General features: G+C 55.7%; 53 protein-coding genes and 1 pseudogene (1 of these 54 only partly in view). 29 read left to right on the plus strand and 25 right to left on the minus strand.

Annotation, left to right across the window (positions count from 1 at the left end; genetic code table 11):
- Window positions 1–116, minus strand: partial view of a response regulator gene (locus ACT3UM_RS10865; RefSeq protein ID WP_498898684.1) — the 5' end (the start) only. The gene continues 616 nt to the left of window position 1, outside the view; only the first 116 of its 732 coding nucleotides appear in the window; the start codon lies at window positions 114–116; its stop codon lies beyond the left edge, outside the window.
- A gap of 11 nt (window positions 117–127) precedes the next feature.
- A complete protein-coding gene (locus tag ACT3UM_RS10870; RefSeq protein ID WP_498898686.1) occupies window positions 128–1,882 on the minus strand; it encodes an ATP-binding protein in 1,755 nt (584 codons plus the stop codon).
- 143 nt (window positions 1,883–2,025) lie between these two features.
- Here ACT3UM_RS10870 and ACT3UM_RS10875 point away from each other — a divergent pair, with 143 nt between their 5' ends.
- A complete protein-coding gene (locus ACT3UM_RS10875; protein WP_498898772.1) occupies window positions 2,026–2,754 on the plus strand; it encodes a DUF481 domain-containing protein in 729 nt (242 codons plus the stop codon).
- Window positions 2,755–2,767: 13 nt separating this feature from the next.
- On the opposite strand, the gene ACT3UM_RS10880 is transcribed toward ACT3UM_RS10875, so the two are convergent.
- The 3 genes from ACT3UM_RS10880 to ACT3UM_RS10890 are packed head-to-tail and all read right to left on the minus strand — an operon-like array spanning window position 2,768 to window position 5,447.
- Complete coding sequence (locus ACT3UM_RS10880; protein WP_498898688.1) at window positions 2,768–3,538, minus strand: ABC transporter permease; 771 nt, start codon at window positions 3,536–3,538, stop codon at window positions 2,768–2,770.
- Between the two features lie 41 nt (window positions 3,539–3,579).
- Complete coding sequence (locus ACT3UM_RS10885; RefSeq protein ID WP_498898690.1) at window positions 3,580–4,362, minus strand: ABC transporter ATP-binding protein; 783 nt, start codon at window positions 4,360–4,362, stop codon at window positions 3,580–3,582.
- A 2-nt stretch (window positions 4,363–4,364) separates the two neighbouring features.
- A complete protein-coding gene (locus tag ACT3UM_RS10890) occupies window positions 4,365–5,447 on the minus strand; it encodes an ABC transporter substrate-binding protein (protein WP_498898692.1) in 1,083 nt (360 codons plus the stop codon).
- Window positions 5,448–5,828: 381 nt separating this feature from the next.
- On the opposite strand from ACT3UM_RS10890, the gene ACT3UM_RS10895 reads away from it, so the two are divergent.
- A complete protein-coding gene (locus ACT3UM_RS10895; RefSeq protein WP_498898694.1) occupies window positions 5,829–7,382 on the plus strand; it encodes a BCCT family transporter in 1,554 nt (517 codons plus the stop codon).
- 20 nt (window positions 7,383–7,402) lie between these two features.
- Here ACT3UM_RS10895 and ACT3UM_RS10900 read toward each other — a convergent pair whose 3' ends face one another.
- Window positions 7,403–8,224, minus strand: coding sequence for a flagellin N-terminal helical domain-containing protein (locus ACT3UM_RS10900; RefSeq protein ID WP_498898696.1), 822 nt, complete (start codon window positions 8,222–8,224; stop codon window positions 7,403–7,405).
- A gap of 72 nt (window positions 8,225–8,296) precedes the next feature.
- Entirely contained in the window at window positions 8,297–8,743 is a 447-nt protein-coding gene (gene folK, locus ACT3UM_RS10905) for a 2-amino-4-hydroxy-6-hydroxymethyldihydropteridine diphosphokinase (RefSeq protein ID WP_498898698.1), read from the minus strand.
- Between the two features lie 165 nt (window positions 8,744–8,908).
- Here folK and ACT3UM_RS10910 point away from each other — a divergent pair, with 165 nt between their 5' ends.
- On the plus strand, window positions 8,909–9,661 hold the full coding sequence (locus ACT3UM_RS10910; protein WP_498898700.1) for an SDR family NAD(P)-dependent oxidoreductase: 753 nt from the start codon (window positions 8,909–8,911) through the stop codon (window positions 9,659–9,661).
- A gap of 54 nt (window positions 9,662–9,715) precedes the next feature.
- Here ACT3UM_RS10910 and ybiO read toward each other — a convergent pair whose 3' ends face one another.
- The 5 genes from ybiO to trhO all read right to left on the minus strand — a co-directional run bounded on the left by ybiO (window position 9,716) and on the right by trhO (window position 15,626).
- A complete protein-coding gene (ybiO, locus tag ACT3UM_RS10915; protein WP_498898702.1) occupies window positions 9,716–12,115 on the minus strand; it encodes a mechanosensitive channel protein in 2,400 nt (799 codons plus the stop codon).
- A 171-nt stretch (window positions 12,116–12,286) separates the two neighbouring features.
- Window positions 12,287–12,718, minus strand: coding sequence for a YqaA family protein (locus ACT3UM_RS10920; protein WP_498898704.1), 432 nt, complete (start codon window positions 12,716–12,718; stop codon window positions 12,287–12,289).
- A 28-nt stretch (window positions 12,719–12,746) separates the two neighbouring features.
- Window positions 12,747–13,568 carry an IclR family transcriptional regulator domain-containing protein gene (locus ACT3UM_RS10925; RefSeq protein ID WP_498898706.1) on the minus strand — a complete coding sequence of 274 codons (822 nt, stop codon included), beginning with the start codon at window positions 13,566–13,568 and terminating at the stop codon, window positions 12,747–12,749.
- 175 nt (window positions 13,569–13,743) lie between these two features.
- Window positions 13,744–14,580 (minus strand): enoyl-CoA hydratase, encoded by an 837-nt coding sequence (locus ACT3UM_RS10930; protein ID WP_498898708.1) that lies wholly within the window; start codon window positions 14,578–14,580, stop codon window positions 13,744–13,746.
- 83 nt (window positions 14,581–14,663) lie between these two features.
- Complete coding sequence (gene trhO / locus ACT3UM_RS10935) at window positions 14,664–15,626, minus strand: oxygen-dependent tRNA uridine(34) hydroxylase TrhO (RefSeq protein WP_498898710.1); 963 nt, start codon at window positions 15,624–15,626, stop codon at window positions 14,664–14,666.
- A gap of 183 nt (window positions 15,627–15,809) precedes the next feature.
- Between trhO and ACT3UM_RS10940 the strand changes: the two genes are divergently transcribed.
- Window positions 15,810–16,499, plus strand: coding sequence for a pirin family protein (locus ACT3UM_RS10940; RefSeq protein ID WP_144809886.1), 690 nt, complete (start codon window positions 15,810–15,812; stop codon window positions 16,497–16,499).
- 72 nt (window positions 16,500–16,571) lie between these two features.
- Here ACT3UM_RS10940 and serA read toward each other — a convergent pair whose 3' ends face one another.
- Complete coding sequence (gene serA / locus ACT3UM_RS10945; protein WP_498898712.1) at window positions 16,572–17,816, minus strand: phosphoglycerate dehydrogenase; 1,245 nt, start codon at window positions 17,814–17,816, stop codon at window positions 16,572–16,574.
- Window positions 17,817–18,064: 248 nt separating this feature from the next.
- Between serA and ACT3UM_RS10950 the strand changes: the two genes are divergently transcribed.
- From ACT3UM_RS10950 to ACT3UM_RS10980, 7 genes are all read left to right on the plus strand, one after another.
- On the plus strand, window positions 18,065–18,355 hold the full coding sequence (locus ACT3UM_RS10950; protein ID WP_064235663.1) for an exodeoxyribonuclease VII small subunit: 291 nt from the start codon (window positions 18,065–18,067) through the stop codon (window positions 18,353–18,355).
- A complete protein-coding gene (gene ispA / locus ACT3UM_RS10955; RefSeq protein WP_498898715.1) occupies window positions 18,349–19,242 on the plus strand; it encodes a (2E,6E)-farnesyl diphosphate synthase in 894 nt (297 codons plus the stop codon). Before ACT3UM_RS10950 ends, ispA begins: the two co-directional genes overlap by 7 nt.
- A gap of 14 nt (window positions 19,243–19,256) precedes the next feature.
- Window positions 19,257–21,182 (plus strand): 1-deoxy-D-xylulose-5-phosphate synthase, encoded by a 1,926-nt coding sequence (gene dxs / locus ACT3UM_RS10960; protein ID WP_498898717.1) that lies wholly within the window; start codon window positions 19,257–19,259, stop codon window positions 21,180–21,182.
- A gap of 31 nt (window positions 21,183–21,213) precedes the next feature.
- Window positions 21,214–21,975 (plus strand): co-chaperone DjlA, encoded by a 762-nt coding sequence (djlA, locus tag ACT3UM_RS10965; RefSeq protein ID WP_498898719.1) that lies wholly within the window; start codon window positions 21,214–21,216, stop codon window positions 21,973–21,975.
- A gap of 96 nt (window positions 21,976–22,071) precedes the next feature.
- Window positions 22,072–22,515 (plus strand): Xre family toxin-antitoxin system antitoxin, encoded by a 444-nt coding sequence (locus ACT3UM_RS10970; protein ID WP_498898721.1) that lies wholly within the window; start codon window positions 22,072–22,074, stop codon window positions 22,513–22,515.
- Complete coding sequence (locus tag ACT3UM_RS10975) at window positions 22,515–22,991, plus strand: RES family NAD+ phosphorylase (RefSeq protein WP_498898724.1); 477 nt, start codon at window positions 22,515–22,517, stop codon at window positions 22,989–22,991. Before ACT3UM_RS10970 ends, ACT3UM_RS10975 begins: the two co-directional genes overlap by 1 nt.
- Window positions 22,992–23,096: 105 nt before the next feature.
- Window positions 23,097–23,720: a glutathione S-transferase family protein gene (locus ACT3UM_RS10980; protein WP_498898726.1), complete on the plus strand. Its 624-nt coding sequence runs from the start codon at window positions 23,097–23,099 to the stop codon at window positions 23,718–23,720.
- A gap of 86 nt (window positions 23,721–23,806) precedes the next feature.
- Here ACT3UM_RS10980 and cheZ read toward each other — a convergent pair whose 3' ends face one another.
- The 3 genes from cheZ to ribA all read right to left on the minus strand — a co-directional run bounded on the left by cheZ (window position 23,807) and on the right by ribA (window position 26,086).
- Window positions 23,807–24,493, minus strand: coding sequence for a protein phosphatase CheZ (cheZ, locus tag ACT3UM_RS10985; protein ID WP_051912787.1), 687 nt, complete (start codon window positions 24,491–24,493; stop codon window positions 23,807–23,809).
- Between the two features lie 224 nt (window positions 24,494–24,717).
- Entirely contained in the window at window positions 24,718–25,413 is a 696-nt protein-coding gene (gene trhA / locus ACT3UM_RS10990; RefSeq protein WP_498898728.1) for a PAQR family membrane homeostasis protein TrhA, read from the minus strand.
- Between the two features lie 37 nt (window positions 25,414–25,450).
- Window positions 25,451–26,086: a GTP cyclohydrolase II gene (ribA, locus tag ACT3UM_RS10995; protein WP_064235670.1), complete on the minus strand. Its 636-nt coding sequence runs from the start codon at window positions 26,084–26,086 to the stop codon at window positions 25,451–25,453.
- A gap of 262 nt (window positions 26,087–26,348) precedes the next feature.
- Here ribA and hemE point away from each other — a divergent pair, with 262 nt between their 5' ends.
- The 7 genes from hemE (at window position 26,349) to ACT3UM_RS11030 (ending at window position 33,345) form a co-directional block, all read left to right on the plus strand.
- Window positions 26,349–27,464: a uroporphyrinogen decarboxylase gene (gene hemE, locus ACT3UM_RS11000; protein WP_498898731.1), complete on the plus strand. Its 1,116-nt coding sequence runs from the start codon at window positions 26,349–26,351 to the stop codon at window positions 27,462–27,464.
- The gene (gene speE, locus ACT3UM_RS11005) at window positions 27,461–28,327 is read left to right on the plus strand and encodes a polyamine aminopropyltransferase (RefSeq protein ID WP_498898733.1); all 867 of its coding nucleotides are present in this window, start codon (window positions 27,461–27,463) and stop codon (window positions 28,325–28,327) included. The genes hemE and speE overlap by 4 nt, the downstream gene beginning before the upstream one ends.
- A gap of 231 nt (window positions 28,328–28,558) precedes the next feature.
- On the plus strand, window positions 28,559–29,584 hold the full coding sequence (locus ACT3UM_RS11010) for an amino acid ABC transporter substrate-binding protein (RefSeq protein ID WP_498898734.1): 1,026 nt from the start codon (window positions 28,559–28,561) through the stop codon (window positions 29,582–29,584).
- 87 nt (window positions 29,585–29,671) lie between these two features.
- Window positions 29,672–30,862 carry an amino acid ABC transporter permease gene (locus ACT3UM_RS11015; protein WP_498898736.1) on the plus strand — a complete coding sequence of 397 codons (1,191 nt, stop codon included), beginning with the start codon at window positions 29,672–29,674 and terminating at the stop codon, window positions 30,860–30,862.
- 15 nt (window positions 30,863–30,877) lie between these two features.
- The gene (locus ACT3UM_RS11020) at window positions 30,878–31,978 is read left to right on the plus strand and encodes an amino acid ABC transporter permease (RefSeq protein WP_498898738.1); all 1,101 of its coding nucleotides are present in this window, start codon (window positions 30,878–30,880) and stop codon (window positions 31,976–31,978) included.
- Between the two features lie 108 nt (window positions 31,979–32,086).
- Window positions 32,087–32,815, plus strand: a complete 729-nt coding sequence (locus ACT3UM_RS11025; RefSeq protein ID WP_498898774.1) for an amino acid ABC transporter ATP-binding protein — start codon at window positions 32,087–32,089, stop codon at window positions 32,813–32,815.
- Between the two features lie 137 nt (window positions 32,816–32,952).
- Entirely contained in the window at window positions 32,953–33,345 is a 393-nt protein-coding gene (locus tag ACT3UM_RS11030) for a RidA family protein (protein ID WP_035581893.1), read from the plus strand.
- Between the two features lie 25 nt (window positions 33,346–33,370).
- Here ACT3UM_RS11030 and ACT3UM_RS11035 read toward each other — a convergent pair whose 3' ends face one another.
- Both ACT3UM_RS11035 and ACT3UM_RS11040 read right to left on the minus strand, forming a co-directional pair.
- On the minus strand, window positions 33,371–34,828 hold the full coding sequence (locus ACT3UM_RS11035) for a GGDEF domain-containing protein (RefSeq protein ID WP_498898741.1): 1,458 nt from the start codon (window positions 34,826–34,828) through the stop codon (window positions 33,371–33,373).
- 52 nt (window positions 34,829–34,880) lie between these two features.
- A complete protein-coding gene (locus ACT3UM_RS11040) occupies window positions 34,881–35,480 on the minus strand; it encodes a histidine phosphatase family protein (protein ID WP_498898743.1) in 600 nt (199 codons plus the stop codon).
- A 124-nt stretch (window positions 35,481–35,604) separates the two neighbouring features.
- Between ACT3UM_RS11040 and ACT3UM_RS11045 the strand changes: the two genes are divergently transcribed.
- Complete coding sequence (locus ACT3UM_RS11045) at window positions 35,605–36,033, plus strand: host attachment protein (protein WP_035581907.1); 429 nt, start codon at window positions 35,605–35,607, stop codon at window positions 36,031–36,033.
- 126 nt (window positions 36,034–36,159) lie between these two features.
- The gene (locus tag ACT3UM_RS11050; protein WP_498898745.1) at window positions 36,160–38,019 is read left to right on the plus strand and encodes a methyl-accepting chemotaxis protein; all 1,860 of its coding nucleotides are present in this window, start codon (window positions 36,160–36,162) and stop codon (window positions 38,017–38,019) included.
- A 4-nt stretch (window positions 38,020–38,023) separates the two neighbouring features.
- Here the strand turns inward: ACT3UM_RS11050 and ACT3UM_RS11055 are convergent, their stop codons facing one another.
- A complete protein-coding gene (locus ACT3UM_RS11055; RefSeq protein WP_498898747.1) occupies window positions 38,024–38,950 on the minus strand; it encodes a LysR family transcriptional regulator in 927 nt (308 codons plus the stop codon).
- Window positions 38,951–39,129: 179 nt separating this feature from the next.
- Here ACT3UM_RS11055 and ACT3UM_RS11060 point away from each other — a divergent pair, with 179 nt between their 5' ends.
- Window positions 39,130–39,906 carry a ferredoxin--NADP reductase gene (locus ACT3UM_RS11060; protein WP_035581911.1) on the plus strand — a complete coding sequence of 259 codons (777 nt, stop codon included), beginning with the start codon at window positions 39,130–39,132 and terminating at the stop codon, window positions 39,904–39,906.
- A 149-nt stretch (window positions 39,907–40,055) separates the two neighbouring features.
- Here ACT3UM_RS11060 and glnK read toward each other — a convergent pair whose 3' ends face one another.
- From glnK to ACT3UM_RS11075, 3 genes are all read right to left on the minus strand, one after another.
- A complete protein-coding gene (gene glnK, locus ACT3UM_RS11065; RefSeq protein ID WP_007112362.1) occupies window positions 40,056–40,394 on the minus strand; it encodes a P-II family nitrogen regulator in 339 nt (112 codons plus the stop codon).
- 210 nt (window positions 40,395–40,604) lie between these two features.
- Complete coding sequence (locus ACT3UM_RS11070; RefSeq protein WP_498898750.1) at window positions 40,605–41,852, minus strand: ammonium transporter; 1,248 nt, start codon at window positions 41,850–41,852, stop codon at window positions 40,605–40,607.
- A 45-nt stretch (window positions 41,853–41,897) separates the two neighbouring features.
- On the minus strand, window positions 41,898–42,236 hold the full coding sequence (locus tag ACT3UM_RS11075; protein ID WP_007112359.1) for a P-II family nitrogen regulator: 339 nt from the start codon (window positions 42,234–42,236) through the stop codon (window positions 41,898–41,900).
- 355 nt (window positions 42,237–42,591) lie between these two features.
- On the opposite strand from ACT3UM_RS11075, the gene ACT3UM_RS11080 reads away from it, so the two are divergent.
- The 5 genes from ACT3UM_RS11080 to ACT3UM_RS11100 all read left to right on the plus strand — a co-directional run bounded on the left by ACT3UM_RS11080 (window position 42,592) and on the right by ACT3UM_RS11100 (window position 49,609).
- Complete coding sequence (locus ACT3UM_RS11080) at window positions 42,592–42,945, plus strand: accessory factor UbiK family protein (RefSeq protein ID WP_498898752.1); 354 nt, start codon at window positions 42,592–42,594, stop codon at window positions 42,943–42,945.
- A gap of 157 nt (window positions 42,946–43,102) precedes the next feature.
- Entirely contained in the window at window positions 43,103–45,256 is a 2,154-nt protein-coding gene (locus ACT3UM_RS11085) for a TonB-dependent receptor (protein WP_498898754.1), read from the plus strand.
- Window positions 45,257–45,317: 61 nt separating this feature from the next.
- A complete protein-coding gene (locus ACT3UM_RS11090) occupies window positions 45,318–46,301 on the plus strand; it encodes a helix-turn-helix transcriptional regulator (protein WP_498898756.1) in 984 nt (327 codons plus the stop codon).
- A gap of 158 nt (window positions 46,302–46,459) precedes the next feature.
- Window positions 46,460–48,562 carry a TonB-dependent siderophore receptor gene (locus ACT3UM_RS11095; RefSeq protein WP_498898758.1) on the plus strand — a complete coding sequence of 701 codons (2,103 nt, stop codon included), beginning with the start codon at window positions 46,460–46,462 and terminating at the stop codon, window positions 48,560–48,562.
- Window positions 48,563–48,736: 174 nt separating this feature from the next.
- Entirely contained in the window at window positions 48,737–49,609 is an 873-nt protein-coding gene (locus ACT3UM_RS11100; protein WP_498898760.1) for an ABC transporter substrate-binding protein, read from the plus strand.
- Window positions 49,610–49,674: 65 nt separating this feature from the next.
- Here the strand turns inward: ACT3UM_RS11100 and ACT3UM_RS11105 are convergent, their stop codons facing one another.
- Together ACT3UM_RS11105 and ACT3UM_RS11110 are read right to left on the minus strand one after the other, a co-directional pair.
- The gene (locus tag ACT3UM_RS11105; protein WP_498898762.1) at window positions 49,675–50,172 is read right to left on the minus strand and encodes a type II toxin-antitoxin system YhaV family toxin; all 498 of its coding nucleotides are present in this window, start codon (window positions 50,170–50,172) and stop codon (window positions 49,675–49,677) included.
- Window positions 50,169–50,504 (minus strand): type II toxin-antitoxin system PrlF family antitoxin, encoded by a 336-nt coding sequence (locus ACT3UM_RS11110; RefSeq protein ID WP_498898764.1) that lies wholly within the window; start codon window positions 50,502–50,504, stop codon window positions 50,169–50,171. The genes ACT3UM_RS11105 and ACT3UM_RS11110 overlap by 4 nt, the downstream gene beginning before the upstream one ends.
- Window positions 50,505–50,714: 210 nt before the next feature.
- Between ACT3UM_RS11110 and ACT3UM_RS11115 the strand changes: the two are divergent.
- Both ACT3UM_RS11115 and ACT3UM_RS11120 read left to right on the plus strand, forming a co-directional pair.
- Window positions 50,715–51,563, plus strand: a pseudogene (locus ACT3UM_RS11115) (YifB family Mg chelatase-like AAA ATPase); the annotation flags it as partial.
- Window positions 51,564–51,643: 80 nt separating this feature from the next.
- Complete coding sequence (locus ACT3UM_RS11120) at window positions 51,644–53,413, plus strand: hypothetical protein (RefSeq protein ID WP_027957951.1); 1,770 nt, start codon at window positions 51,644–51,646, stop codon at window positions 53,411–53,413.
- A 110-nt stretch (window positions 53,414–53,523) separates the two neighbouring features.
- Here the strand turns inward: ACT3UM_RS11120 and ACT3UM_RS11125 are convergent, their stop codons facing one another.
- Window positions 53,524–54,444 carry a bile acid:sodium symporter family protein gene (locus ACT3UM_RS11125; RefSeq protein WP_027957952.1) on the minus strand — a complete coding sequence of 307 codons (921 nt, stop codon included), beginning with the start codon at window positions 54,442–54,444 and terminating at the stop codon, window positions 53,524–53,526.
- A gap of 204 nt (window positions 54,445–54,648) precedes the next feature.
- Between ACT3UM_RS11125 and ACT3UM_RS11130 the strand changes: the two genes are divergently transcribed.
- A partial coding sequence (locus ACT3UM_RS11130; protein WP_498898776.1) for a cation efflux transmembrane domain-containing protein occupies window positions 54,649–54,822 on the plus strand: 174 nt, incomplete at its 3' end.

Genomic DNA, 54,822 nt, shown 5'->3' on the forward strand with positions numbered 1-54,822 from the left:
TTGCGCGCCATGCCCACCACATAAAAGCCGTCGCTCTGTTCAATAAAGGCCCGGTGGATATCGGCAATGCGAAAATCGTCTTCAATGACCAAAATGCCGTACTGCCCATCAGACATTGCGTTCCTCCCTAGCCGTCGTGGTCACTGTTTTTGGTACTGCTTTGGAATTGTTGTTGAGATCGCTGTTGAGAGCGCTGTTGAGACTGCTGCTGGTCTTGCGGCGCACAGAGCGAGCGGTCGAGCACTGCAATAAAGCATGCGCCTCCCAGTTCGCTCTCCTCCAGCGTCACGGCACCGCCATGCTGGCGGCAGAGCCTGGCCACCAGCGCCAAACCAATTCCCTGGTGCTTGCCCGTCTTGGTCGAAAACCCCTCTTGGAAAACCGATTCGGCGAGCTCTGTGGGCACACCTGGCCCGTTATCCTCCACTTCGATCAACAGCTGCTCGCCTAAATCGGTAAAGAACAGGCGTACTTTGGGCGCTTTACTCGGCCCATTCAGCGCGGCGTGGCAGGCATTGTCCAGCAAGTTACCCACCACACTCATCATCACCTCCTGGCCAGTAGGCGTTAGTGGGCAGGAGAGCGAGCTTTGCTCATCAATCTCCATCGCCACGCCCAGCTCCCGCGCGCGGGTCAGTTTACCCAGTAGCGTGCCGCTAAGCACGGCATCGGCCACGTGGCGCATTAAAAAGCTCATTTGCGCCTGGGCGCGTTCGGTTTCCTGATGGATCAGCGCCAGGGCTTCCTCAATGCGCTGTAATTGCAGTAGTCCAGAGATGGTATAGAGCTTGTTGGAAAACTCGTGGGCCTGGGCGCGCAGCATATCCACATCGCGGCTGGCCTGGGTCAAGGCATGGGATAGATCGACGATCTCCCGGCGGCTGCGGAAGGTCGCCACGGCACCCTCAATTTCTCCCTCGTGCAGAATCGGCACGCGGTTGACCACCACCGGGTGATCGCCCAGCCACATCTCCTGGTCGAACTCCTGCTCACCGCGACGGAGCACCTCTAGTAGCCGCGAATTGGGCACGACCTCGCGGATAGGCTGCCCCAGCAGCACATGCTCATCGTCCAGGTTGAGAAAGCGCCTCGCCTGCTGGTTGACCAAGGTAATATGACCTTCACGATTAACCGCCAGAATGCCCTCGTGGATCGACTGCAAAATGGCCTCTTTCTCCATAGCCAAGCGGGCAATTTCGTAGGGTTCCAGGCCTAAAATGACCTTTTTAAGATGCTGCGACAGCCAGTAAGCACCGGCAAAGCCGAGACAAATCATCAGCGCCACTAGCGCCCAGCCAAAGCTGTTGTAGCGGGCTACGTCCATGGCCACGCGATCCATCATAAAACCGACGGACACCAGGCCAATGATATTGCCCTCTTCATCCCATATGGGCGCTTTGCCACGAATGGCAGTACCCAATGACCCGGTTGCCTCGGAGACATAGTATTGGCCATGAATCAGCGCCTGATCATTATCGCCCCCCACCATTGGCTTCCCAATCCGCTCCGGCACAGGATGGGAATAGCGGATACTTTGAGCGTTGCCAACAACGACATAGCGCGCCCCCGTTTCATGGCGAACGCGCTCCGCCAGGGGCTGAATAATGAAAGAGGGATCGGGGATCGCAAAGGCATTGATTATTTGCGGCATCGACGCCACCGTTTTGGCCACTGCCAGCGCACGTTCGCCCATCTGCTGGCTAATAATTTCCGCCTTGCGGTGATTGAGATACGTACCCTGTGCCAGTAGCATGCCTGCCAGCAGAAATCCGACTAACAGCATTACCTGCAGGCGAAAACTGCGTTTGTACCAACTGCGCCTTGCGCGGGTGCGTCGCCAGCGCTGCAGGTCGGCCAATGTTCGGGGGCGAGAAGCGCTCATAGGTAGACTCGAAATGCGTGACCGCGCCATTATGGCACGCGCCAGCAAACGGCGTTAATCGCCTTCCCCCCAGCGTCATCGTTCGCTGATATAATGGGCCAATGCCGAAACCAAGGAGGGATGTAGTGGCGATCGTTCGATGGATGCTCTTGCTGGCCTGCTGGCCTCTATGGTTAACCGTGGCTTATGCCAACCCGTTCTACGCTCCACCGCCTCCCCAGGATGATGCTCCCGTGTTCAGTGGTGACGCCGAGCTTGGTTTTACCCATCTTTCGGGCAATACCAATAGCCAAACACTGATTGGTAAAACGCTGCTGACATGGTTAACCGGTAAATTCACTTACTCACTGCGCGGTGAAGTGCGCACGGTAAGTAAAGATAACGAAACCAGTGCCGAGCAGTACCTGGTCTCCGGGCGTGAGCGCTATGAGCTAGACGGCCCACACTATCTATTTGGCTTTGCCCGCTGGGAGAAGGACCGCTTTGCCGGTTATGACCAGCAACTGTCTGCGATTGGGGGTTATGGGCGTCAGATTCTGGAGAACGACACCCATACCCTGTCGCTAGAAGCAGGCCCTGGCTATCGTCACGACCGGCTGCGCGAGTACGACGATGAACGCTTAATGGTGACCTACACGGCTTTGGACTATCGCTGGGGGTTTTCCGACTACGCCGATATTCAGCAGGAGATGTCGGTAGAGTATACCAACCAGAACACCACCTCCCGTTCGCTAACGGCGCTTACCGCCAGGCTCAATGCCAAGCTTTCGCTGCGCTTATCCCATGAAATTAAACACAACTCCCAGCCGCCTGACGACACCAGTGCGCGCACCGACAGCACCACTAGCGCTTCGCTGCTTTATCGTTGGTAAGTCCAATACTGGCTTAGCGATTCTGACCCCGGTGCGCCCATCCGGTCATACGCTTTTCCAACTGCGCAAACAGCTCGTACATCACCATGGCCATGGCGCTGATCACCAGCAGCCCGGCAAAGACCAGCCCCATGCGCATTTGCGAACCGGCACTCATCATTAGGTAGCCAATGCCCTGGTTCGAAGCGACCGTTTCTGACACCACCGTACCCACGAACGCCAGCGTGATAGCGACTTTCAGTGAGGCAAAGAAATACGGCAGCGAGCGCGGTAGGCCTACTTTCAGCAGCACATCCATACGCCGCGCGCCCAGCACCCGCAGCACGTCTTCCATCTCGGGCTCTAGCGTGGCTAAACCGGTCGCCACGTTGACCACAATCGGGAAAAAGCAGATCAAAAAGGCGGTGAGAATCGCCGGCACCGAGCCAATTCCAAACCAGACCACCAGAATCGGCACAAAGGCGACCTTGGGAATCGCATTAAAACCCACCAGCAGCGGGTAGCAAGCGTTATATAGAAAGCGCGACGAACCAATAATAAAGCCCAATACCAGCCCTACGGCTACGCCCAAACCGAAGCCGATCAGCGTTGTCCAGAACGTCTGCCAGGAGTGCATGGCAATAGGCCCGGAATAGGTCACCAGCGCCTGGGCGGTCTCCAAGGCGCTGGGGAAGATAAAGCTAGGCACATCAAACAGCCGCACCGTGACTTCCCAGATAATGATCAGTGCCACTACCGCAATCCATGGCGCCAGTCGTTCAATTAGTCGATTATTTTTTTTCATGAGCGCCCCTTATTATTAAGTACTGCTATTAAGTTCTGTCATTAAGTACTGCGTACTTCGCCAATCTGAGCACGCAGTTCCTGCACCAGATCAATAAAGGGTTTTTCATAGGTGGTTTCCAGCGCACGAGGGCGCGGCATTTCAATGGAACGCCGCTCAATCACCCGGCCGGGGCGACGGCTCATGATATAGACCGTATCGGCCAGAAACGCCGCCTCGCGGAGGTCGTGGGTCACCAGCACTACGGTAAACCGCTGCGCCTCCCACAAGTCGCGCAGCACGCACCACAGCTCTTCCCGGGTAAACGCATCAAGCGCGCCAAAAGGTTCATCCAGCATCAGCAGGCGCGGCTGGTGAATCAGCGCCCGGCAGATCGACGCCCGCTGCTGCATTCCGCCGGAAAGCTGCCAGGGGTACTGGTCCTCGTAGCCTTCAAGCCCCACGGTTTTAAGCAGCTTGCGCGCCCAGTCGACAAACTCTGCGCGCCGCTTACGAAACTGATGGCGGTAAGGTTTGACGATTTCCAGCGGCAGCAAGACGTTATCCAGGGTGGTGCGCCAGGGCAGCAGGTTGGCATTTTGAAACGCCATGCCAGAGATCTTCAACGGCCCGGTGACCGGCTCTCCATCCACTTGAATAGCCCCGGTCGTGGGCGCATGCAAACCGGTGCAGAGTTTCATAAAGGTCGACTTGCCACACCCAGATGGCCCCACGAAGGCGACAAACTCGCCTTCGTGGATGCTCAGGTTGATATCTTCAATGGCGTTGCCTGATGCATCGTAGGCAAGGCTAACGTCATTGAAGGTGACGAACGCTGCCGACATGCTTATTCACCCTCGGCCGGAAACAGCATGCGCTCTTCCTGGGGAGGTAAGTAGTTTGAATTAAACACCTGGTCTGGCGTTGGAATTGACTCAAGCTCATAAGCATCGGCGACCAGTTGAATCGACTGTTCCAGGCGTTGGTCATCCACGCCACCTACGCCATTTTCGCGCACTTCGGGGGTGTCGACGACGCCATCAATAGCCAGTTTTAGGCGCCGTGTCTCCATCTCCACATTGATCAGACCGTCGCGGTTTTTAACATACTCAATAGCGGCCTCGGGGTCGGCAATGGTGTCGCCGAGGGCGCGGTTGAAGGCGCGTAGAAAGCCCTTCACGGCTTCTGGATTTGCTTCGGCGAAAGATTCACTGGCGATGATGGCGTTGCCATACAGCGGCACGCCGTAGTCAGGGAATGGCATAATCGTAAGCTCATCTTCACTCATGCCGCGCTCTTCAAGATTGAGCAGGCTGGTAAAGTAGAAGCCGGTGATCGCATCCACATCGCCCCGGGTTAACAGCGTTTCGCGCAGCGTGGGGTCGACGTTTTGCCACGCCACTGCGTCGGCTTCAAGGTCATTCGCAGCGGCAAACACGCCCCAGGCACGGTAGCCGGTATCGAAGGTGGGGGCAGCGATGGTTTTACCGGCCAAATCCGCCGGGCTCTCGATCCCGCGGTCTTTGCGGCCAAACACTGCCGCGGGGGTGCCATCGTAGACGATATAGACGCCCTGGATACCGGGGCCTTCTGGGTTTTCGGCGAGAAACTCGACCAGCGCATTAAGGTCGCCAAAGCCCATTTCGTAAGCACCTGAAGCCACCCGGTTAATCGCGCCCGCTGAGCCGCTGCCAGAATCAATCTGTACGTCCAACCCCTCTTCGGCGAAGTAGCCTTTTTCAGCGGCCATTAAAAACGGCGCGGAGGGGCCTTCAAAGCGCCAGTCCAGCTGAAAGCGTATTTGGGTGTCATCGGCATGGCTGACAGCCGGTATTAAAACCACCGCGGCAGCGCAGCCAGTTAGCCAGCGCAGAGTCGAAAAAATGGGCATCGCAGTAGAAAAATTTGTTACTGAAGCGGACGTTGTCATTGTGAGCATACCTTGTATACAAAATATGCTTTAGCTTTGCAGCAATGCTGCCATTTTCAGTTTTTTATTTTCTTATCAAACTGTTAGGCAACTATTTCGGTTGTCGCTCGCGACGTCATCTTGCCAATATGGTGCATTCGCACTCTGATAACGCACCAAGATAAATCATGTTAGACGTTAGTCTACACTTGCAGTATACTATGCTCAGTTTCCTGTCCTTGCGCCATTCATTGAATGGCGCTTTTTTTTATCTGCAATTCATCTGTTTTAATCACCACTTTCTAATGACTTTCTTAACAACCATGTGGCGTTAAACCGCTTAACGGCGCGCTTTGATAGGCTGTTATTCAGTTCATTTCCGCTCCCTGTAAGGTATTTACCATGACCCAACCCAGCCCCAACGCAGAGGGCTCCCAGCGGTTTTCGCTCGGCGACCCTATTGTACTGATCTTAAGTATCGGCTTTATCGTCGCCTTTCTCGCGTTGTCGCTTTACGACGTAACGCTGGTAGCTGACAGCATCAGCGCTGGCTTCGCCTGGACCGCTTTAGTATTAGGAAGTTACTTTCAACTGCTGCTTCTGCTGACGTTCTTTATCGCCATCGGTTTGGCCATGACCCCAGCCGCTAAAGCCAAAATCGGCAATTTAGATGCACCAGAAATGAGCACGTTTAAGTGGCTTTCGATCATTCTGTGTACCTTGCTGGCAGGCGGTGGGGTATTTTTTGCCGCAGGCGAACCGGTTTACCACTTTGTGGTAACGCCACCCGCCTTTGATAGCGAAGCGGGCACCGCTGAAGCGGTTTCCGGCGCTTTGGGGCAATCCTTTATGCACTGGGGCTTTATGGCTTGGGCAGTACTGGGGTCGTTGACGGCGGTAGTGCTCGCCCATGCGCACTACGTGAAAGGCCAACCCCTTCAGCCCCGCACTCTGCTTTACCCCGTATTGGGTGAGCGGCTAATGCGCGGCCCGCTGGGCGGCATCGTCGACGCCTGCTGCGTGATTGCCCTAGTTGCTGGCACTGTAGGGCCGATTGGCTTTCTCGCCACCCAGGTTAGCTTCGGCCTGCACGAGCTGTTTGGTTTACCGGAAGGGTATCCCGGCCAGTTGATCATTCTGGCCGTACTTGGCTGCATCTACGTGCTCTCTTCCATGAGCGGTGTACACAGAGGCATTCAACTGCTTAGCCGCTTTAACGTACTGCTTGCGCTGGCTATTGGCGCGGTCATTATTGTCTTTGGCCCCACACTGTTTTTAGTCAATAGTTACGTTTCTGGCATGGGTGCGTATATCAGCGAGTTCTTCACCATGGCGACCATGACCGCGGAAACGGCCCCAGCGTGGTGGATGCAGTGGTGGACGGTGTTCTTTTTTGCCTGGTTTATTGGCTATGCGCCGCTGATGGCGATTTTTGTGGCACGTATTTCCCGCGGCCGCAGCATCCGCGAAATGATCGTTGCGGTAGCGATTCTGGCGCCGGTTGCCACCACCGTGTGGTTTACTCTGCTAGGCGGCTCGGGCATTTACTACCAGCTTACCGGCGTGATTGATTTGACCGAGGCGCTGAATAACTTCCAGTTTGATGTAGCTACCTTAACCGTAGCCCAGGCACTGCCCGGCGGGACCTGGATGGCTCTGGCGATCCTGCTTCTGACCACTATTTTCGTTGCCACCACCGGCGACTCAATGAGCTATGCCATTGCGGTTGTTGGGGCCGGACACGACAACCCGAGCCCGGTAATGCGTGCCTTCTGGGGCATCGCCATGGCGCTGATGGCGGCGGTACTGCTGTATATGGGCGCAGGGCAAATTGGCGCGCTGCAGCAGTTCATTGTTATTACCGCGATTCCGGTGTCGTTGATTCTGTTGCCATCATTGTGGAATGGCCCTCAGGCGGCCTACGCCATGGCACGGGAACAAGGCATTATTGACTAAGTGCGGCTATATAGACTTTTCTACAGACCTTCCAGTAGACGCAAAATCATTTGCGGCTGCTGGTTGGCTTGGGCCAACATAGCAATGCCTGCCTGCTGAAGGATCTGCGCGCGAATAAGGTTGGAAACTTCCTTAGCGTAATCGGCATCCTGGATACGCGACCGGGCATCGGAGGTGTTAACAATGCTGTTATTAAGCCCATCAATCACACTTTCAAAGCGGTTCTGCACGGCGCCCAAATAGCTGCGCTGTTGATCTAACCGTTTGATCGCGTCATCCACCATATCGATAGGGTTGCCAGTCCCACTGCCATCGTCCAATACAGTTAGGCCTTCCAGCCCTAACCCCTGTAAATTCATGGCATCAAAGCGAACGGCAATGCTATCGCCCGCGTTCGCGCCCACCTGGATATTCAATGACTGAGTGTCGTTCAACAGCCCAATACCGTTGAACTTACTCTGCCCGGCAACACGGTCAATCTCTTCCATGCGCTGGCCAATTTCTGCTTGGATAGAGACAAGGTCATCGGAAGAGTTGGTGCCGTTCGCCGCTTGTACGCTCAGCTCACGAATGCGCTGCAGATTGTCGTTAATTTGATTAAGTGAGCCCTCCGCCGTCTGCACCATGGAGATGCCATCATTGGTGTTGCGGATCGCTTGGGTCATGCCTTTAATTTGTGACGTCATGCGATTGGCTATCGCCTGACCAGCGGCGTCATCTTTGGCGCTATTAATGCGCAACCCGGAAGAGAGGCGCTGCATTGCCGTCTGCATGGATTGCTGACTGCCGCGCAGATTATTCTGCACGATAAGCGACATCACATTCGTATTTAGGCTGAGCAACGCGTGCCTCCGGGGCAGGTAGCTGCCCACTTTCTGGCAGCTATAGCACTACTATCGGCCTATCGGCAAAAATCATGAGCGTTTTTGAGGTGCAAGACGGCGACCGCTGCTCACCAACACTTCATCGACAGGCTTTTTCACATAGCTGTGCTTAAAGTAGCCGTCATCAACGACTTCTCCATCCCAAGCCACAATGTCCAGATCCATCGTACGTGGGCCCGACTTAATCGCCCCCCTCACGCGGCCTAAGCGATCTTCCACCCCTTTGAGGTAAGCACGAAAAGCCTCCCGCTCAAGCGATGTGCTCACCAGCAGCGCGGCATTTAGGAAATCAGGCTGATGCTGGTACCCCACCGGCTTGGTGCGAATCGTTTTGGAATAGGCCAACAGATTGCACTCACGACGAATAATGTCGACTGCCTGAACCACATAGTGGTCAGGATCGATGTTTGAACCTAGAGAGATCAAGCACTCATGGAGCGCGGCAGACTGCTTGGTGGACAACGTCGTTGGCGGCATAGCGACATCCTGTTGAAAGTGACGTCTTATAGAACTGTCCTGGAACGGAACAACTATATCATCACCTTTAGCCGGCGCTTCGTGCAAGCTGTGTATAAGTTATTGACAAACGCTGCACTCACGCAGAAAGTCTTCCTATATCAATAAAGTGATAGGGAACGCTGTATGCACCAACAAGCTGCTCTGATAACCGGCGGCGCCACACGTTTGGGACGCTATTTTTGCGAAGCCCTGGCCGATGCGGGTTACGACATTGCTCTACACGTTAACCGCTCCCGCAAAGAGGCCGAAGAGGTCGCCAACGGTATTCGCGCCAAGGGGCGGGAGTGTGAAATATTCTCCTGCGATTTTTTAAACGACGACTTAAACCAGTTGCTCCAGTCGGCCAAGCAGCGCTTCCCAGGGCTTAATCTGCTGCTGAACAGCGCTTCTGCCTATGAACCAGCGCCGATTGCGACAACCGAACTTGCGATGCTGGAGACACAGTTTAGGGTCAATATGTTTACCCCGCTGCTGCTCACACGCCACTTTGCCGAGGCGGTACAAGAGGGTCAGGTGATCAATATCATCGATAACAAAGTGGCCTATCACCAGTATCCCTATGCAGCGTATCTGCTGTCGAAAAACAGCCTGGCAGAGATGACCCGTATGGCAGCGCTAGAGTTCGCCCCGCGCATTCGCATTAACGGCATCGCCCCTGGCGTTGTGCTGCCTGCCTCCCAGCGCACCAGCGACTATATTGAGTGGCGCGTTGAAGGCATTCCGCTCAAGCGCCAGGGCGACCCCAAACATCTTGTACAAGCTTTGCACTATTTATTGGACAACCCCTTCGTGGCGGGGCAAATTCTGTTTGTGGATGGTGGGGAGTCTATCAACCTAGAGGGGCGTCACTCGGAGAACTATACTCCTCCCCCTTAAAACGCAGCAGGGCCGCCCGAAGGCGGCCCTGCTGAAGACTAAGGTGTATACCGTTTAGGTTTCATCGACATCATCGTGGTCGGGCTTCAGGTGATCCGGCTCGCTGGTTTGCTGCACCCCTTGCGGGGTGTCGCTCTTAGCCGCCGGTGTCACTACCGCGGACTCCTCCACTTTCTTCTCTTTAGCGGTCGATTCCAGCACCCGCACATGGGCAGGCGGTGGATTACCATTTTTATTATCGCCAAAGTAGAGCGTCGTGTGCGGGAAGGGGATTTCGATACCCGCCTCATCAAAGCGCAGTTTCACCAAGCGGTTATAGGCGCGGCCAACAGCCCACTGATCACCAGGCGTGGTTTTGATGACCACACGGATATTCACAGAGCTATCCGCCAGTGCGGTCACACCTGCCACGGTCAGGTCGGCTAGCAGCTTGGTACCATGTTCTTCGCTCGCTTTGAGATCCTCAAAGGCCAGCTTCAGCTGCTCAATGGCTTCATCGATGCTTTCGCTGTAGCCAATGCCGTACTCGCCCACATGGTTACCGTACTCGCGCATATAGTTAGACACGGTGTCGACACTGGAGAACGGTACGATATGGTAAGTACCCGATAGATCGCGGATCCCCACCGAGCGGATACTGAGCCGTTCGGCGGTTCCCGTCACGCCACCTACGGTTACCACATCGCCGGTATTCATGGCGTTTTCTACCTGGATAAACACCCCGGTAATCACATCCTGCACCAGCTTCTGAGCGCCAAAACCAATCGCCAGACCCAGCACACCGGCACCGGCGATCAGCGGGCCGATATTAATGCCAATTTCCGAGAGCACGATCATGCCGGTAATCGTCACCATGGCGATCGCCAGCGCATTGCGGAACAGGCTGAGCAGGGTTTTCGCCCGCGCCGACGGTTCACCGTAGCCGGTTTCCGGGTTGAGCTTATGCTCAATAAGGCTGGCCAGACCCAGCCAAACGGCTAACGCCACAATCAAAATCACCGTCACGCTAGATAGATTGCCAACCAGGGTGGCACCACCTTCAGAGGCGTACCAGGCGGCAAGATCAAAGGCGCCCCATGCGTTCAACACCATCATGATGACCACGATCAGAATAACCGTGCGCAGCACGCGGAGCGCATTGGGCACATAGCTGTTCAAGCGCTTCTCAAGCAGCGGCAGCTTGCGCCGCAGGTCGTCCGACAACGTGATACGGCGACCAATCGTCTGAGTAAGAAAAGACGATACCAACAGCCCAACCACAATCGCAGCCAGCGATTTCAGGGTGGCATACATCACAAACGGCAACGCATCGCCCGGGCGCGTCAGCGTCAGTACAAACACGATCAAGAAATACAGCAGCGCGAACAGATGCCAGGTGCGGGCAAACAGCTGCAGCGAGACGCGGCTGGCAGTGAGCGTTGATTTTGACGCCATCTCATTCAGATTATCGCGTAGGCGGGTGCGGTTCTTAAGCACCACGGCCACGGCGTAGATAAATGCCAGCACCATGATCAGCGTACCGACGGCTTGCCCCAGCGACGCCGCCACGTAGAAATTGACCAGCGGTACAATCACCATCAAGCCGTAACCAACCATGCCGATCAAACGGGCTAACCAGCGATTCCAGTAAGAGGCTTCTTGAGCAGAAATAGGCAGTAGGCGCAGCCCTTCGTAGCGCGACGAGAACAGCATCCGTACAGCGGCTTTAAGCAGTTCAATAATTAAGAAGGCATTTAGAAACAGCGAGGCGCGGGTCGAAAGTTCACCCGTTTCCCCAACCGCAAACGTTGCTACCAAATTACCGCCCACATAGGCCAAACCGACGAGCAGTATATCGATGACCGCCGCAATCGCTACGCAGGCAATCAAGCGCAGGACAGGCGTTAAATTATTGCCATTTAGCGACCAGCCACTGATTTTGGTAAACAGTGGCTTGGCGACGCGCCGGAAAAGCATAAACATCGCGAAGGTTGCGACGATCACGATCCCCAGATTGATTGCCGCACTGGTGAACGCTGCTATATCAAAGACACTGTCTGCCTCCCCACCAGAGAACAGACCACCCACGATGCTAACCACTTGCTCAAATTGGCCCCCCACATCGCTAACGACACGACTGGTGAGTTCAGCTAACTGGCGGGGCAGCGAGACATCTTCAGCCGCTATCTCGCTGCCCTGAGCGGCGGCTTCTGGAGAAAGTTCGCTTGCAACGCCTTCGGGCAGTGCTGAGGCTTGATTGCGCAACATCTCAATCAACTCTTGTCGCGACTGCTCATCTGCCAACAGGTTTGCCAAGGCCTCGTATGAAGTAGGCGCCGCTTCTGTTGTTGCTTCTGAACTGTCCGTGCTAGCCGATTCACTCGACGTGCTCTGCGCCATTACAGGCGTGGCTAGTACGGCAATCATTGCCAATAGCCAGATACCTAGCCAGGGAAATAAACGAAGTGGCTTCACACCTCAACCTCCTTTTTAGTGAGTGTTGTGTTCAATCTAACGGCTGCCTGATTTTACGCAAGCTAACATTAGGCGTCCGATGTTGCTTACACTCTGCACTGCCACTCTATACTAACAAGGCAGCTTGTTAAAAAGTTGTACAGGGTAACATGACTTGATTCATAAGGCGTTTTACTGGCACAGCGGCAATAGCCACTGTTGTGCCAACAGTATAACCACCGCGTAGCGCGCGCCTTTGGCGACCACGATCCAAGCCAGCGCCCGCCACCAGGGCACCCGGAAGACACCGGCCAGCACGGTAAGCGGGTCACCAATAATCGGCGCCCAGGAAATCAGCAGGCTCAGCTCGCCAAAGCGGTGATACCAGCCTTCCGCGCGCGCCAAGCTACGCGGCGATGCGGGAAACCAGCGGCGGTCTTGAAACTGGCGTGCGTAGCGCCCCATGGCGATGTTGATCATGCTGCCGAGGGTGTTGCCTACCGTGGCCACCAGCCACAGCCCTAAGGGCGGCTCGCCGAGACACCATAGCCGCGCTAGCCACACCTCCGACCCGCCGGGTAGCAGCGTTGCGCTGACCAGGGCGACAAAAAACAGACTTAGCATAGGCTTACCACAACCTCAGCGACCCACGTTAACGTGGCACCTGCCCACCCAACTGCTGGGTTATTTCATCGGCCGTTTGGCGCACCAGCGCACCCAGGGTGAGTAAACGCGCTTCCGGGATTCGCGCTACGGGGCCTGAAACCGAAATCGCTGCCAGCGGCGCGCCGTGCTCATCGAACACACAGGCGGCCACGCAGTGCAGGCCAACGGCATGCTCTTCCCGATCGCAGGCAAAGCCTTGGGCGCGAATCTGCTCCGTTTCCTCTTGTAAGGAGTCGGGTTGATAGAGCGTATTTTCTGTCACTCTGGCAAGCGCTTGGCCATCCAGCAATTGAGCGCGCTCATCATCGGGCATCCACGCCAGCAGCGCCTTGCCGACGCCAGAGGCGTGTAGCGGCGCGCGGGAGCCTAGCCGGGTGATCATGCGCATCATCTGCGGGGATTCGTGTTGAGCGAGAAACACCGCGGTCGCTCCATCGCGAATGCCCAAATTAGCGGTCTCGCCGGTTTCCGCGGTTAAACGGCGCAGAAAAGGACGGCTGGTAGCCACCACGTCGCGCGCTTCAAGAAAGCTATTGCCGATACGGAAGGTTTTGACATCAATACGCCACAGACCTTGCTCGTTCTCCTGGGTCACAAAGCCCTGGCTCTGCAAGGCTTGCAGCAGCCGATGGGTGGTCGACGGCGCCAATTCGGCCATCTCTGCCACTTCTGAAAGGGCTAACCCAAGCGGGCTGGCCGCTAGGTACTCCAACAACGTTAAGCCACGTACAAGCGACTGGCTATGGCCTCCGCTGGCTTTGGCGGTACTCGCCGGACGGCCGACCGTCCTGCGTTTGGCTTCACTCACCTAGCTTTCTCCTAAAAGACGCTGCTAAAAAGACACTCCAAAAGCGCGCCTACTGACTAACAGCGACCTTGCTGACGGCGCCTTCGCTAAAAACATAAAGGGCGTCAGGATAACGTGACAGCACGGCGATTGTCGCGTTTACGGAAACGAATTCCATTCATTCAGCGATGGTACGTCAGCGATGCCGCCAGTGCGGTGGCCGCTTGGCGATAAACGCATCAATCCCCTCGCTCACATCCTCGGCTAACATATTGCAGGCCATGGTTTCCCCGGCAAAGGCATAGGCTTCGTCAAGCGGCATGGAAAGCTGGCGAGCAAACATGGCTTTTCCGGTACGCACCGCAACGGCGCTTTTAGCGCAGATACTGGCGGTCAGCGCGTCCGTGGCCGCATCCAGCGCGTCGTCTTCTGCCACGCGATTAATCAGGCCCCACTCGGCAGCCTGCTCAGCGCTGATAAACTCCCCGGTCAGCAGCATCTCCATGGCGCGCTTAGACGCCACGTTGCGGGAGAGCGCTACCGCAGGGGTGGAGCAAAACAGCCCCACGTTGATCCCGGAAACAGCAAAGCGGGCGCTGCGCGCAGCAACGGCCAAGTCACAGCTCGCCACCAGTTGGCAGCCTGCGGCGGTGGCGATGCCCTGCACTTTGGCAATTACCGGTACGGGCAGGTGCACAATCGCCTGCATCACGTCGCCACAGCGGGCAAACAGCGTTTGGTAGTAGGCTTTATCGGGGTTGGCGCGCATCTGCTTCAGGTCATGCCCGGCGCAAAAGGCTTTTCCTTCCGCGGCGAGGACAACACAGCGCACGCTGCTATCGTCCGCAATCTCGGTCAGGGCGTCGTGAAGTGCTTCCAGCATGGCTTCCGAGAGCGCATTAAAGCGCTCCGGTGTACTCATGATTAACGTGGTGACGCCTTGATGGTCAAGGCGCTCCAGAGGGGGGACAGTTGACGATGGATCTTCAGAAAAGGATCCGTCAGAAGAGCGTCGGCCAGAGGTGATGGGCATGTTGGACTCCTAGTTTTGAGCAACTTTGCCCATCAGTCTAGCCCACAAGGCTTGTCCACGATGCCTGCCTACTGTGCCCTCGCTTATTTTTTCATTAGCCGGGTATCACGGCCTAAGGGGTGCGGCTCGCCGCGCTGTTTGGCTAGATCGATTTGGCGCTGGCGTTCACGGGCGGCAGCGCGGGTCTTCTCCGGCAAAGAGTCGATGCAGTGTGGGCAGCTAATCCCCGGTTCGTAAGCAGAAGACTGCATATCTTCAGCAGATATCGGCATGCGGCAGGCGTGGCACTGCTCGAACTCACCTTTGCTTAAGTCGTGGCGAACCGTCACCCGGTTGTCGAACACAAAACACTCCCCGCGCCACAGCGACTGCTCTTCCGGGACTTTTTCTAAATAGTTCAGCACGCCGCCTTTAAGATGGTAGACCTCTTCAAAGCCCTCTTTGAGCATAAAGCTGGAGGCTTTTTCACAGCGGATGCCGCCGGTACAGAACATGGCCACTTTTTTATGTTTTTCGGGGTCGTAGTGCTCACGCACGTACTCAGGAAATTCACGGAAAGTGGTGGTTTTAGGATCGATCGCCCGCTCAAAGCTACCAATCGCCACTTCGTAATCGTTGCGAGTATCGATCACCAGCACTTCCGGGTCGGCGATGATGTCGTTCCAGTTTTCCGGCTCGACATAGGTACCCACAGTGTCGTTAGGGTCGATATCGGGCACCCCGAGGGTGACAATCTCTTTTTTAAGTTTAACCTTTGTGCGGTAGAACGGCGTCTCGTCGCAGTAGGACTCTTTATGGTCAATATCAGCGAGACGCGGGTCGGCGGTGAGCCATGCCAATAATCCGTCAATGCCTTCGCGGCTGCCCGCCACGGTGCCATTGATACCCTCTTTGGCGAGCAGCAAGGTGCCTTTCACGCCGTTATCCAGCATGGTTTGGCGCAGCGGCTCGCGCAGCGCTTCGAAGTCGTTCAGCGTGACAAATTTATATAGCGCTGCGACCACAATGGGCGGCACTGTGTTAGGCATAGCAATGGGTACTGACATGTAAAGCTCCTGGTAGTCACCCTCGTAAAGGGCGGACCGGGTTAAAAGACGCACACATTTTAGCGCAATCCGCGCCGGAAAACGTCGATTTATTCGACAGAACCGTACTGAAAGCTTCACCCCACGCAGCCGCTGTGAGGCGTATATTGTCACTATTCCCTCACGCAACTCGCGGAGAACACCATGATTATTCGTCGTTCTAATGAGCGGGGCTTTGCTGACCACGGCTGGCTACGCTCTTTCCATACCTTTTCATTTGCCAACTATATGGATCCCAAGCATATGGGATTCCGCGCCCTGCGCGTGATCAATGAAGACCGCGTAGCAGGCGGCCATGGCTTTGGCGCCCACCCTCACCGGGATATGGAGATTATCTCCTATGTGCTTGAAGGCGAAATGGAGCACAAAGACAACATGGGCAACGGCGAAGTGATGCGCCCAGGCGATGTGCAGCGCATGTCGGCGGGCACCGGCGTGCTGCACAGCGAGTTCAATCACTCCAAGGAGAACGGGCTGCACTTTCTGCAGATTTGGATTGAGCCCAAACAGCTAGGCATCACGCCCAGCTATGAGCAGAAAGCGTTTCCCACCGCCGAGCGTCAAGGCCAGTGGCGGCTGGTGGCTTCTCAAGAAGGGCGTGATGGGTCGGTGAGTATTAACCAGGACCTAAACCTGTACTCCGGCCTGTTTAGCGCGGGCGAACAGGTAGCGCCACCCCCTTCGCGCTACGCTTGGCTGCATGTCGTGAACGGCGAAATGGAGGTTAACGGCGAGACACTGAGCGCAGGCGATGCCGCAGCGTTTCAGCCGGAAGAGGCCTTCAATCTGACGGGTAAAGAAGCCGGAGAAGTGCTGCTGTTTGACCTTGCTTGATCACCTGCACTCACTAAAACGGCGCCTCCTAAGAGGCGCCGTTTTTTTACCGCTTTTTTTGCTAACAGCGTTTTAACTATTTTGCGCCGAGTAGAGCGCACGAATCTTCAGCGTATGCTCCACCTGCTTCAACGCTTCCAGCGCCTGAGGGCCGTAGGCTTTATCCACATCGATAACCACATAGCCGACTTTCTCGTTGGTCTGCAGGTACTGACCAGAGATGTTAATGCCGTTTTCAGACAGCACGCGGTTGATCTGCGACAGCACGCCCGGCACGTTGTCGTGAATGTGCAGCAGACGGTGCTTGTCCGGGTGAGCGGGCAGCGCCACTTCGGGGAAGTTGACCGAAGTCACCGTGGTGCCGTTATCAGAGTAAGTGATCAACTTTTCTGACACTTCGATACCGATGTTCTCCTGGGCTTCCAGGGTAGAGCCACCGATATGCGGGGTCAGAATCACGTTCTCCAGGCCGCGTAGCGGGCTCTGGAACTCCTCGTTGTTGCCTTTCGGCTCAACTGGGAAGACATCAATCGCGGCGCCGTTAAGCTTGCCAGCCTTAATCGCCTCAGCCAGCGCATCAATTTCAACCACGCTGCCGCGGGCAGCGTTAATCAAGATAGCGCCTTGCTTCATGGCAGCGATCTCTTTCGCGCCAATCATCCAGCGGGTAGAGGCTAGGTCTGGCACGTGCAGGCTAATCACATCGGAACGCCCCAGCAGCTCTTCAAGGCTGCCTACTTGGCTGGCATTGCCCATGCCCAGCTTGGCGATGACATCATAGTAAATGACGTTAAAGCCCAGCGATTCGGCCAGTACCGAAAGCTGCGCACCGATGCTGCCGTAGCCCACGATACCCAGGGTTTTACCGCGCGCTTCGTGAGAATTCTTGGCTGACTTCAGCCAGCCACCCTGATGGGCGCGGGCGTTTTTCTCAGGGATACCGCGCAGCAGCATAATCGCTTCTGCCAGCACCAGCTCGGCCACTGAACGGGTATTGGAGTACGGCGCGTTGAATACCGCGATACCACGGGTAAGTGCCGCGGTTAAATCGACCTGATTGGTGCCGATACAGAAACAGCCAACGCCCACCAGCTTCTCCGCCGCCTCGAACACGCGCTCCGTCAACTGGGTGCGGGAGCGAATACCGATGAAGTGAACATCGCGGATCTTGTCGATCAGCGCCTCTTCATCAAGGGATGTGGGAAGATGCTCGATATTTTCATAACCGGCGTTGTGAAAATTGTCCACCGCACTTTGGTGGACGCCCTCGAGTAGCAGGATCTTGATCTTGCTCTTGTCCAGGGACGTTTTGGCCATGGCTGAATCAACCTCTATGGTCGGCGGCATGCGCCGTGTATCGGTTCACGGGAGGCGCATATCGTAGCACAGCCCGCGTCGTTCAGGCCGGGTGTGAATGATGAAAAGTCTGCGTGCTGACGATGAATGAACCGCAAGTCGCGTAATAAGCTGTAGTGAAGAGGGCAGACGCCGCCCCCCAGCCTCGGTGTATACTGTGGGCTTATTTCAGCTTATTTAAAAACATACCGGTTTGCAGGCATACCCCAATGAGCGACACGACACCACCCCCGCAGGACTTTGCCGCGACGGTTGAGCAACTTGAATCCATCGTTGAACGTCTTGAGTCAGGCGAGCTCTCATTGGAAGATGCACTGACCGCGTTTGAACAGGGTGTGCGGCTAACCCGCGATGCCCAGCAGCGCCTGGATAGCGCCGAACTTAAGGTGCGGGCGCTGAGCGAAGACAGCGAAGGGCGTTTAAATGTAGCGCCCTTCGCTGGCCCCGACGACCCCAAGGATGCGGCCGAGGATGACAGCAAGGAGACGCCCCCATGGTAGCCATGCAGCCTAGCCAGCTTGCCACCCTGCGCCAGACCAGCAGTGCCCGCGTCGACGCTACGCTAGCGGCACTGTTTGATAGCCGCCCAGCGGTAGCGCCCAGGCTTGAAGCTGCCATGCGCCATGGCCTGCTGGCGGGCGGCAAACGCCTGCGTCCGCTGCTGGTGTATATGGCCGGGCACGCGCTAGGGGCTAACGACGACGCCCTGGACGCCCCCGCCGCCGCCATCGAGTTAATCCACGCCTATTCGTTGATCCATGATGATTTACCCGCCATGGACGACGACGATCTGCGCCGTGGCCAGCCCACGGTGCATAAAGCCTTTGATGAAGCGAGCGCGATTCTGGCCGGCGATGCCCTGCAAGCGCTGGCGTTTGAAGTGCTGGCAAGCAACGCTCATCCACGGCTGGGCCATTTGGTGCACACCTTGGCTGCGGCATCTGGCCGGGATGGCATGGTGGCCGGACAAGCGCTGGATTTAGACGCTGTCGGCGGCCACCCGGATGTCGACGCCCTGGCCCATATGCACGCTCATAAAACCGGCGCCCTGATTGTCGCCGCCGTGCGTCTGGGTGGCCTGGTTGCGGTCGCCGACGATGACCCCCGTTTAAATGCGCTTACTCGCTACGCTCGCGCCATTGGGCTAGCCTTTCAGATTCACGACGACATCCTGGATGTGACCGGCGATACCGTTACCCTAGGCAAAACGTCAGGCGCCGATGCGGCACGCGCGAAGCCTACCTACCCCAGCCTGCTGGGGTTAGAGGGCGCTCAACGCAAAGCGCACAGCCTGATTGACGAGGCCATTGCCGCGCTCGCCCCACTGGGCGAACGTGCCGCACCGCTGGCCGACTTAGCCCACTATATGATCGAGCGCGACCACTAACCGTTTATGAAAACATGCCCATGAAGCTGTTCGACGAGATCCCCCGCGAGCGCCCAGCGACGCCGCTGCTTGACTCTTTTGATCACCCCGCCGCCCTGCGGGCCATGAATACCCAACAGCTCGACCAACTGGCCGACGAGCTGCGCGCCTACCTGCTCTATAGCGTGGGCGTTTCCGGCGGCCACTTTGGCGCGGGCCTTGGCGTGGTTGAGCTCAGCGTCGCGCTACACCACGCCTTTAACACGCCCCACGACCGTTTAGTCTGGGACGTTGGCCATCAAGCGTATCCACACAAGATTCTTACCGGACGCCGCGAAACGATGCTGAGTATTCGCCAGCACGGCGGCTTAGCGGCGTTTCCCCGCCGTGCCGAGTCCGAGTACGACACCTTCGGCGTCGGTCACTCCAGCACCTCGATTTCGGCGGCGCTAGGGATGGCACTGGCAGCCAAGGCACAGGGCGACAAGCGACACGTATGTGCGATTATCGGCGATGGTGCACTCACCGCCGGCATGGCCTTTGAAGCCCTCGCCCACGCTGGCCACGTGGATGCCAATCTGCTGGTGATTCTCAACGACAACGAAATGTCGATTTCCGAGAACGTCGGCGGCATGGCGACCTACCTAGCCCGGGTACTCTCCAGCAAGCCCTATCTGAAAATACGCGAAGAGAGCAAAAAAGTGCTTTCCCACCTGCCCGGCGCACTGGAACTGGCCCGGCGCACCGAAGAGCATATGAAAGGCATGGTCAGCCCCGCCACGCTGTTTGAAGAGATGGGCTTTAACTACGTAGGCCCCATTGATGGTCACGATCTCGATGCGCTCACCGATACGCTCGAAAACCTGCGCGACCTGGACGGCCCACAGTTTCTGCATATCAAGACGGTGAAAGGCAAAGGCTTCCTGCCCGCCGAAGCGGATCAGATTGGCTACCACGCCATTACCAAACTGGAGAAACCCAACACATTAGCCAACGCTACTGCGGCCAAGAAACCGGTGGTGACCCCACCACCGGCCAAGAAAAAGTACTGCAATGTGTTCGGCGAATGGCTGTGCGATATGGCCGCCACCGATCCGCGCCTGATGGGCATTACCCCCGCCATGCGCGAAGGCTCCGACCTGATTCGCTTCTCAAAAGAGTACCCGCAACGCTATTTTGATGTGGCCATTGCCGAGCAACACGCGGTAACCCTCGCCGCGGGCATGGCCTGCGAAGGCATGAAACCGGTGGTTGCGATCTACTCCACTTTTCTACAGCGCGGCTACGATCAGTTGATTCACGACGTCGCGGTGCAGAACCTGGATGTCACCTTCGCCATTGACCGCGCAGGCTTGGTGGGCGAAGACGGCCCCACCCACCACGGCAGCATGGATCTCTCTTTCCTGCGCTGTGTGCCCGGCATGGTGATTCTGGCCCCGGCGGATGAAGCCGAGTGCCGCGCCATGCTGAGTGCCGCCTATCATCACCCCGGCCCCGCCGCGGTGCGCTATCCCCGCGGTACTGGCCCAGGCGTAGACATTCCCACACACCTTGAGCCGCTGGCCATTGGTAAAGCGGAAGTGCGCCGCCATGCCGCCAACGACGGCGTGCGTATCGCGCTTCTCGCCTTTGGCAGCCTCAACAGCGCCGCAGCGGAAGTCGCCGAAAAGTTGAACGCCACCCACATCAATATGCGCTCCATTAAACCCTTGGATCGCGATGCGGTGCTGCACGCCGCCGACGAACACGAACTATTGGTGACCCTGGAAGAGAATGTGATTGCCGGTGGCGCAGGCAGCGCCGTGAATGAGCTGCTTCACGCCGAAGGCGTTCAGGTAGAGGTCCTTAACCTCGGCCTGCCGGATGCTTTTGTAGAGCACGGCACGCCTGCACAGCTGCTTACCGACTGCCAATTGGACATCGAAGGCATCGAGCGCGCCATTCGTGCCCGGCTGCCATAAGCCATTACTTTTAAACCACTTTGAGATTGCTATGCTATTGCTTATTGTTATTTTCGGCCTGATCGGGCTTGCATTTGGCGGCCCGGTGGGCCTCCTGATTGGCGGTGGCCTGGGCTGGTGGCTAGGCAAACGGCTTAGCCGTCGCCTGAATATCGCCCGAATGCGCATCCAGGAAGGCTTTCTGGAGTCGATCTTCTCGGTGATGGGTTGCCTATGCCAAGCCGACGGCAAAGTGACTGAAGGCGAACTAGACGTTGCCGAAAAGCTGTTTGATCAAATGCGCCTGCAGGGCGAACAGCGCGCCAAGGCCCGTGCCGCCTTTGAGCGCGGCCGCTCCGACGACTTCGATCTGGACGCCGAGTTAGCCAACGTCAACCGCCTCACCCAGCGCCAGCCGGTTCTGCGTCAGGTATTTATCCAGGTTCAGCTCACGGCGATAGCTGCTGATGGCGTGCTTCACCCCGCCGAGCACGAGATGATTCTGCGCGTTGCCCGCGGTGTAGGCTGCAGCGACGCTGAAGTGCAGCAGATCGAAGCGATGCTGCACGGCGCGGCCGCGAACTCTCAAGGCGCCAGCGAAGAGGCTCTCAAAGACGCTTACCGCGTACTTGGGGTTTCGGAAGACGCCAGCGATGCGGAGATCAAAAAAGCCTACCGCCGCCTGATGAGCCAAAACCATCCGGACAAACTCGCCGGTAAAGGCCTTCCCGAAAGCATGCGCGATGTCGCCCAAGCGCGCACAAGCGAAATCGGCAATGCCTACGAGCGGATCCGTGAGGCGCGGGAGAGATAAAGAGAAGAGATACACAGAAAGCGCTGAAAACATTTTGATGGCAAGCCATCATCAAAATGATGCATACTTCTATAGCGTTCAGCGAAGGAGGTGCTTATGGAAGCGCTCGAACATTATTCCAATAGCCAGCAAGCTGTTAGTGGCGTTAGCGTATCGGTTAATGTGCTGACGGATAAGATCGCCTTTATTCACGCGGTGCGCCTCGGCGTCCCGGGCAGCGTGGTAAAACAAGCGATTCAGGCAATGGGCAATAATCGTGAACTGTTTGTCAGACTGCTGGAAACCACGCCAGGCAATTTGCACCGCTTCTACCATCGCAAAGCACTAAGCCGCACCGACAGCGAAGAGGTACTGGATGTGTTGCGCGTGCTTTACCATGCTCAAACTGTTTTTGGCGATAACGCTAAAGCCCATGAATGGCTAAATACGCCGATTCCTGCGCTGGCGGGCGAGACGCCCTTGAATCTTTTTGATACTTTCGAAGGCCGCCAGTTAGTGAGGGAAGCGCTGCGTAAAATTGAGTTCGGTGAATTTAGCTAATGAAGCTATACCGCATCGCTCCCGAACGCTATATGAATAATTTAAGCGGCCTTGGCGCCAGCTACCGGGATGGCGCAAGGTGGAACGCTCCAGGTAACCCTGTCGTCTATTTCGGCACCTCTGCCAGCGTAGCGATGCTGGAACTCGGCAATTATCTACCCTCTCCCCGCTTGCTACCCGCCAACTACCGGTTAGGTATTTTCGAGCTACCCGACGATACCGGTAGGGAAACCTGGGCCCAGCACCAGTTACCCGACGATTGGCACCACTACCCCTACCCTGAAAGCACTCAAACACTAGGCACTGTATGGCTGCAGCGTTGCGATACGCTGATGCTGCTAGTTCCCAGCTGTGCTGTACCCGGGGCAATGGAGAATATTGCCGTCATTAACCCTCTTCACCCCGCCATTACCGATATTCACTTAATAGACACTCGCCAAGACATTTATAATCAGCGCTTATTTAGGGGCATTTAAGCGTAATTTTATAGATCGCAGTGCGGCCTGTTAGGCCTCTACTACATTTAGAAAAAAACGTCGCAAAGAAAACAACGAGAAGATTAAGAGCACTAAGGAGCCGTAATGATCACGCTATACACTTTCCCCCACTCCCGCTCGTTAAGAGCAGCATGGACGCTTGAAGAGTTAGGCCTTGAGTATCAGTGCCAGCACGTGGCGCTGGATAAAGGCGAGGGGCAAACAGCCGCGCATTTGGCGCGCCACCCAGACGGCAAGGTACCGGTGATTGAGGATGGCGAACTAACGCTATTTGAGTCGGCACCGATTTGCCGTTACCTAGCGAAGCAGTACGGTGATGGCACATTACTCCCCAGCGATCCCGCAGCCCGCGCCCAGGTTGACCAGTGGCTCAGTTTTATTGTCACCGAAGTTGAGCAGCCGCTATGGAACCAGGCCAAGCATAAATTTGCCCTACCTGCAGATAAGCGCGTTACGGCTGTTCTGCCGACCTGCGCGTGGGAGTTTCAGCGTGCGCTAAGCGCGCTAGAGCGCCGCTACAACGGCCAAGAAACTTTGGTGGGTAACACCTTTACCCTCGCGGATCTGTTTTTAACCCATACCTTGTCTTGGGCGATTAGCATGAAGCACCGCTTACCCGAACCGCTGATGGCCTATCGCGCACGCCATATTCAGCGCGCCGCGATGGCAAAGGCAATGGAAAAAGAGCAGGCGGCAGCGAAGGGCTAAACAAAACAAATGGCACCTAAGCGCCTTTAAGACCGTTGCTAGTTATGCGAGGCAACGGTTCCTTGCTATTCCAGGCTAGGTGCCCCTTAAAAGCCAAGCTCATCAAGTAGATCATCTACTTGATCCTGCCCTGTTGCCACATCTGTTTTGTCTTTACCCACCTGTGGCCCATTGCGCAGTTTGGCATGTTCATCGCGGTCATCTTCGAGTTTAACGCCATCGGTAACGTTGGGCACATTATCGACTAACACCTGAACAAGCTGCTCTTCGATCAGCTTGATGACTTCGATCATTTTCTTAATCACCTGGCCAGTGAGATCCTGGAAGTCCTGAGCCATCATGATTTCAAGCAGCTCTTTTTGCGTCGCCCCAGTTGCGGTAGGAAGCTTATCGCTCAGAAAGCGCTGCGTATCCTCGACAAGCTGCGGATCACCCTCTACCGCAGCGAGCTTAGCTGCCGCTGCCTGCCAGCGCTTATTAAGTGCCGCGCCCTCTTCTTCAAGGCTATCTTGCACCGGCTGCGCCCGCTCAACCGCGTTCAATGCCCGTTCTGCGGCCTGCTCCGTCATGGAGGCAACGTAGTTGAGCCGGTCATTGGCATCCGGTATCGCTTGCGCCGCCTGGGTAATCTGCTGATCTAAGCCCAGCTCTTTCATGCTGTCCCGCAGCAGGCGCGTTAAGTGGCCAATGCGATGCACCATCTCATCAGTACTGTCTTTTTTGCCCAGTACCGACGGCATGGTCGTGTCGTGGGCGTTGTTAACAGTGCTCATGACAATCCTCTTGTTGGAAAATCTTATTGAATGTGGCTTGTTTACTTTTTACAGTCGCTATCTATACATATACAAACGTATAAAGCCAACATTATGCCTGCTTGTTCAAGAGTCGATTAGCGATAAAGGCAAGCTATTAACCACCAATTCATTTTACTCACTCAATCTTGTAAGAGATCTCTTACGTTTCTGACATTGTTGGTGTTTTCAAGGGGTCTTAGCGACTACACAGGCGAGGTATGGGGCAGAACGGCGCTATAAACGGCAAAGTAGTGACAGACGCTGCCGCCAATCACAAACAAGTGCCAGATGGCGTGGTTGTAGGGAATAGCACGCACAGCGTAGAAGATAACCCCTAGCGTGTAGGTAATTCCTCCTGCGGCCAGCAGGGCGATACCCGTCGTCGATAAGCGCGCCGCCATCTCGCCCGACGCCAGCACGATCATCCAGCCCATGAGCAAATAAATCGCCACGCGTAACACCGCAAAGCGATTAGGCCACAACAATTTAAAGGCAATGCCCATCAGCGCCAGCGACCACACGGCCACAAACAAGGTCCAGCCCGTTGTACCACGCATATTGACGAGCAGAAAGGGTGTATAAGTCCCCGCGATCAGCAGATAAATCGCGCAGTGATCAAGCAGTTGAAAGCGCTGTTTCCAGCGCCGATGAGGAATGCCGTGGTAAAGGGTCGAAGCGGTATACAGCAGGACCAGCGTGGTGCCGTAAAGGCTCAGGCTAACAATTTTCCAAGGGTCTACATGGGCGGCGTAGCTCGCGGCCACCAGCAGTACCACCATCCCCACCAGACTGAGCACAGCACCGATACCGTGGGTGATACTGTGCAGCCACTCTTCGACAACGCTGAATTCGCCCTGCTGTTCAGCAGATACTTCAGTTTCTTCACGTACCGCTTTCATCCTGGGGCTCTCCTGGCATGCCACTCCCCCACTCATATCACCCCTTACGCTCAATATCCACATCGCTGGCGTGGGTAAAGTCGTCTAGTGCCATCATGTGGCCGAGCTTGCCCGCTTTGGTGGATAGATACTGCTCGTTATGGGGATTCAGGCCGGTGGTGATCGGCAGGCGTTCGACGACATTCACGCCATCGCGGGTGAGGGCATCCACCTTGCGCGGGTTGTTGGTCATTAATCGCAGTGACGTAATGCCCAGATGATTGAGCATTGGCACGCACAGGTCGTAGCGGCGCATATCGGCGCCAAAACCGAGCTGCTCGTTGGCCTCGACCGTGTCGGCGCCTTGATCCTGCAAGTGATAAGCGCGAATTTTGTTTAACAGGCCAATACCGCGCCCTTCTTGGCGCAGGTAAAACAGCACGCCGCGGCCCTCTTCAGCGATACGTTTCAGCGCTTCCTGCAGCTGGTAGCCGCAGTCGCAACGCATGGAAAACAGCGCATCACCGGTCAAACACTCGGAGTGCACCCGCCCCAATACCGGCTCGTCGCCGGTCACATCACCCAACGTTAGGGCGATATGATCCTTGCCGGTGGCCTCATCTTCGAAGCCATGCATAGTAAATGTTGCCCAGGGCGTGGGCAGCCGGGAAGCGGCAATGAAGCGAATGGTCACAGGTTACCTCGCTGATTGACCAAACCAGTTAACCACACCAGTGTTGGCAAAGTGGGCCAGTATTCTAACAGGAAGCGGCGCACGCCTCACGTTGGCGAAGACGCTAAAATCGGCTAATTAGGCGAGAAAAATTGGCTGGGTGCGACGATTTTTGCCATCCAGTACGCCGCCCTAGCGGCTATCTTCAAGTACAATTGCGCACATACGATACCCGATACGGCTTTAAGTACGATGCGGGCAAATTTCTTAAGAGCAAGTGCCTATGACCACTACACCTTTGCATAATGATCGATTCCTTCGCGCGCTAGCGCGCCAGCCCGTCGACCGCACCCCGGTGTGGATGATGCGTCAAGCGGGCCGCTACCTGCCGGAATACCGCGCCAGACGGGCCGATGCAGGCAGCTTTATGGATCTGTGCCGCAACCATGACCTGGCCTGCGAAGTCACCCTGCAGCCTCTAGAGCGCTACCCGCTAGATGCGGCGATTCTGTTTTCAGATATTTTAACCATCCCTGATGCCATGGGCTTGGGTCTCTATTTTGAAACCGGCGAAGGCCCTAAATTTCGCAAAACCGTGCGCACCCCAGAAGAGGTCGCCGCACTCAGTGTACCCGACGCCGAGCGCGACCTGGATTACGTGATGCGCGCAGTGTCGACCATTCGCCGGGAGTTGAATGGCCGTATGCCGCTGATTGGTTTCTCCGGCAGCCCCTGGACGCTAGCGACGTATATGGTCGAAGGCAGCTCCAGCAAAGACTTCCGCCATCTGAAAACCATGCTTTACGATACGCCGGACACCATGCACCAGTTGCTGGATACGCTGGCGCATGCGGTAACCGACTACCTGAACGCGCAGATTCGTGCCGGCGCCCAGGCGGTGCAGATTTTCGATACCTGGGGCGGCGCGCTTTCTACCCCGGCTTACCTTGAGTTCTCGCTGCGCTATATGGAGCAGATCGTTTCCGGGCTGATTCGCGAACACGATGGTCGCCGGGTACCGGTGATTTTATTCACCAAGAATGGCGGCCAGTGGCTTGAGCATATCGCCTGCGCTGGTGCCGATGCGCTGGGTATCGACTGGTCTACTGAGCTTTCCGACGCACGCGCCCGGGTTGGCCATAAGGTCGCTCTGCAGGGCAATCTTGATCCCAACGTGCTGTTTGCCCGCCCCTCGGCTATTCGCGCCGAAGTGGCCCGGGTGCTGGAAAGCTACGGTCACGGCCCTGGCCACGTATTTAACCTGGGCCACGGCATCAGCCAATTTACCAATCCCGACCACGTCACCGCCTTTATGGAGGCGCTGCACGAGCTAAGCCCGCAGTATCACCGCGATATTCCGACGCAACCCAACACATCGCACTCAGGAGCCAATTCATGAGCGAATTACGCGACGACCAGTGGTTTACCGAAATCTTTGACAGCCACGGCAGCGCCTTCTCGCTGAAGATCTCAGAAAAGCTGCTGGATGTGCAGAGCCAGTACCAGCATCTGGAGGTTTACGCCACCGAAACCTATGGCAACCTGATGGTGCTGGACGGCTGCGTGATGCTGACCGATCGCGATAATTTTCTCTACCACGAAATGATTGCCCATCCGGCGCTGTTCACCCATCAAGACCCCAAGCGGGTAGTGATCATCGGCGGCGGTGACTGCGGCACCTTAAAAGAGGTGCTGCGACACTCAAGCGTTGAGAAAGTTACCCAGATTGATATCGATGAAGAAGTTACCAAGGCGTCTGAGCGTTTCTTCCCGTCGTTGGTAGAATCGAATAACGACCCGCGCGCTGAGTTGCTGTTCGCCGATGGCGTCAAGTGGGTGGACGATGCACCGGATGAGAGCATCGATGTCTTGATTATCGACTCTACCGACCCAGTTGGCCCCGCTGAAGGGTTGTTTAAAACCGACTTTTTAAAGCGCTGTCACCGTATTTTGAAAAGCGGCGGCGTGATGGTGCAGCAGAGCGAATCACCGCTTTACCACGCTGGTTCGATCATTCGTGAGCTGCGCAACGATATGTTGAAAGCCGGTTTTGACAGCGTTGCCACGCTACCCTTCCCGCAGCCGGTTTATCCCTCAGGCTGGTGGAGCGTGACATTGGCGGGTAAAACCACCGATGTGAATACCTTCCGCGAGCAAGCCGCCGCCAGCCACGACCTGCCGCTTGAGTACTATAGCCTAGAAGCCCACCGTGGCGCGCTCGCCCTACCGCCGTTTATGCGCAAGGCCTTTTCAGCCGAGTAAACGCACCATCGTTTTGCCCGCCTTTAGTCACCGCCCACCTCAACTTGCCCTATAAAGGTGCAAAGTGGGTGGGCAATTACCATTTTTGCACCTATACCTTCGTCTCGAATTCGTTGAGTAGCGTTGAAAAGCGCTGAATTAACGCCTGTACCCTTGTTGGCATCTTCCTTGCTAGGTTTAGTCACATGCTACGGCATGCATAACGATTTCAAATACTTCGAGGGAAACTCAATGTTCAATAAAAAACACCTAGCGCTATTGGCGTCTGCTGGTTCGCTGACACTAGCAGGCATGGCAACAGCGCAGGCCGACACACTTGAAGACACAATAGAAAACGGCGCTGTTCGTTGCGGCGTGAGCGATGGTTTGCCGGGCTTTTCAGCGCCAGATGACGACGGTAACTGGCAGGGTTTGGACGTTGATGTTTGCCGCGCGGTAGCGGCAGCCGTACTTGGCGACGCCGACGCGGTAGAGTTTATTTCTCTCAACGCCGTTGAACGCTTCACCGCCCTGCAGTCTGGTGAAGTTGATGTCCTTTCACGCAATACCACCTGGACGACAACCCGCGACACTACCCTAGGCCTGAACTTCACCGGTGTTAACTTTTACGATGGCCAAGGCTTCATGGTTTCTCGCGACCTGGGCATTACCGGTGCTGATGAGCTCGACGGTGCATCCATCTGTATCCAATCGGGTACCACTACCGAGCTGAACCTGGCTGACTACTTCCGTGCTAATGACATGGAATTCAACCCGATCGTATTTGATACCTCTGAGCAAACAGTGGGTGGCTATCAGGCAGGCCGCTGTGACGTATTGACGTCTGATACCTCTCAGCTAGCCGCGCTACGTATTCAGCTAGACGATCCTGAAGCCTCAATGATTCTGTCTGACGTGATCTCCAAGGAGCCGCTGGGTCCTGTTGTTCGTCAGGGTGATGACCTTTGGTTCAACATCGTGAAATGGTCACTGTTCGCCATGATTAACGCCGAAGAGTACGGTGTTACCAGCGAAAACGCTGAAGAGATGTTGAGCTCTACTAACCCTGATGTTGCTCGCCTGCTGGGCCAAGACGGCAACTACGGCGAAGGCATGAACCTTGAAGCTGACTGGGCTTACAACATTATTAGCCAAGTCGGTAACTACGCTGAAAGCTTTGACCGCAACGTGGGCATGGGCTCTCCGCTTGAAATTGAGCGCGGCGTTAACGCCCTGTGGAACGACGGTGGCTTTCAGTACGCTCCCCCGATTCGCTAAGCGTCTCGCTTGACCCCGGCCCGCCGCCCTGTTCCAGGGACACGGCGGGCCATCTGATTGACCTTCCGTATAGCGGAGACGCCATCCATGTCTGTAAGACCTAACGTTCGCCCCGCCGGCCACAAGCCGCCGTTCTGGCGAGACCGCGCTAAGCGCGCACTTATCTTTCAAATCATTTTGGTCGCTGTTGTAGCGGCTTTTCTGATCTATATCGTCAACAATACCCAAGCCAACCTGAATGCCCGCGGCATTACTACCGGCTTCGGCTTTTTGAACAACACAGCCGGCTTTGGTATTGGTCAAACCTTAATTGAGTACTCCTCCCAAAGTACCTATGGCCGAACCTTCGTGATTGGCTTGCTCAACACGCTGCTGGTCGGTGGGCTGGGGGTGTTAGCGGCCTCGATTATTGGTTTTATCGTCGGTATCGCACGGCTATCGCCCAACTGGCTAATCTCTAAACTGGCCAACGCCTATATCGAAACGTTTCGTAATATCCCGCTGCTGCTGCAAATTTTCTTCTGGTACTTCGCCGTACTGCGGACGTTGCCCAGCGCCAGAGAGAGCATGGCGTTTGGCGAAGCCATTTTCCTCAATGTTCGCGGGCTGTACTTGCCTCAACCGCTTTTCGAGTCAGGATTTGGATTGATCCCTGTTACCTTTGTGGTGGCAATCATTGCCAGCATCGCACTGGTCATTTGGAATAAGCGCCGCCACGAAGCCACCGGTAAGCGTCTACCGGTTTTCTGGATATCGCTGGTGATCATTTTTGGCCTGCCGCTGCTGGTATTGGTGGCCACTGGAGTACCGGTCACCTGGGAGATGCCGGTACTGCGCGGCTTTAACTTCGGCGGTGGTATTACCATCATCCCCGAATTTTTGGCCCTGTGGCTGGCGCTGTCTATCTATACCGCATCTTTCATTGCGGAGATTGTGCGTTCGGGCATCCAGGCCATTCCCCACGGCCAAACAGAAGCCGCCCAGGCATTGAGCCTGCCGCGCAAATTAGTCCTACGTTTGGTGGTCATCCCCCAGGCCATGCGCGTCATCATTCCGCCGCTCACCAGCCAATATCTTAACCTGATTAAAAACTCGTCACTGGCCACCGCCATCGGCTACCCCGACTTAGTCTCGGTTTTTGCCGGCACCACGCTCAACCAGACCGGTCAGGCAATCGAAGTGATTGCCATGACCATGGCGGTATATCTGATCATCAGCTTGCTGGTGTCCATGTTTATGAACTGGTTCAACGCTCGCGTTGCGCTGGTCGAACGCTAGGCCGGAGGCGACCCCATGATTCACAATAAAGAAACCATACCTCAGCGCCCGGCCCCTAAAGGCACTATTGGCCCGGTTGCTTGGCTGCGCGGCAATCTGTTTAACGGCCCAATCAACAGTATCTTCACGCTGTTGGGCCTGTACGTGCTGTACCTACTGGTGGTGCCAACGGTTCAGTGGGCGTTTATTAATGCCGACTGGGTGGGCGATAGCCGTGAAGATTGCTCACGGGTGGGTGCCTGCTGGGTATTCGTCAACGCGCGGTTTTCCCAGTTTATGTACGGCCTTTACCCCAGTGAGGAGTATTGGCGCGCCAATATCGTGTTCGGCATGTTTGCAGCGATTATCGCCTGGATGGTGATTCCCCGCCTACCCTTCAAGCGCTGGGTGGTGGTGTTTGCCTTACTAATATTCCCGGTCATCGCCTACGTGCTACTACACGGCGGCTACTTTGATTTGCCACGGGTTTCCACCCACCGCTGGGGCGGCCTAATGCTGACCCTGCTACTGGCAAGCGTGGGCATGATTGGCGCACTGCCGATTGGCATCGTGCTCGCCCTTGGGCGACGCTCGAACATGCCCATCGTCAAAACCTTCTGCGTGATTTTTATCGAGTTCTGGCGCGGTGTGCCGCTCATCACCATTCTGTTTATGGCCTCGGTGATGTTGCCGCTGTTCCTGCCTTCAGAACTCAGCGTGGATCGCCTTGTACGTGCGCTAATCGGCCTGACGCTGTTCCAAAGTGCCTATATGGCCGAGGTGATTCGCGGTGGTTTGCAGGCGATTCCCAAAGGGCAGGACGAAGCCGCTGCGGCGCTGGGTATGACGTACTGGAAGCGCATGGGATTAATCGTGATGCCCCAAGCGCTGAAAATGATGATTCCCGGTATCGTCAATACGTTTATCTCACTGTTTAAAGACACCACCCTGGTGATGATCATCGGGCTGTTTGACCTGTTGGGCATTGTGCAAGCGGCGCTTTCCGACTCGCGCTGGCTGGGCTTCTCAATCGAGGGGTATGTATTTGCCGCGTTCATATTCTGGATTTTCTGTTTCAGCATGTCGCGCTACAGCCAGTACCTGGAACGCAAGTTAAATACCGGCCATAAGCACTAGTTCAAGTACTCGCTTATGTACGATTGCCGAATCTATTTACGTTTTGAGTAGGATTTCAACATGACACAAGCAGCCACCAACACCTCTGACACCAGTACTTCCGACCTGATGGTCGAGATGCGCAACGTTAACAAGTGGTACGGTGACTTTCACGTACTGCGGGATATCTACCTGGAGGTAAAACGCGGTGAACGTATCGTGGTTTGCGGCCCCTCAGGTTCGGGCAAATCAACACTGATCCGCTGCATCAATCACCTTGAAGAGCATCAAAAAGGTGAAATCGTGGTAGGCGGCGTGCCGCTAACCCAAGATGTGAAGCGTATTGAGCAGATTCGCCGCAGCGTCGGCATGGTGTTTCAGCACTTCAATCTGTTTCCGCATTTATCAGTGCTGGAAAACTGCTGTATCGCGCCAATGTGGGTACAAAAGAAACCCCGCAAAGAGGCCGAAGCGCTGGCAATGGAGTACCTACAGCGGGTGCGCATTGCCGAGCAGGCCACCAAGTACCCAGGGCAGCTTTCTGGCGGTCAGCAGCAGCGCGTGGCGATTGCCCGCTCGCTGTGCATGCACCCCGACGTGATGCTGTTTGACGAGCCTACCTCAGCACTCGACCCCGAGATGATCAAAGAAGTGCTGGACGTTATGGTAGAGCTGGCGGAAGAAGGCATGACCATGATCTGCGTGACCCACGAAATGGGCTTCGCCAAGACCGTCGCCGACCGGGTGATCTTTATGGATCAGGGGCAAATCATTGAAGAGAACGCGCCTGAGCCCTTCTTCAACAACCCACAGTCTGAACGTACTCAGCTATTCCTAAGCCAGATTCTGGGACATTAATCCACAGTCCAAGCCATTAAGCAGCTGTGGATAAGTACGTCATTATGGGCCTCAACTGAGGCCCATACTATTTAAGTGGCTTAAGAAAATCAGCTATTACAAACAGTCGTTAACAACAGTCACAAAAGGATAAAAGTATGATTGAAAAGCTGTTTATCGACCGCGCCCCACAACCGATTGCGCCGTTTTCACACGCCTGCCGGGTAGGTGACCTGGTATTTATCACCGGGCAAATGCCGACGGTGCCAGAAACCAACGAGATGCTCTTGGGCACTTTCACCGAACAGACTCACCGGGTGATGCAAAACCTGGCGATTGTGCTGGAAGAAGTCGGCAGCGCCTTCGAATATGTGGTCCAGTCTCGGGTATTTATTACCAATATGGGTCACTTTGAGGAGGTGAATAAGGTCTATGCCAGCTACTTCCCACAGCCGTTACCTACCCGCACCTGCATTGGGGTGACCGGCTTAGCGGGCGGCGCTGATGTGGAAGTCGATATGATTGCCTGGATTCCGCCGTCTCAGACATAGTGCCTATCAGTCGTCGTTTTCAAGCTTACCAGTACGCCACGACGCGATTGCGCCCCGCTTCTTTGGCCGCATAGAGCGCTTGGTCGGCCTGGGCGACGGCCACTGCCTGACTGTGGTCTAAATCACTGGAGAGTGTCAGCGGCGCAATGCCCACGCTGACGGTGAGCGTTACCATCGTCGGCGTTTGCGTATCACCTACCGTCAGATAAAACGGCTGATGGGCTATGCGTTGGCGAATACGCTCACCCAGTTGAACAACCTGCTGGGGCGATAAATCACCTGTCGTAACAGCGAACTCTTCACCGCCTAGCCTAGCCAGGCAATCCTCTGGGCGCAGGACATCATGTACGCGTTTTGCCATCTCCACCAGCAGCGTATCCCCCGCAGGGTGGCCGTAGCGATCGTTGATATGCTTGAAGTAATCAATATCAATCATCAGTACATGATAGTTTGCAGCTGCGTGGAACTCTTGGAGTTGCGCTAAGTGGTTAGCCAACCCACGTCGGTTGCGCATGCCGGTCAAGGCGTCAAACTCTGCCGCCGTCCAGGCCTGCTCTTCAGTTTTTTTGCGTTGGCTAATATCGATAGTCAGCCCGCCAATACGCGTTAAGCGCCCCTCTGATGAGTAGTCACCCTCCATCACCAGCTCGTGCCAGCGCCACTGGCCCGACGCTACTCTGAGCTTCAAATCAATACGGCATTGGGTTTGCTGGCGCCGACACCTCTGGCGTAAAAACCCTAGCAAACGCCTTCGATCGTCAGGTGCAACATGACCTAGTAGGCGACGCACTGGGAGCTTTGCATAATCGCCAGGATACCCCAGTGAAAGCAGCAACGCCGGGGAGCACAAAGTGGCGCCACTGAGCGTATTGACCTCCCAAATACCGCAGTCGGTAACGCGCTGCAAAAGACCCACCTGACGCTGCCTGCGGGTAAGCTGCTGGCGATAAATAGCCGAGGCGATCAGCTCAGCGCCGATAACCAGCGCCTGCAGCCCAGCACCTTCCCAATCGACTTCTCGCTCACAGTCGTCAAAGCCCAGCGTGCCCCACCACTGGCCATCCACCATAATGGGCACGGTGACCATCGATTGAATGGACTGACTTTCCAAATTGTCGCGCAGCGTCCCAGGGGCCACCTTCGAGGTAATACAGGTGTGCGACTCACCTCGCTCACGACGATTGACCATCTCCTCATACTCGGCATCGTCGATCAGCGTGGTAAAAAAGCGGAAGCGTTTTTGCGTTCGTTGGCGATAGTGCGATGAGGAAACCCACTCGAACACATAATCCTGCAGGACACCGCTGGGATTGCGCTCTATGGTTTGAAATATCCACACGCGATTGACACCCGACGCCTCCCCGAGCGCGGCCAGCAGGTGATCGACGCCATCGCTCCAAAAATGCTCGTCAATTAGGGCACTGCTGCCTATAGAGAGGGCTTTTAGCAGGCTCGGCGCATCCGGCGATAAAGGAGCAGGCATAGTAGGGTCTCTTTACTTTTCTTTGAGGTTACCACACAGTCTCCTTAGAAGATTACACGCTACGCCCATAGAGCGTGATGCTCGCGGGCGCTAACGGGGTTTGCTCACGATGGGTCGTCAGCGACTTCCCCGCCAGCGCGGTAAGCAGAATCTGTAGCGGATCGCCGTGGCTGACCAGCACAATGGTTTCACCGCTGGCCTTATGCTCCCACCCATCAATCACTGCCTGCATACGCGTGGCTACCGCGCTTACTGCTTCTACCCGATGGTGAGTGTGCTCGGCATCTTCAGCGTCTAACGCCCATATGCTGGAGTAGCGATCATCACTCTGCCCCTCAAACTCGCCAAAATAACGCTCTCGCAAGCGCGTCTCTACGCTTGGGGTGAGTCCAAACGCGGCGGCGATGTGGGCAGCCGTTTGCGTCGTGCGCAGAAAATCCGAGTGTACGACAAGCGTTGGTGTCGGCCACTGCCAGTCGGCCACCCTCTGGACAAGCTGTTGCTCGCCCAGCTCGGAAAGGCCGAAGTCCGCCACACCGCGCTCCGGCGAGCTAACAATCACGCCCTGCTGATTGGCTTGGCTATGGCCGTGGCGCATTAGTAAATAGCGGTTGCGCCAATGTTTTTTTACGTTTCGTTTTTCAGTGGTCATGCGTCTCTTTCCTGATATGCCTATCTTTACTGATCCATGTGACGCTGGCTGGGCAAGTGTTTGACCTAACGCCAAACGCTTGCCATGGTTAATGAACCATCAACGACATGGAGTATGCACAGCGATGACAACCTATATCGTGGTAGCCGACGCCGCTCGCGCACGTATCTTTACCCGTGATGCCTTAACGCTGGCGGAGCAGGAGAGCCTGGTTCACGCAGAAGGGCGACTGCATGAAGGTGACTTGATCACCGACGGCCGAGGCGATGTGCACGAGTCGATGTCCAGCACGGCACGCTCGGCAGGCGAAGAGGGAACTGCCACTAAACATGAAAACGAGCTGTTCGCGAAAGAAGTCGCTCAGCGTCTTTATAGCGCGCGAGTAGGTAACAGCATGGAGAAGCTAATCATGGTAGCGCCACCCAAGTTTTTGGGCCTGCTACGTGACAAACTCGATGGCCCCACGCAAAAACTCGTCATTCACTCCCTTTCGAAAGACCTAAGTAAAGCCTCACTGGCAGATATTCAAACTGCTGTAAGCGATTTACGCTAGGCATTTTAACCTTATAACCTATTAATTATCCTAAAGTAATGGTCGCTCTCGCCGATAATTTAGAAGCCATTATAAACGGTACTTCTCCCCTGAGTACCGACATACACTTCGACGTCGAGAGCGACCATGTTATCTTCCCTCCGAGCACGCATACTATTAGCCGCTCTAGTGGCGATTACCCTCGCCCTAGTGATTAACGGCATTGCCAGTTACACCACCGTAAAACACCATAATAGCCAGCAAGTCACACGCAATCTTAGCGCTGTGGTTAACGGCAATACGCAAGCTCTCAACGAGTGGTTTAATGCACGCTATACGATGCTTTCCAGCATGGATGATGCAGCCAATAGCGATGATCCCCTTGGCGCACTACGCCAACTGTCGGACTCAGGCAGTTTTATGACCGCCTACATTGCCTACCCTTCCACCCCGGACGCTATTTTCTCCGATGGCTGGCAGCCCCCCAGCGATTACGATCCCCGTCAGCGGCCCTGGTATCAAGGCGCTGAAGAAGCGCAAGAGACCATTATTACGGAACCCTACACAGACGCTCAAACGGGCGGGCTAATCGTTACCTTTGCCCGCCCTTTTTACCGTAATGGCCAACTGACCGCCGTCATCGGCGCTGACATTGCGATCACAGATGTCATCGAGATAGTCAGTGGTATCGCGCCCACAGATTCAAGCTTTGGCTTTTTAACCACTGACGACGGCACTCTGATCGCGCATCCTGACGCGGAGATGACACTCGAGCCATCCACGCGTTTGAGCGATGAACTTACCAACATCCGGCTTAACCAGATAGCCCAATCCGATGAACCCCAAGCACTTTCACTGCAAAACAGCGATAAGCTGTTGATGGGCAGTAACGTCGGTGGCAGCAGCGGCTGGCAGTTGATTGTTGCGCTAGACGAGCACGAGGCGACGGCCGGCCTGCGTGCCATCGCAACAACCTCTATAGTCACGCTGCTGATCGTGGCCGCGATCACGGCGGTGATCTTTGGTTTGTTGCTTTCTCTACTGTTACGCCGCTTGCTGGGGGTTCGTAATGCGATGGACGATATCGCCTCGGGAGAGGGTGACTTAACCCGACGCCTGCCCGAAGAGGGCAATGATGAGGTCACGCAAATTGCCAAGGCCTTCAACCGCTTTGTGGGCAAAATGGAAGCCGTATTGATTGATGTACGCACCAGCAGCGAGTCGGTTCACCACGCGGCCAACGAGATCGCCATGGGCGGCCAGGATCTATCCCGTCGTACCGATAACGCTGCCTCTAGCCTGCAGCAAACGTCCGCTTCCATTGAAGAAATCACCAGCACCGTACAGCACACCGCTGCCTCCGCCCAGGAAGCTAACAAGCTCTCTCAAACCGCCTCTGAAGTGGCCAACGAAGGCGGGAAAGTCGTGGCAAATGTGGTGACAACGATGGAAGACATTACCCACGCCTCCGATAAAATCGGTGAAATCGTCACGCTAATGAACAGCATTTCGTTCCAGACCAACCTGCTGGCGCTTAATGCTTCGGTGGAAGCCGCCCGTGCAGGCGAACATGGCCGTGGTTTTGCCGTGGTGGCCGACGAGGTACGCAAACTGGCCGGGCGCAGCAGCGAGGCCGCCAACGATATCCAGAAACTGATTGAAGACTCACAAACCCAAGTGAATAACGGCACTACTTTGGTGCGTAATGCCGGGGCGACTATGCAGGACATCGTCGCGCATATTACCCGCGTGACCGATGTCTTAGAAGAGATCAATGCGGCTACCAGCGAGCAGAGCGATGGTATCAATCAGGTCAACATCGCCGTCGCAGAACTGGATCGCATGACCCAAGAGAACGCGGCTATGGTTGAAGAGTCCACGACCGCCGCCGAGCAGCTAAAAGAGCAGGCCGACCACCTGGCAGGTACGATTAGCAGCTTCAAGCTGTCTCAACACCCGCCGGCGCCTCTAACCTCAAACTCGGCCAAGGCATTGCCATCGTTTTGAAGGATTAAGGAATCGGCGGCAGGGCAATATCGTCGCTGCGTTTGGCCCCGGCTGTCATTTCACGGCATAGGCGTAGGAACTCGCGCACGCCGGTGGTGAGGTATTTATGCCGGTGCCAGATAAACGTGAACTGACGCTTTAGATCCAACTCCGGCGTGGGCAGCGGCACCAAGCTGCCGCGCCGGAAGGCATCGCGTAGGGCCAAGCGCGAGACACAGCCAATCCCCACCCCCGACTCTACAGCACGCTTAATACCTTCCGTATGCTCTAGCTCCAGCAGGGTGTTAAACCGGCTGCGGCGGTGGCGGGCGGCGTGCTCCAGGGTCATCCGCGTGCCAGAGCCCTCTTCGCGCATAATCCAGTCTTCACGCAGCAGCTGGTCAAGCTCCAGGTGCTCACGGCCCGCCAACGGGTGGCGTGGCGAGCAAAACACGCACAGCTCATCTTCCACCCAGGGCTGGCTGATGATCATATCGTCGTCGCATAGCCCCTCGATCAGCCCTAAATCCAGCGAATGTTGACGCACGCCTTCGATAATGTGGCGTGTGTTGCGTACTGCCAAACGCACCCGGCTTCCAGGGTGAAGCTGCATAAAGTCACTGATGAGCAGCGTGGCCAAGTAGTTACCAATGGTCAGCGTGGCGCCCACATCCAGCGAGCCAACCCCCTGCTGCCCCCGTAGAAGCTCTTCGATCTCTTCACCACGGTCAAGCAGCGCGACTGCTTTGGGCAACAGCTGAAAACCCAGTGCGTTGAGCTTCAAGCGTTTTCCGATCCGGTCGAGTAGCTGGCAGTCGAACTGCCGCTCAAGCTCGGCCAGCGCCGTGCTGGTCGCCGATTGCGACATGGCCAGCGCCCGCGCCGCATGGGAAACGCTCTCGTGCTGGGCGACCGCCACAAAGACTTCCAACTGCCGCAGGGTATAGTGCATAGCGTCTGACCTTTATTTGATCTATATCTATTTTTCAGATAACCGTTATCAATATAATTCGCTTAACAGATATACCACCCTTTGCTTAGACTTGCTGACAACAGATTTAATCATTTTTATTCTTTTTAAGAATATGACCGATGCGATCAGCGCCAGCATCGGCTAATGGAGACAATGGCATGAGTAAGTTTGCTCTGGAAGAAGTGCTTAGCGTTCATCACTGGAACGAGACCCTATTTAGCTTCCGCACTACCCGCGAGCGTAGCCTGCGCTTCAAAACCGGCCAGTTTGTGATGATTGGCTTGGAAGTGAATGGCAAACCGCTGATGCGTGCTTACTCCATTGCCAGCCCCAACTACGAGGATCACCTGGAGTTCTTCAGCATTAAAGTGCCCGACGGCCCGCTCACTTCGCGCCTTCAGCACCTGAAAGTGGGCGACCAGATTATGGTTAGCCGCAAGCCCACTGGCACGCTGGTGTGCGATGATCTACTGCCGGGTCGTAACCTTTACATGCTCTCAACCGGCACCGGCTTGGCACCGTTTATGAGCTTGATTCAAGACCCGGAAGTCTACGAGCGCTTTGAGAAAATCGTGCTGGTTCACGGTGTGCGCGAAGTCTCTGAATTAGCCTACGCCGACTTCATCACCAAAGAGCTGCCAGCCCATGAGTACCTGGGTGAAGACATCGCTGAAAAGCTGGTCTACTACCCGACCGTTACCCGGGAAGAGTTCCATACCATGGGGCGCCTGACCGACCATATTCGTACGGGCAAGCTGTTTGAAGACACTGGCCTGCCGCCCATCGACCCGCGCCAAGATCGTGCGATGATCTGCGGCAGCCCCGCCATGCTGGACGATACCAGCGCACTCCTCGACGAGCTGGGCCTGAACATCTCGCCGCGCATGGGCGAGCCAGGCGACTACGTCATTGAGCGTGCGTTTGTCGAGAAGTGAGACGTAAGTAGTGAATCGTAATGAGTGAGTGGTGAATAGAAAAAAGTTTAGCCGCTATAGTGATGCATCACTCATACAAAGCCCCTGCTGGAGATGCTCCACAGGGGCTTTGTGCTACTTACCACTTACAATTTACAACTCACCAGCGTTTAAACCGCATCTTTGCCCGTTTCGCCGGTACGGATACGGATCACCTGCTCTAGCGGCATCACAAAGATTTTGCCGTCGCCGATTTTACCGGTGTTAGCTACCTGGGTGATGGCATCAATCACCTGCTCGGCCATATCGTCGTCCACAGCGACTTCCAGCTTCACTTTAGGCAGGAAGTCCACCACATACTCAGCACCGCGATACAGCTCGGTATGCCCTTTCTGGCGCCCAAAGCCCTTCACTTCCGTCACCGTAATACCCTGTACACCGATATCAGAGAGCGACTCGCGCACATCGTCGAGCTTAAACGGCTTGATAATAGCTGTGATCAATTTCATTACCATATCCTCTAACTGGGTGGCCGTGATGGGGTCGGGTTGCATGGCTGCGCGTGTCGCAACCGATGACCGCTAACTACCAGCATACACCGCTATTGGCAGAGAATAAAAAAGCCTCCCACTAAGGGGAGGCCGTAAGGAGCACGCCAGCTCACTTGATCAGCATTAAGTTATTTCTTAATGCCGCTGTTTATTTCTTAATACCGCTCTTTATTTCTTAATACCAAACTCGGGATAAGCTTCAAGACCGCACTCGGCGATATCCACGCCTTCGTACTCTTCTTCTTCGCTAACCCGGATACCCATGATGGCTTTCAAGATCAGCCATACCACTAGGCTTGCCAGGAAGACCCAAGCGAAGATACCCACGATACCGATGATCTGAGCTCCAAACGATGCACCGTCATTGTTCAGCGGCACTGCCAACACGCCCCAGATACCGACAACACCGTGAACCGAGATCGCGCCGACCGGATCATCCAGCTTCACTTTATCGAGAGTGACGATGGCTGCTACCACGATGATGCCGCCAATCGCGCCAATAATGGTAGCGCTCAGTGCGGTCGGAGAGAGCGGATCAGCGGTGATTGCCACCAAGCCAGCCAGTGCACCGTTCAACGCCATGGTCAGGTCGGCTTTACGGAACCACAGTTTGGCCAGAATCAGTGCGGCAATCACACCACCTGCCGCCGCAGCGTTGGTATTCACAAACACTTGCGCCACATTGTTAGCAGAATCAACCGCCGCCAGCTTGAGCTCAGAACCGCCGTTGAAACCGAACCACCCCATCCACAGGATGAAAGTACCCAGCGTTGCCAACGGCATGTTGGCGCCTGGAATAGCGTGGATTGAGCCATCTTTACCGTATTTACCTTTACGTGGGCCCAGCACAATCACACCTGCTAGCGCTGCAGCCGCACCGGCAAGGTGCACAATGCCTGAACCCGCGTAGTCAGAGTAGCCCACTTCAGACAACCAACCGCCGCCCCAGGTCCAGTAGCCAGACACCGGGTAGATAACCGCGGTCATGACCACAGCAAAGGCCAGAAACGCCCAAAGTTTCATACGCTCGGCAACCGCGCCCGACACAATCGACATAGCGGTCGCAACGAAAACTACCTGGAAGAAGAAGTCGGAACGCATGGAGTAGTAAGGTGCGTCGTCGCCACCTGCGGTCACCGCATCCACGCTGTTTTCAGCGCCAATCAGGAAACCCAGGTTGGGTAGGAAGCCGCCCGCGCTGCTGGAGTACATGATGTAGTAGCCCACCAATAGATACATGGTGCAGGCAATCGCAAACAGCGCGATGTTTTTGGTGAGGATTTCAGCGGTGTTCTTGGAGCGTACCAAGCCCGCTTCTAGCATGGAGAAGCCAGCGGCCATCCACATGACGAGCACACCACATATTAGAAAGTAGAACGTATCGAGCGCGTAGCTCAGATCAGTCAACTCATTCATTGTAAGTTCCCCGTTGAACTATAGAAATGATCCGAAAAAACAGCGTTAAACGGCGTCTGCACCGCGTTCGCCTGTCCGAATCCGAATAACGTCTTCAAGCGGTGTCACAAACACCTTGCCGTCGCCGATCTTGCCGCTATTAGCCGCACTGCAAATAGCATCTAGCACGCTTTCTAGGCGAGCATCGTCCACGGCCACTTCCACTTTTACCTTGGGTAGAAAGTCGACGACGTATTCCGCGCCACGATACAACTCGGTATGCCCTTTCTGACGGCCAAAACCTTTAACTTCAGTGACCGTAATGCCCTGAACGCCGTTGTCGGCTAACGCCTCACGGACGTCGTCGAGCTTAAATGGCTTGATGATAGCGGTGATGAGTTTCATCCCGGATCTCCCCTGCTGGATAAGTCCTGCTAGATTGGTAGCGGCACAGCCGCCAGAATAAGCACCTGAACCGATAATGCGCATACTGTGCCAGCTGACTTTTTTTTCTTATAATTCAGACTACTAGCCAACAACCACAGCACACTTCAGCGCTAAGTCTGGGCAAATTCATTCTCTCATCACCGCTATTGCACCAAAAAAGAGCGTAAGCAAAAGTTGCCTGCTCCATTTCGATGCAAACCATTCGCTTAACAGGAAATTCACGCGGCGCATGCGAATTCGCCAACTGTTGCGTATCCTTATCGGTAAGCAGTTTTTATAGATGTTCATTTAGCGAGTTAAGGAGAGAGCAGCGATGGCGCCTCAAGACCGCATTAGCCGACTGGCCCAGCAGATTGGCGACCGTTTACAAAACGCTTCCCAGGCACCGGAAGATATTCAAAAGGGCGTGCAGCAAGTCGTACGCGGCGCCTTTGATCGCCTGGAGCTTGTCTCACGGGAAGATTTCGACATTTTAATGGACGTACTGCAGCGCACTCGGTCTCGGGTAGAGGCATTAGAGCGCCAGGTCGCCAACCTTGAAGCCGCCGTTGAAGCGTCAACGACCTCCACTGCCACACCGGTGGAAGCAGAAGTGCCGCCAGTGCCAACCCCCGAACCAGATACCGATACCGATACCGATACCGAGCAGAAGAATAAGCCCGCTTAACGCTTTGGCTTCATAAGCAGCAATAGAGCAATGGCCTATTGCTGCATTTATCAGCAAACCATCGCCCCCGCATAAACACGAATCACTATCGTTGACTTTGTGTTTCCGAGTGATACTCTCCGCCTCTTAACTCCTCACTGTTCGCGGATTGTTCACCATGTACGCGCTTCCATTTACAAAATCGCCTTTCCCCAAGTCGCCTTCTTCAACTGCTGCACTTATCGGCACTGGTCTGTTACTGGGTTTCTCCAACAGCATTTTCGCCCAAAACACGACCTCCGACGCGGACGCCGCCGACACCATGGTGGTCGTAGGCTCCCGTACGCCCACCCAGATCAGCCAAATTCCCGGTGCGGTATGGGTAATTGACAAAGAGATGCTGCAACAACAGACCCGCAATGGTGCAGACCTCAAGACGGCATTGGGGCGTCTGGTTCCAGGGCTAGATCTGGCACCGCAAGGGCGCACCAATTATGGGCAAAATATGCGCGGTCGTGGTGTGCAGGTGCTTATCGATGGTGTATCGCTGAACAGCTCCCGCGGGCTTTCACGCCAATTCGATGCCATCGACCCCTTTAACATTGAGCGGGTGGAAGTTCTCTCCGGCGCCAGCAGCCTTTATGGCGGCGGCGCGACCGGGGGGTTGATCAATATCATTACCCGCAAAGGCGAGGAAGGCCTTAACTGGCGCACCGAAGCAGGCATCACCACCGGCTTCAACAACAGCAATGACCTGGATCGGCGCCTGTCGCAATCGATCAGCGGCGGCAACGAGCGGGTTCAAGGCTACCTGGGCACTGCCATTGGTGATAACGGCCGCCAGTATGATGGCAGCGGCCAAGAGATCTTCCCCGATATCGCCCAAACCGACCTGCAGGACAACCGCAGTATTGATGTACTGGGCAATCTCTCCTTCCAATTGAGCGACGAGCAGAGTTTGGAGCTGGGCGCCCAGCTGTATCGTTCCGGCTACGAAGGCGATCGCGGCGTTTACTTTCCCAACCTCGACGCGGCGACACCCAACCTGAACAATGCCGAGATTCGCGACGGTTACCGTTCAGAACGCGACCCAGAAACCGACCGCAAGCTGGTCAACGTCAACTATCACCACGCCAACCTATGGGGGCAAAATTTCTACCTGCAGGCGTTTCACCGTGAGGAGGAATCCAGCTTCCAGGCTTTTCCCTACCCTGTCTCGGACGGCCTGCAGTTTCGCGCATCGCAACAAAACACCGATTTAAGTGGCATTAAGGCGCTCTTCGAGTCGCGCCTGGGTGACGACGTTTCGCTAACCTACGGCCTCGATATGGATCGAGAAACCTTCGATGCCAGCCAAATGCTGTTCGATACCGACATCTCGGACGCCTCCGGCGGCCTGGTGCAACAGGCATCGGGAGTTGAGCCCCGCTACCCCGGTTATCAGGTGGACGGGCTGTCAGGCTTTGTGCAGGGCGACTGGCAAGCCACTCAGGCACTTAAACTCTCTGCCGGTTTGCGCCAGCAGCACATGGATGTCCAAGTGGATGAGTTCCAGGGGATCCCTGGCGGCGAAAATGACTACGAAGCGACCCTGTTCAATACCAGCGCCCTCTATGATCACCGCAACGGCCACCAGAACTGGCTGCAGTTCAGCCAGGGCTTCGAGCTGCCAGACCCCGCCAAGTACTACGGCAAGAGCCCTGAGGTGAGTGTCGACAATAACCCCCTGTCTGCCATCGAGACGGACCAGGTAGAGCTTGGCTGGCGCTACCAAGGGGGCAGTTGGACGGCCCAGACAGCGCTTTACTACGCTTGGTCAGACAAGGCGGTGGAGAACGCCGAGGATCTAAGCGTTAGCGTAGTGGACGAGAAGAAGCGCGACTTCGGCCTGGAAACCGCCGTGACCCGTTACTTCGACAATGGCCTGGAGGCCGGGGGCACTCTGCACCTGGTGCGCTCCGAGCAGGAGAACGACCAGGGCGACTGGGAGAAGCGTGACGCCCGCTATGCCTCGCTCTCTTCTGCCACCGCCTTTATCGGCTGGACAGATTATGTTCGCTCGGCGCGCTTGCAAGCCAACCATAACTTCGACCTAAAAGACGATGCCGACCGCGAGATCGAAGGCAATACCACCCTCGACCTATCGCTCAGCCAGGAAACCGACTTAGGTACCGTCAGCCTGGGCGTGCAGAACCTGCTGGATGATCAGTACTCCACCGTTTGGGGCCAGCGAGCCGCGATGTTTTATTCGCCCTACTACGGCCCAGAATACCTCTACGACTACCAGGGTCGCGGGCGCACTTACACCCTGAACTGGTCGATGGCTTACTGAGCACCGGTTCGCTCACCACTGATAACCGAGCAAGGGCGAGATAATGGTAATGGAAGTGGGAATGGCAGCACCCGACTCGATAACGTCCTATGGCGCGCCACTCACCACCCATGACTTGCTGGCGCTTGGTCAGCGCTTCGGGATTGACTACCGCTTTCCCGAAGCGCCCGACCGCGCCCAGCCAGCGCCGTGCGTGGCCCGCGGGCGGGTGATGGATGTCGAGATAAACCCCACACTGCGGGTGACCCACTCGGACCTTGACGTCCTGCACGCCTACGCCTCCACCTCCCGGCGTTCCGCTGCGTGGTTTCTCAGTGTCATCCTTGAGGGCCGTATCCAAGTGGGGCTCGGTCACCAGTCGTTTCAGTTGCAGGCCGGCGACGCCTTCAGCGCGCATTTCAACGAGCAGACCGGGCTTGATGTCTTCCAGCCCGCACCACAGCGTTTACGCATCCTGAATATATCGATACTCGCTTCCACCGGGCCTCTCTCTTCCTTGCCCATCAACGTTGCGCCTCCAGCAGCCCCCATGCTGCATATATGGAAAGTACCGCAGCTCCTTCACCATAGCCTGGAGACGGCACTGGCTTCGAACTGGCCTGCAGAGCGACAGCGCCTGTTATGGCAGGGTCTAACGCTCCAGTTGTTAGCCCATGGGCTGCCTGCCGATTGCCTTGCGCCCAACGACGAAGAGCAAGCAGTCAGCTTCCCATCGGGTCTTTCCCATCGCGACCAACAATGCCTGGAACGTCTGCGCCAGCAGCTCGAAGAGTACCCCAACCAGGCGTATCGGCTAGAGCAGTTGGCCAGCAACGCCGCGATGAGCCCTAGTAGCCTACGCAGCAAGTTTCAGCGCTGTTACGGCTGCTCAATATTCGACTATCTACGCCGTTGCCGTCTGGCCCAAGCGCAGGCGTACTTGCGCAAAGGTTATAGCGTGCAGCAGACCGCTCATGCCTGTGGCTACCGCCACGCCACCAACTTTGCCACCGCTTTTAAGCGCGCCTTTGGCATTGCGCCCCATGAGGTGCACAACCGCCACTAAGGTCGCTGCGTTGTTGTAGCAGCGGTAAGTTCCACTGTTTGACGCTTTTTGGCAGCGTGCATACGTCTTTTATCATTACCCATACCTTTCACAAGCGAATAAGCGCAATAATTCTCATTAACACATTGGTTAATTGATTCTTATTGCAGGTGCTCCCCATGTTCATCCCCCATCACCGCTTTCTACGCACTCCTATCAGCGCCGCCGTTATCGCCTCACTGGCCGTTTCCCCGCTGCATGCTCAGGAAAGTACCGAACTGGAAACGGTCACCGTCACCGCCCAGCAGGCTGCCACCAAGGTAGAAACGCCGACGATCGAAATCCCCCAGAGCGTTTCCACCATTACCCGCGAACAGATGGATAACCGCGGTGTAAGCACCGTGCAGCGCGCCACCGACTACACGCCCGGTGTTTACAGCAATCAGGTAGGCGCCTCCAATCGCTTCGACTACCTGGTACTGCGCGGGTTTTCTGACGGCAGTTTGAGCAATACCTTCTTGGATGGCCTAAAAGTCATGGGCGATGCCAACTCCCATAGCAGTATGCGCATCGACCCATGGTTTTTGGACAGCATAGAAGTCGTCCGCGGTCCCGCCTCGGTGCTCTATGGACGCGCCTCTCCAGGCGGTGTGGTCGCCTTAAACAGTAAACGGCCGGAATTTGAACAGGGCGGGGAACTGCGCTTTCGAGTGGGCAACAACAACCAACGCAGCGCCGCGTTTGACCTCACCGGGCCAATTGGCGCAGAGCAGCGGGTGGCCTTTCGCCTGACCGGGATTGCCAGCGCCGCGGATACCCAGTTTGGCCCGGCAGAAGAAGAGCGCTACGCCATTGCGCCACGCCTCACCTGGGATATGACCGACGACACCAGCCTCACCGTGGAGGCGTATCTGCAGGATGAGCCGGAAGGCGGCTACCACTCCGGCGTCCCCTATGAAGGGGCCGTGGACGCCCACAATGGCCGCAAGATCAGCAATAATTTTTATGATGGTGAAGAGGATTACGACACCTATGAGCGCACCCAGCGCATGTTCGGCTACACCCTGGAGCACCGTTTTAACGACCAGGTGAGCGGCCGCCAGTTGATGCGCTACCTCAATTCAGACGTAGTGCTCAATCAGGTCTACGGCTATGGCTGGGTATCACCGGACTCTGACGAACTCACTCGCTACTACTCCGGCAGCAATGAATCGCTGGAGGCCTGGACCCTCGACAACCAGCTGGAAGCGAACGTCAGCAGTGGCTTTATGGATCACACATTGCTGTTTGGGGTAGATTACCAGCAGCGGAAAAACGACGTGTCGTGGCCCACGGGGTATTTCCAGCCGCTCAATGCTTTTAACCCTGTTTATGGTAGCGACCCCATCGAGTTTTACGCCCCCGTGCGCGAACGCCATGAGATCGACCAGACCGGTGTCTACCTGCAGGACCAGATAGCCATGGATAACTGGCGCTTCACCCTGGGCGGCCGCTACGACTGGGTCAATATCGACAATGCCAACCGCGATAGCGGTGACACCAGCTCCCTCAGCGATACCCAGTTCAGTGGCCGCGCCGGGGTGGTCTACCTGTTTGATAACGGCGTGGCGCCCTACTTGAGCTACTCCACGGCCTTCACCCCCACCAGCTTCGTGGATGAGAGCGGCGATTTGCTATCCCCAATGGAAGGTGAACAGTGGGAAACCGGCGTTAAGTACCAGCCTAACGGCAGCCAAAACCAATACAGTGCGGCGCTATTCCATATCCGTCAGGAGAACGTTGCTACCAAAGAGCAGCCCAACGACCCTTACCGCGCCGTAGGCGAGATCGAATCCCAAGGGCTGGAGCTGGAAGCGCAGACCCAGCTAACGGATACCCTCTCGGTTCAGGCGGGCTATAGCTTCACCGATATCACCTACGCCAAAAGCGACGACGGCAACCAGGGCAATAACGCCATTTATTCACCCCGCCATCAAGTGCAGCTCTGGGGCCACTACCAGGCCAACGACGGCTGGCTGAACGGCATAGATATGGGCGTCGGCGTACGCCACTACGCGGATATCGCCGCTGACCGGGCCAACACCGAAACCGTGCCCGACTACACCCTGGTGGATGCCACCATTGGCTACGACCTGAGCCATGTTGGCGTTAAAGGTGTCGAAACACGCTTAAACGTGAGCAATCTGCTCGATAAGGACTATGTAGCCTCCTGCAACTCGCTTGAGTACTGCTACTTTGGCGCCGAGCGCGGCGTAACCGCCAGCGTTCACTACCGTTTCTAAGCGCCGATTCTAAGGCCTCTTTCCAAGCCCTTATACTAAGCATCGTTAAGTAATCGTGATCTCACCTGCCCAGGCCACTTCGCCTGGGCATTTTTTACTTAAATGCCAGTTTGCAAACAATAAATATTATCGTTTAAATGTATCTCTTATTTTTCCGGATGGCCTCTCACCACCATGCGCCACACCTCCCTGTTCTGTTTGCTCGCGCGCTGCGGGCTGTTTGCCGCCTGCCTGCTGAGCGTTTCTAACGCCCAGGCCCAGTGGGCCACAGTTGACTGGACGATCGCCGAAACCTTGCTGGCTATTGACGCGCCTGTCAGCAGCGTCGCGCAGCAGAGTGACTACCGTGCCTGGGTAGGCGAACCGCGCATTCCTGATAACGTTAGCGATATGGGACTGCGCACCCAGCCCAACCTGGAGCTGCTAGCCCAGGTGCCACCAGAGCAGACGCTGATTTCGCCAATGTTCGCGGGTTTAACGCCACGCTTGGAGAAAATTGCGCCAGTCACTTTGTTCTCGCTCTACTCCCCCGGCGCCGATACCTGGCTGGAGATGCAAAAACTGACCCATGAGCTGGGTGAGTTCACCGAGCACCAGCCCCAGGCCGAGCAGCTTATTGAAGACACCCAAGCCTTGATGACCACACTGCGTGAATCCCGGCCCCTCTCTCAGTCAGAAATCACGCCGCTGCTGATGGTGCAGTTTATGGATGCCCGCCACGTGAGGGTGTTTGGGGAAAACAGCTTGTATAACGCCGTACTGGAACAGCTCGACCTCCCCAATGCCTGGGATCAAGCCACGAATGCGTGGGGATTTGCGCTGGTGGGGGTTGAAGCACTGGCGCGCTACCCAGAAGCAACGCTGGTGATCATCGACCCACTGCCCGCCGGGGTCGAGGAGAAGCTTGCAAAAAGCGGCCTATGGCAGCAACTCCCCAGCGTCAGACACGACAGGATAGTTCACCTGCCGCCGGTGTGGAGCTTCGGCGCGCTCCCCTCCGCCCAGCGCTTTGCCCGTGAGCTGACCGCGGCACTGGAGACAGATTAGCCACTAGGACAGTGGGTAGCGGGATGTGAAGCCTGTGAAACAATAGCGCTCACATTATGCCGCCATTAGTTTTCGTCACCATCAGCCTCAAATAGCGTATTGATACGTTCAACTTCACTCATTGAGGCTTGCTGTAAGGCTTTCCAGCTGTCCGGTGGGTTGCCACTGCTGAGCATTTTCTGAAAGACAGAATAAGCATCATGCTTACTGCCGTAAGCGCGTTTTGTAGCGTCATCATTGACCCACGCGTAAATAATGATTTTGCTTGCAGCATCGTAGCGAAAGAACAGCCGGTACTGCTGGTAGAACTTTGCTCGTTGCCAATGAGTGTGCTCTGCGCCAAGCGTGTTCCCTTGGCGGTATTGAGTGCCTGATGGATCCTGCGGAATATCATTCAAGGCCAGCTTCATGATCGCTGCTAGGCGCTTGGTGGCCGCCTTGTTGCGATAACCGGCAGGATCTTTCGATTGAAGGTGTCTCACCTTCACGGTGAGTGCTTCGACTTGATCCAAAAACACCGGATGGGCATAAATCGTCCATCCGTTAACCTTCAGAGGCTTCATTCGTCGTCAGCATCCTCTTCCAGCGTCTCTTCGAGGTCTACCTCAATACCTGCGGTAAGCCGTTCGGCCTCGGCAAAGCTACTGGCAGTCACCGTGCGAATATTTTCTGGGTGCACCAGAAGATCGCGCTCCAGAAAATTAAGGAAGTTGACCACCACAGGGTCGTGCTTGGCTTCATCACTTGCTCGGGAAAGCACCACTTCACCATCTGGACGCACGGTGTAATGGATACGGTCTCGGCGTTTCAGCTTTAGCGCCCGGCGAATCGATGCCGGAACAGTCGTTTGATAGCGATCTGTCAGAGTTGAATCGTCTTCGATAAGCGTGCTCACTGTCGCTCCCCGCTTGATAGCAATGCAAAGGTAATGCATACAAAGTTAATGCAAGCGCATTACCTCGTCAAGTTACCCCCAGCTTCTTTAAGCCGGTTTCTTAAGCTCTACCAAAGCGTTCTTAATTACGATAGGTTAGACACTTAAGGTAAAGTAGAGCTCGCTTACATTGGGGTTAGAGCTCTTAGCAAACAACAGCGAGGGAGTGCAATGACGCTAGCCATTGTCGCCACGCGGGCAGGCGTAGGTTTAGATGCACCAGCGGTGCATGTTGAGGTGCATCTGGCTAACGGCTTGCCGGGTCTAACGCTAGTGGGCCTGCCGGAAACGGCGGTAAAAGAGAGCCGCGAGCGGGTGCGTAGCGCGCTCGTCAATGCAGGCTTCGATTTCCCTAATACGCGACGTATTACGCTTAACCTCGCCCCTGCCGACTTGCCCAAAGAGGGCGGCCGCTTCGATCTGCCTATCGCCCTGGGTATTCTCGCCGCCTCCGGCCAAATTCCCGTGGAAGCGTTGGAAGGCATGGAGTGTGCGGGCGAGTTAGCCCTGGATGGCAAGCTGCGCGCCGTGCCGGGCATACTGCCCTTTGCCCTTGCCACACGACGAGCAAAGAAAGCGTTGATTGTTCCCCGCGACTGCGCCGATGAGGCCGCCCTGGCAGGCGATTTGCCGGTGCTGCCTGCCGATACTCTCTGGCAGGTAGTGGCGCACTTACTCGACCAAGAGAAGATACCCCCGCACAAGCTCAGCGCCTCGGTGAAAACCACCGCCCCAGTGGATGACCTCGCCGATGTGCGCGGCCAGCAGCAGGCCCGCCGTGCGCTGGAAGTCGCGGCGGCCGGTGGCCATAACCTGTTGTTTGCAGGCCCGCCGGGTACCGGCAAAACCATGCTGGCCAGCCGCCTGCCGGGCATTCTGCCGCCGCTCTCTGAGGAGGATGCCCTGGAAGTCGCTGCCGTGCGTTCGGTTTGCGGGCTACCGCTGGAAGCCGACTGGGGTAAGCGGCCGTTTAGGCAGCCCCACCACAGCGCCAGCGGCGCCGCCCTGGTTGGTGGCGGTTGTCATTTTCAACAATTGTTGCGACTAAACAATAATTGCTGCGACAATCTCTATGTTGAGTTTACATAGAGCACGCCCTTGTGACCGTTTCTCTCAAACAATCCAGAACCTTTAGCTTTCAAGATGGCACCCTTAAAGACGAAACTGAGCGCTTGGTCGTTTGGTGGTACGGGCCTATCTTCAAAAATATCCGCTCACAAAGCGTCCCTAAAATTTATGTATTTTTAAGACCTATTGATCAGGAGAACAAATTAGGAGACGTGATTAAGCGAACGACGGTCTTAACGCATGTCGGACTATTGAGAATCGGCTCCGTCTGGGAAAAGGGCGTGAGCAACTCCCGCATCGCATTTGAGGAGAAAACATTCCCTGTTTCGTTCTCTCCGGGCGGCTGGCGGATTGTCTCCTTAGACGACTTGCACAAAGCAGGGCGCAGCCTCTATACCTCCTTTCATGAGGCAAGCTATTTACCGCTGGACAGAAAACACAAATCGTACCTGATTGAATTTGACCTCCCAGATGGCAAACATCTGCTCATCCCTTGCACCGAATTTTTTGCACGCGTTTACGGTCGATCATCTGAAATCAAGCGTGTGCTCGCCACTTACTGTTGGGAGGAGGTCAAAGAACGGCTTTATCGACCGCTTAATGCGCCCCCATCGCCAGGTACCTGGCCTGTCAGATTTACATATCGTGTTCATAGGCACGATGCGATTTTGCTCGCGCACATGCTGTACGACCCCTATGCCGAACAAGCTGCCAGAGATATTTATGCGCAGACTGAAGCCAGCTTCCCCCAAGATAAGATGCTTTTAAAAGTCACTCCATGGTTTCAAGGCAGCGGGGAAATCTCTGTTTCTGGCGTTCCAATTGATGGTGGCAACACATTCCTAGGCTTGCAGATATTAGGCTGTACGCAGCCCGATGGTGCCACGATCCACCGTGAAAGAGAGAAATCAACGACAGTACCAGCCACCGATGGCGACGATGCCCCCTCTCAGTTCCCCTATCATCAGCTTCAAGACATCCCCGATGTCATTGACCTGACGGATGATGACGAGCCCGACCATGGTTCTTCCTGGCTAGACCTTACTGAGGACGAATTCGTTATTTTAGGTAAGCCTCGCGCCGTCTTGGATAAACGATATACCCGAAAAAACGTGCCCGATACACGAGGCGTCCCCGTTCCGGGTGACGAAACCATTTTCTCCACTGGGGAGCCACATGGGTCAGGGAAGGGAGTGGGACAAGCGTCTATTCATGCTCCTATTACACTGGAATCACAGGGCTTTCTACGTGATATGTGGAATGCGCTTCTCTATTTACAATCGGCCTATCCCGCAACGATTCGTGGCGTTAGCTGGTTTACCTTTGAAGACGGATTCAGCACTTCTCCTGACCCTCGGTTAATCAGCCTCGAACCTTTCGAAATAGACGAGGAGGTGGAAACGTCAGTCGCTAATTGGGTTTACATTGATACTCAGACCAAGGTACCTCGCGGGGTGCTCGTCGTTCGGGTGCATGTGTTAGATCAAACGCTCTATCTCATGGAGATCCAACGACGCCCTCCAAAACCCAGAGCTGGCGGTAGCGAGGAGGCATCCAAGCCTCCTTCCTATAAAGGTTTAGTCTTCACGCTGAGCCACCAAGGCAGCTTCGAGCAGTGGTTACGCCAAGTGCTGTCTAACGTGCGGCACGTAGAAGGTGTTGTCCAAAAACTAGTTGGTCACTGCCCAGGATTCGCCGATACGTTCAAGCACCCTAAATCCAAAAAGGAACAGATACCCTGCGAAGCCTCTGTGTTAAATGCTTTTAGCAAGGTCAGTATTGGTCGCAGTGACTTAGCATAGGTACTATTTGCCACCTTTATGAGTAGCGGTGTCTGTTTTGTCGGTAAGAGCAACCTGTACACCCCGTGTGCAGGTTGCTCTTCTGACGAAGAGCCGATACGGCCATCCCTTCAGTGGCGGGCGAGGATCTTCGCTGCGATGGGCGAAGTGATCATTTGAATCACGGCAAAAAAAGCGGCTGGAATTGCGATCTCTGATGGCAAGCCAGAAGCAGCGACAAACGCTGCAGCGATGCTGAATTCCTTTTTACTGACCGTGAAAAGATAGGTAATCACCTCTTTGCGATCAGAGGTGAGTAACCGTGAGGACATACCTACCAGGTACCCAATCAAATTGAGGCACAGGGCCGCGCCCGCAATCACAAACGCATACCAGCCATAGCCAATGATCGTGGTGGCATTCGGCCCGACCACGGCGAGTAGGATCAGCAGATACAGAATCGACCCTATCCCTGCATACGCTGAATCATGCCGTGCAAAGAAAGCCGAGAACCTTGTACGCAAGCTGACCCCAATCACGGTAGGAAGAAGCACGATTAGTGTTAATTCAAGAATAATTGATCCAAGCGGCACGTCTAACTGAAGGCCGGTGAGCCATAAAAACAGGAAGGGAACAATAAACGGACATAACGCGGTGTTGACTGCGTTGAAAACAGCGGCAAGCGCCACATTGCCTTTCGCCATCAGTACCAAAAGAGGAGAAGACACATCTGTCGGCAGCGTGCCGAGCAAGGTTTGGCCAGCAGCCAGCGGGCCGCTTCCAAAAAATAGACGGCCCGTTAGCCACCCGGCAATCGACATAGGCCCATAGACCAGCCCCAATGCCAACAACTGCCGTGACGGCTTTCGGAACACGATGCGCACTGCATGCGCATCGAATGTGAGGCTGATAATCAACATCAGTAATGCCAGTAATGGCCCAATCGCGAACTTAAGCATTATTCCGGTGGCCGGAAAGAGTAAGCCTCCCCCCGCGACGACGATTACAAACCAGACAAGGTGCGCCTCGACAAAATAAATGAATCTACCCATGGTGGATTGGACGTTACCGGTTGAAGTGGATTGAGCCCCGCACCTAAAACATGATCACCTTCGGCCCAGCACACAAAGGCTCCTTGGTAGCTAGGGACGTGCTTCCCAATCCAGCGATGCAAATAGATAATGCTCAAGGGTTGAAGCTTTAGTTGCTAGAGGTTTTATAGTACCAAGAACAGATAATTCGAGAGAAGGTAACAGATGGGACATCATCATGATCATCCCCACATTGATCCTGCCTCTGGCGACCGGCGCGTCAGCATCTCCATTTGGGCCAATGGGCTCTTAACCATCGCTCAAATCGTCGGTGGCATTATGGCGGGGAGCCTATCGCTGATCGCTGATGCGTTACATAACTTTTCTGACATGGCAGCA

It is taken from the genome of Halomonas sp. AOP13-D3-9 (assembly GCF_052379125.1).
In the GTDB taxonomy this organism is placed as follows: domain Bacteria; phylum Pseudomonadota; class Gammaproteobacteria; order Pseudomonadales; family Halomonadaceae; genus Vreelandella.

Bases quoted from the DNA above. Each gene is read 5' to 3' on its own strand.
- ACT3UM_RS11105 (WP_498898762.1), bottom strand. From the start codon at position 50,172: ATGAAGCCTCTGAAGGTTAACGGATGGACGATTTATGCCCATCCGGTG.
- ACT3UM_RS11055 (WP_498898747.1), bottom strand. From the start codon at position 38,950: ATGCACTATACCCTGCGGCAGTTGGAAGTCTTTGTGGCGGTCGCCCAG.
- ACT3UM_RS10910 (WP_498898700.1), top strand. From the start codon at position 8,909: ATGCACCAACAAGCTGCTCTGATAACCGGCGGCGCCACACGTTTGGGA.
- ACT3UM_RS10870 (WP_498898686.1), bottom strand. From the start codon at position 1,882: ATGAGCGCTTCTCGCCCCCGAACATTGGCCGACCTGCAGCGCTGGCGA.
- djlA (WP_498898719.1), top strand. From the start codon at position 21,214: ATGCTATTGCTTATTGTTATTTTCGGCCTGATCGGGCTTGCATTTGGC.
- ispA (WP_498898715.1), top strand. From the start codon at position 18,349: ATGGTAGCCATGCAGCCTAGCCAGCTTGCCACCCTGCGCCAGACCAGC.
- trhO (WP_498898710.1), bottom strand. From the start codon at position 15,626: ATGTCAGTACCCATTGCTATGCCTAACACAGTGCCGCCCATTGTGGTC.
- trhA (WP_498898728.1), bottom strand. From the start codon at position 25,413: ATGAAAGCGGTACGTGAAGAAACTGAAGTATCTGCTGAACAGCAGGGC.
- ACT3UM_RS10895 (WP_498898694.1), top strand. From the start codon at position 5,829: ATGACCCAACCCAGCCCCAACGCAGAGGGCTCCCAGCGGTTTTCGCTC.
- ACT3UM_RS11070 (WP_498898750.1), bottom strand. From the start codon at position 41,852: ATGAATGAGTTGACTGATCTGAGCTACGCGCTCGATACGTTCTACTTT.
- glnK (WP_007112362.1), bottom strand. From the start codon at position 40,394: ATGAAATTGATCACAGCTATTATCAAGCCGTTTAAGCTCGACGATGTG.
- ACT3UM_RS10890 (WP_498898692.1), bottom strand. From the start codon at position 5,447: ATGACAACGTCCGCTTCAGTAACAAATTTTTCTACTGCGATGCCCATT.
- dxs (WP_498898717.1), top strand. From the start codon at position 19,257: ATGCCCATGAAGCTGTTCGACGAGATCCCCCGCGAGCGCCCAGCGACG.
- ACT3UM_RS10920 (WP_498898704.1), bottom strand. From the start codon at position 12,718: ATGCTAAGTCTGTTTTTTGTCGCCCTGGTCAGCGCAACGCTGCTACCC.
- speE (WP_498898733.1), top strand. From the start codon at position 27,461: ATGAGCGAATTACGCGACGACCAGTGGTTTACCGAAATCTTTGACAGC.
- serA (WP_498898712.1), bottom strand. From the start codon at position 17,816: ATGGCCAAAACGTCCCTGGACAAGAGCAAGATCAAGATCCTGCTACTC.
- ACT3UM_RS10880 (WP_498898688.1), bottom strand. From the start codon at position 3,538: ATGAAAAAAAATAATCGACTAATTGAACGACTGGCGCCATGGATTGCG.
- cheZ (WP_051912787.1), bottom strand. From the start codon at position 24,493: ATGAGCACTGTTAACAACGCCCACGACACGACCATGCCGTCGGTACTG.
- ACT3UM_RS11080 (WP_498898752.1), top strand. From the start codon at position 42,592: ATGGCGCCTCAAGACCGCATTAGCCGACTGGCCCAGCAGATTGGCGAC.
- ACT3UM_RS11050 (WP_498898745.1), top strand. From the start codon at position 36,160: ATGTTATCTTCCCTCCGAGCACGCATACTATTAGCCGCTCTAGTGGCG.
- ACT3UM_RS11085 (WP_498898754.1), top strand. From the start codon at position 43,103: ATGTACGCGCTTCCATTTACAAAATCGCCTTTCCCCAAGTCGCCTTCT.
- ACT3UM_RS11125 (WP_027957952.1), bottom strand. From the start codon at position 54,444: ATGGGTAGATTCATTTATTTTGTCGAGGCGCACCTTGTCTGGTTTGTA.
- ACT3UM_RS11060 (WP_035581911.1), top strand. From the start codon at position 39,130: ATGAGTAAGTTTGCTCTGGAAGAAGTGCTTAGCGTTCATCACTGGAAC.
- ACT3UM_RS11025 (WP_498898774.1), top strand. From the start codon at position 32,087: ATGGTCGAGATGCGCAACGTTAACAAGTGGTACGGTGACTTTCACGTA.
- ACT3UM_RS11090 (WP_498898756.1), top strand. From the start codon at position 45,318: ATGGCAGCACCCGACTCGATAACGTCCTATGGCGCGCCACTCACCACC.
- ACT3UM_RS11100 (WP_498898760.1), top strand. From the start codon at position 48,737: ATGCGCCACACCTCCCTGTTCTGTTTGCTCGCGCGCTGCGGGCTGTTT.
- ACT3UM_RS11010 (WP_498898734.1), top strand. From the start codon at position 28,559: ATGTTCAATAAAAAACACCTAGCGCTATTGGCGTCTGCTGGTTCGCTG.
- ACT3UM_RS11045 (WP_035581907.1), top strand. From the start codon at position 35,605: ATGACAACCTATATCGTGGTAGCCGACGCCGCTCGCGCACGTATCTTT.
- ACT3UM_RS11035 (WP_498898741.1), bottom strand. From the start codon at position 34,828: ATGCCTGCTCCTTTATCGCCGGATGCGCCGAGCCTGCTAAAAGCCCTC.
- ACT3UM_RS11075 (WP_007112359.1), bottom strand. From the start codon at position 42,236: ATGAAACTCATCACCGCTATCATCAAGCCATTTAAGCTCGACGACGTC.
- ACT3UM_RS10980 (WP_498898726.1), top strand. From the start codon at position 23,097: ATGATCACGCTATACACTTTCCCCCACTCCCGCTCGTTAAGAGCAGCA.
- hemE (WP_498898731.1), top strand. From the start codon at position 26,349: ATGACCACTACACCTTTGCATAATGATCGATTCCTTCGCGCGCTAGCG.
- folK (WP_498898698.1), bottom strand. From the start codon at position 8,743: ATGCCGCCAACGACGTTGTCCACCAAGCAGTCTGCCGCGCTCCATGAG.
- ACT3UM_RS10930 (WP_498898708.1), bottom strand. From the start codon at position 14,580: ATGCCCATCACCTCTGGCCGACGCTCTTCTGACGGATCCTTTTCTGAA.
- ACT3UM_RS11020 (WP_498898738.1), top strand. From the start codon at position 30,878: ATGATTCACAATAAAGAAACCATACCTCAGCGCCCGGCCCCTAAAGGC.
- ACT3UM_RS11040 (WP_498898743.1), bottom strand. From the start codon at position 35,480: ATGACCACTGAAAAACGAAACGTAAAAAAACATTGGCGCAACCGCTAT.
- ACT3UM_RS10975 (WP_498898724.1), top strand. From the start codon at position 22,515: ATGAAGCTATACCGCATCGCTCCCGAACGCTATATGAATAATTTAAGC.
- ACT3UM_RS10940 (WP_144809886.1), top strand. From the start codon at position 15,810: ATGATTATTCGTCGTTCTAATGAGCGGGGCTTTGCTGACCACGGCTGG.
- ACT3UM_RS11095 (WP_498898758.1), top strand. From the start codon at position 46,460: ATGTTCATCCCCCATCACCGCTTTCTACGCACTCCTATCAGCGCCGCC.
- ACT3UM_RS10950 (WP_064235663.1), top strand. From the start codon at position 18,065: ATGAGCGACACGACACCACCCCCGCAGGACTTTGCCGCGACGGTTGAG.
- ACT3UM_RS10885 (WP_498898690.1), bottom strand. From the start codon at position 4,362: ATGTCGGCAGCGTTCGTCACCTTCAATGACGTTAGCCTTGCCTACGAT.
- ACT3UM_RS11015 (WP_498898736.1), top strand. From the start codon at position 29,672: ATGTCTGTAAGACCTAACGTTCGCCCCGCCGGCCACAAGCCGCCGTTC.
- ACT3UM_RS10875 (WP_498898772.1), top strand. From the start codon at position 2,026: ATGCTCTTGCTGGCCTGCTGGCCTCTATGGTTAACCGTGGCTTATGCC.
- ACT3UM_RS10970 (WP_498898721.1), top strand. From the start codon at position 22,072: ATGGAAGCGCTCGAACATTATTCCAATAGCCAGCAAGCTGTTAGTGGC.
- ACT3UM_RS11030 (WP_035581893.1), top strand. From the start codon at position 32,953: ATGATTGAAAAGCTGTTTATCGACCGCGCCCCACAACCGATTGCGCCG.